We start from the raw sequence: 56,157 nt of genomic DNA, 5'->3' as shown, positions 1-56,157 counted from the left end.
GGAGCATGCGTTCGGACTCGGCCTTCTTGCGGGCGGTGATGTCCTCCAGGACGCCTTCGAGGCGCTTGCGCCCCCCATCCTCCCGGACGAGCCAGGTGTTGGCCGCGACCCATATCCCATGGCCGTCGCGGTGGCGCAGGCGGATCTCGTAACGGTCCACCGAGCCCCGCTCCAGCAGCACGGCTATCAGCCGGGCTCGCGCCCCGGGTTCGGCGTAGAGCTGGCTGCCGATGTCTGTGATGGAGGCCACCAGCTCCTCGGGACTGGCGTAGCCGAGCATGCGGGCCAGGGCCGGGTTGGCCCATACGAAACGCCCCTCCATGGTAGACTGGAAGACTCCCTCGCGGGCGTTTTCGGTGATGCTGCGAAGCCTGGCCTCGGACTCCTTCAGGGCGCGCTGGGCGCGCATGCTCGCGGTGATGTCGCTCATGACGGCGAACAGCACGGTGCGCTCGCCCACCTCGATGCGGCTGATGCGGATGTCCATGTCGCTGATCTCGCCGTTCGCCCGCAGGTGGCGACACACCGCCACCCGGCAGCCGATGTCCCGGCACTGCTCCACCACCGCCAGGTGGCATTGCGGCCCATCCTGGCAGATCTGGCGGAAATTCATGGAACGCAGGGCGTCCGCGTCCCAGCCGTAGTAGCTCACCGCCGCGTCGTTGGCGTCCAGGATCTCCAGGGACACGGGATCCAGCAGCAGCATGATCGCCACGTGCCTGCGAAACATGGCCTCGAAAAGGCCCTGTTCGCGCTGGCGGGCCCTCTTCAGGCGTTTGCGGTCCTCGATGTCGTAGGCACAACCCACTATCTCCAACGGTTCGCCGTCCGGTCCCCGGCGAAGGACCACCGAATCGCGCACCCACCGCCACTGTCCGTCCTTGCGGCGCAGGCGGTATTCCAGGCTCAGCTCGCCCGTGGCGAAGAGCCGCTCGAAGGACGCGAACACCCTGGGCGCGTCGGACGGGTGCAGCAGGGTGCGCCACAGTCCCGGAGGGGCGAGGTATTCCTCCTGGGTGTAGCCCAGTTCGCGCTGCACGTTGGCGCTCACGGTGAGGGTGCGCATGGTCTTGGGGTCCACGGTGTAGATCACCGCGGGCCCGAAGCTCATGACATGCCCGAATTCCGGGGGAAAAAGGCTGGCGGTGTCTTTCATGAATCGTGGGGTCCGGGGCCGGCCCGGCGGGTCAGGCTGGAATGGAACGCGAAACTGGAACGGATGTGGTTCTTCACGAAATACATGGCCTCGTCGGCTTTGTTGATGAGCTCCCAGGGATCCTGGCCGTCGTCGGGATAGATGCTTATGCCCACGCTGCCGCCCGGGCCCTTCTCCCCGTCCAGGCTCGCGTAGGGACGGCCCAGGGTGTGTATGATCTTGCGGGCCACCTCGGCCGCGCCGGACTCGCCCTTCTGGCTGGGCAGCACCACCACGAACTCGTCCCCGCCCACGCGGGCCACCGTGTCCGAGGCGCGCACGGACTCGGACACCCGCCCGGCCGCTTCCTTGAGCACCTTGTCGCCCACTGCGTGGCCCAGGCGGTCGTTCACGGCCTTGAAATTGTCCAGGTCCAGGAAAAGCACCGCCACCTTGACGCCCTCTCGCCGGGCCGACTCCAGCACTCGCGAGAGCCTGTCCATGAGCAGCAGGCGGTTGGCCAGCCCGGTGAGCGGGTCGTGGAGCGAGGCGTGATGGGCCTTCTCCTCCATGTCCTTAGCTCCGGTGATGTCCTGGATGATGCCGTCGTAGAACACCACCCGCCCGAAAGCGTCGCGGCGGATGACCGGCGTGTTGCGCACCCAGCGGACGCCGCCGTCCTTGTGCAGGATGCGGTGCTCCAGGGGCGGGCAGTCCTCACCGCGCAGCAGGCGCTGGGCCTGCTCCACCACGGCCGCGCGGTCCTCCTCGTGGACCATGCGGTACCACAGCATGGGGTCGTCCGCGAATTCGGCGGCGCCGTAGCCCGTGAGCCGGATGCACCCGGCGCCGTGGGTGGTGGCGGCCGCTTTGCCGTTCTCCACCTTTACGGTGTAGACGTAGTCGGTTACCGTCTCCAGGAGCTTGCGGTAGCGTTCCTCGGACTCCCGGACAGCGGACCAGGCATGCTCGAGCCTTTCGGCCCTAAGCCTCAGTTCGCCGATTTCGGCCAGGAGTTCTTCCGAGTTCCTGCACGCTTCGCTCATGTTCTTCACGTTTGCTCCAAGCCGCTGCCGCCGTCAACACGTGGCTCGGGACGACGGAACATTCCGCCAACCCCAACCAGCCCCATCCATACGGGAGACCCCATGAAAACCGAACTCAAGCCCAAGCACTACGAGATCATGCGCGCCAAGCACCCCGCCTACATCGAGGCGGTGGAAACCCTGGGCAAAGCCGTGCGCGACACCGGTCCGCTGGATGAAAAGACCCTTCTTTTCGTGCAGTTGGGCGCGGCCGCCGCTTCGCACTCTGAAGGGTCCGTGCTGTCCCACGCCCGCCGGATCATGGCCGCAGGGGCCAGCCTGGAGGAAGTCTACCACGCCCTCATGGGCCTGACCTGCACCATCGGTTTCCCCACCGTGGCCGCGGCCATGAGCTGGGTGCGCAAGAATCTCGAGAACGACTAGGACCGCGCGGCCGCCGGCCGGGATGAAGGGCCCGGCGGCCGCATCGAGACATCCCGCATGGACGCCGCCCCCAGAAGCCACACCGCATTCCTGCGCGACCCGGACCTGCCGTTCGTGGAGTCGCGCGATACGCGCATCGCCGGAAGCCCCTTCGGCACCCACACCCACGAGACCTACTCCGTGTCCGTGGTGCAGGAAGGGGCCACGCTGCTCGGCTGCCGTGGTGGGCAGTGGCTCATGGGCCCGGGCGCGGCGGTCTTTTTTCCGCCGGGCGAGCCCCACGCCTGCAATCCGCAGCCCGGCCAGACGCTCAAGTACCGCAAGTTCTACCTGGAGCGGGGCTGGTTCGAGGGCCAATTGGCCCGCGCCCGAAGCCGCTTGACGGCTCCGGCAGGGCCGGACGATCCGCCCGGCGGCCCGGCCCGACCCGACGCCCGGGACCATGCCGGACTCCCCGGCTGCGGGGAGGCGCTGGCGTTCGACCCGGCGGTCCCGGCCGTGCTGGACGACGGAGACGCGGCCCAGGCCTTCCTGCGTTTCGGCCGCGCCCAGGACCAGGGCGCTTCGGGGGCTGAGAAGCTGGCCCTGCTGGAAGACGCCTTAGAGAAGCTCTTCACCTGCCGGGAGACGGTCAGGCTTTCGGGCGGACCGCCCAGGGCCGAACGCCGCGCGGCGACGCTTGCCGCGCGCATGATCGCGGCCAGGGCAACGGACAGGATCAGCCTGAGCGAGATGGCGGCGGCCTGCGGGGTCTCGGCCTGCCATCTGCCGCGCGTGTTCCGCGAGGCATACGCCGTGACGCCCCACGCCTACCAGAACCAGCTGCGCGTGGAGCTGGCCAAGCGGATGCTGGCGGGGGGAACGCCCATTGCCCAGGTGTCGGCCGAGGCCGGGTTCGCGGACCAGAGCCACCTGAACCGGGTGTTCCGGCGCTACACCGGGGCCACGCCCAGGCAGTATATGTTGGGGTCGAGGAGGTGAGGGGAATTCGGGGTGTAAAAAGTAAAGTTAATTTCACACGCAAGACCAAGCCACAACCAACAACTTTTGTATTAATTTCGACGTTCAATGTCTTTTATAGGGGCCTGCTTGATGGATGAAACACCTGACTTGCATAAATATGTTGTGGCCGTTGGCAAATACTATTCCTCCGGTACGCGCCCCTATCAAAACCTACCTGGCTACCCAACCTTCGAGAATTTAATTGGATTATCGCAGGATCAAATATTTCAACCATGCACACGCCTTGTTTTGCTTGGTGGCCCCGGCACGGGGAAGACGACAAGTTTAGACATGCTTGCTTATGAAGCAGTCAAAAAGCACGGAATCATCCCGATATTTGTTTCACTAAGAAATTATAGCAGCTCACTGTCTGACCTGCTGGATGCATCTATTGCGCGCTTTGAATCAAACTTGAATTTCGACATCCTATCAACAAAAACAGCTCCAAATTCCTTGCTGTTTTTATTTGACGGCTTTGACGAGTTGACACCACTCTTCTCTGACAAAGCAATGCGCGAAATACTTGGTATCGACTCAAAATACACTGACAGCATAATTATTATCACCTCTCGTCACGGGTACAATACCCACTTGCTCACTACTCGTGGATGGCAATCAGCAGAAATCCCACTCCTAACAAACGAACAGATTGTTCGTTTCTTACAAGAAGTACCCGACCATGAACGGCTGCTTGCATCTATTGAATCGGACAAAAAACTCATGAACTTAGCAAGGCACCCTTTGTTCTTAATAACAATCAGGAACGCTCACAAATATGGAGTTGGCACGAGGCAATACTTGTTTTCTGAGATGCTAAGATACTCCACTTGGCGTGACCACACAAAATCACTCATCCCGGCGAGAATTGATCCAAAAACAGTCGAAAGCGCCCTCAGTGCACTTGCATACAAAATGTTAATGAACGGAGATCGCCTTATCCCTCATGAAGAAGCAACAAAAATATGCCAGGAATTTGTAGCAAATAAAAGTGACGTTGAGCTACTTATCAATATTCTTCTCGACTCCGGCATGCTTATACAGGAGCATGACCGCCTCAGGTTCTTCCACTTAACGGCCCATGAAACACATGCCGCCTTATACTTAAAAGAACAAATACATAATCCTGGCGTTAACACCGAAATTGATGCGAAACCTCTTTTTTCAACAATTCTCAAGAAACCTGTCTTCCGAGAGGTTGTGCGAATTCTCACCGCATTACTTTCAACAACTGAACTATCGATGTTTTTTGACATTCTTGGCTCGAAACTTTCCGATACAATTATGGAGATATGCGGCGACGTACTCTTGGACCGCATGCCTACAGATTTAGTTATCGGAAACCAAGAAACAAAAAATATTGCTCTAGCAGCCAAAGCGGTTGACAGCTTCACATCTAAATATGCATCTGAACGGCCAGACATCCTCGTTTTCGCAGTACACGGGATCAACACTCGCGGCACATGGAAAAACGATCTGGGCTTCGAGTTAACGTTCGCCACAGACGGGCATAGGTTTTTGTATATGCCGTGGGATTATGGCGACGCGAGGCTCGGCATAATAGACCCTTTTTCTAGAAGGAAGTGGGTCGGGCAATTTCATCAGTTTTACAACAACACTATTTCTAGATTTGCGGTCAAACCACAAATTGCTGTTGTGGCCCATAGTTTCGGCACCTATATTGTATCAAAAGCATTGACTAGATTTCCAGGAATAGAATTTGACAGAATCTTGCTACTGAGCGCTGCGATGCGCAGGGACTTCGACTGGTCTCGTGTTTCATCTAGATGCGGCCGTATTTTAAGTATAATTTGTGGTGAAGATTGGCCTCTAAAAATAGCGCGTTTTCTTCCTTTCATTGGTTCTGCCGGACTCGATGGATTCGACAAAAAATTTCACTTTTTGTCCGAAAGAATTGAATGCTTGTCTGAGCATAGCGATGTATTCGGAACACCGTATATGAGAAAAGTTTGGATTCCTTTTTTTCGCGACGGAACATGTGATTAACAAATACTCTTCTAATAAGACGATTCTTTTTAGAATTTAACTTACTAAGTTTGCATGAAAGTGAGCAAGTCGCCAGCCCTCCCTTGCCCACCCTTTGCGCAATTTCGTCCAAGAAATCCCCCCTGCGCCGGGCTATCCCTGCCCCCGCGCCGCCGACCGGCGGCCGCAACCACCACTCATCCAGGGGGATCACGCCATGCTTCGCGGCCGCTCCGCTGCCTACCTGCCAGCCTATCTGGCCCTTTGCGCCAGCGTCCTGTTCTGGGGACTTTCCTTCACCGCCTCCAAGATAGCCCTGCAAAGCCTCTCTCCCTTCGCGGTGCTCTTTTTGCGCTTCGCCCTGGCCTTCGTGCTGCTCCTGCCCCTGGCCGCGCGCCGGGGCCTGCCCCGGCTCTCGCTCACCGGCCACGCCAAGGTGCTGGCCATCTGCATTCTCTTTCCCGGCTGCTACTTCGCCCTGGAGATCCTGGGGTTGCGCCTGACCACGGCCACCAACGCCTCGCTCATCGCGGCGGCCATCCCCATGATGGTGCTGGCCCTGTCCAGCCTGGCCTCGCGCGTCTTTCCCGGAACGCGCAGCGTGGCCGGAGTGGCCGCCTCGCTTGCGGGAGTGGTCCTCCTGGTGGGCGGAGGAGGCGGCCCGGTCAACGCGGGCGACGCCATGATGCTCGGGGCCGTGTCCTCGGCCTCGGTATACATGGTGGCCACGTCCCGGCTGTGCGAGAGCGTCTCGCCCGTGGACCTGACGATGCTGCAGATGTTCTGGGGAGCCGTGTTCTTCCTGCCGTTCTTCCTTTCGGACGTGCCCCGTTGGGACGCGGTGCCCCTGGCGGCCCTTGCGGCCGTGGCCGGGCTCGGCATCTTCGCAACGGTGGGGGCATTTTTGGCCTACAACTTCGCCCTGTCGCGGGTTCCCGCGGCCACGGCGGCGCTTTTCATCAACGCCGTGCCCGTGGTGGCCGTGGCCGGGGCGGCCCTGGTGCTGGGGGAGAGCGTCGGGATCGGCCAGATGGCCGGGGGCGGGCTCATCCTGGCCTCGGTGTACGCGTCGGCCCGCCCCGGAGCTTGACGCGAGGGGGCATTTCACGCACACGGGGGGAAGTTTCGGACGATTCACTACGGCATCGCGAGGACCGCCCCCATGATCATGGACTGCATGAAGACCGCCGATCCCCAGATGATCGAGATGTTCCGCCCCTTCGGACTCAAGATGGAAGAGCAGGGCATCCCCCCCATCGTCATCAATATCTTCAAGTGCTATTTCTCGAGACTGCTCTACGGCGCCCAGGGCAAGCTGCCCGAGGACGACCTCCTGCCGCTCACCGACCACGAAGTCCCGGAGTACGACACCCTGGCCTCCTACGCCGAGGTGGGCCGCCAGGCCATGCCCCACGCCGTGGTCATCAAGCTGAACGGCGGCCTGGGCACCTCCATGGGCCTGGAAAAGGCCAAAAGCCTCATCACGGTCAAGGACCACATGAGCTTCCTGGACCTGATCCTGGCCCAGATGCGCGCGCTGCGCGAGAAGCACGGCAAGCCCATCCCGCTTCTGTTCATGAACAGCTTCAAGACCCACCTGGACACAATGCTCAAGGTGGAGGGCTTCGACAACGGCCCCGGCGGCATGCCCCTGGCCTTTTTGCAGCACCGCTACCCCAAGATCCTGCACAAGGACCTCTCCCCCGCCGTCTGGCCCGGCAACCCGGAGCTGGAATGGAACCCGCCGGGACACGGCGACCTGTACACGGCGCTCGTGACCTCCAAGGTGCTGCGCAAGCTCCTGGAGCGGGGCTACCACTACGCCTTCATCGCCAACTCCGACAACCTGGGCGCGGTGATGGACGAGCGGCTGCTGGGCTACATGGTCAAGGAGGGCGCGCCGTTCCTGATGGAAGTGGCCGGACGCACCGCCTCGGACCGCAAGGGCGGCCACCTGGCCAGGCTTCGCACCAACGGGCGCATGGTGCTGCGCGAGATCGCCCAGTGCCTGGAGCGCGACCTGGACGCCTTCCAGGACATCACCAAGCACCGCTTCTTCAACACCAACTCCCTGTGGATCGACCTGCGGGCCATGGAAAAGGTCTTCGTGGCCAACGGCATGATGCCCCTGGACCTCATCCTGAACCCCAAGACCCTGGACCCGCGCGATCCCAAGTCCCCGGCGGTCATACAGATCGAGACCGCCATGGGCTCGGCCATCTCCGCCTTCGAGAGCGCCCTGGCGGTGAAGGTGCCGCGCACCCGCTTCGCCCCGGTCAAGACCACCGCGGACCTTTTGGTGGTCATGTCCGACTGCTACGAGGTGAGCCCGGAGAAGACCGTGGTGCCCTCGCCCAACCGCGAAGGCTCCATGCCGGTGGTCCACCTGGATTCCAAATTCTACAAGAAGATCGATGATTTCACGGCCCGCTTCCCCCAGGGGGCGCCGTCGCTGATTCACTGCGAGAGCCTGACAGTGAGGGGCGACGTGCTCTTCGAGGCCGGGGTGAAGGCCACGGGCAAGGTCCACGTGATCAACGAAACGGGCAAGCAGGCGGTGGTGCGCGAAGGCACCGAACTCTCGGGAGAAGTGAGGCTCTAGGCCATGCGAATCCTCCTGGTCGAGGACGACCCCCAGGCCGCGTCCTACCTGACGAAGGGCCTCAAGGAACACGGCGTGGGCGTGGACCACGTGGCCGACGGCCGCGAAGGCCTGTTTCGGGCCACGGCGGGCGGCTACGACGTGATCATTCTGGACCGCATGCTCCCGGGCCTGGACGGGCTGTCCATCCTCAAGGCCGTGCGCGCCGCCGGGGACACCACTCCCGTGCTTGTGCTCTCGGCCCTGTCGGACGTGGACGCGCGCGTGGAGGGGCTGCGGGCGGGCGGCGACGACTACCTGACCAAACCCTTCGCCTTCGCCGAGCTCATGGCCCGGGTGGAGGCTCTGGGACGCCGCGGCCGGGCCGAGAAGCCCCTCACCGTGCTCGCCGTGGCCGACCTGGAACTGGACCTCACCGCGCGCACCGTGAAGCGCTCCGGCAAGCCCATCGACTTGAAGCCCAAGGAATTCTCCCTGCTGGAATACTTCATGCGCCACGCCGGGCAGGTGGTCACCCGCACCATGCTCCTGGAGCGCGTCTGGGACTACGCCTTCGACCCCCAGACCAACGTTATCGACGTGCACGTCTCCAGGCTCCGGGGCAAGATCGACAAGGACTTCGACAAGCCCCTGCTCCACACCGTGCGCGGGGCGGGATACATGCTCCGTGACCCGTCCGACGGCTCCTGACATCCGCCCGCGTGAGGCTGGCCCCGCGTGATCCGTCCCAAGGTACTCAAGACCTTCAGCTTCCGCCTGGCCCTGTGGTATGTGGCGCTGTTCGCCGTGTCCGCCACGGTGGTCTTCGGCTTCATCTGGTGGGCGGCCGTGACCTTCATGCTGGGCCAGACCGACGACATCATCGAGTCCGAGGTGTGGAGCCTGGTGGAGCAGTACGACGAACGCGGCCTGGCCGCACTCTCCATGCAGATCTCCAGCCGCCAGCGCAACGAGGCGTCGCGCTCCAACATCTACCTGCTGGTGGACCGCGAGATGCACTATCTGGCTGGCAACATGCGCCAGTGGCCGCCCGGAATCGAACCCAAGGGCTACCCCGAGTGGCACACCATCCCCGTCACCGCCGCCGACGATCCCAAGCCGCTGCAGGCCAGGGTGCGGGTGGTGACGCTCATGGGCAAGATCCACATGCTGGTGGGGCGCGAGCTCTCCGACGTGATGCGCGCCCGGGCCATCATGGCCATCGCCATGGCCACTGGCATATGCATCACCGTCGTCATGGGGCTCATCTGGGGCAACGTCATGAGCGTGAAGCTCCTGCGCCGCCTGGACGAGATCAACGACGCCAGCCGCGAGATCATGGGCGGAGCCATGGGCAAGCGCATCCCGCTGTCAGGCTCGGGCGACGAGTTCGACCGCCTCGCCGCCAACTTAAACGACATGCTCGACCGCATCGTGGAACTTCTGGCCACGGTGCGCCAGGTCTCGGACAACATCGCCCACGACCTGCGAAGCCCGCTCACCCGGCTTCGCTCGCGCCTGGAACTGGCCCTGCTGGAGCCCCAGGACACCGTTTCCCAGCGCCAGGCCATGGAGGAAGCCATCGACCAGGCCGAATCCATCATCGCCACCTTCAACGCCCTGCTCACCATCGCCCGGGCCGAATCCGCCGCCGCGCGCGACAACTTCGAGGAGCTGGACCTGTCCGTCCTGGTGCGCGACGCGGTGGAGCTCTACGAGCCCCTGGCCGAGGACAAGAACATCGCCCTGGCCGTTTCCGCCCTGGACGGCCTCATGGTCTGGGGCAACCGCCACCTGCTCTCGCAGGCCGTGGTCAACCTGCTGGACAACGCCGTGAAGTACACGCCCGAGGCGGGGGCCATCCGGGTGGGAGTCTGCCTCGAGGAAAACGGATGCGCTTCGCGCAAACCCGCCCAGCCCGGAGCCTTGCCCGGGCGCGGCCAGGAAGCAGCCACTGACAAGGGAGCGGGAGGGGAAACGGCGAACCTTGCCGGAAACGGCGCCCAGGGGGGGAACGGGGGATGCATCGTGCTGTCCGTGGCCGACACCGGCCCCGGCATCCCCGAGGCCGAGCGGGCCAACGTGCTCAAGCGCTTCTACCGCCTGGACGAAAGCCGGGGCACGCCGGGCTCGGGCCTGGGGCTGTCGCTGGTGGCCGCCGTGGCCCGGCTGCACGGAGCGAAACTGGAATTTAGGGAGCAAAGCCCGGGCCTTGAAATTCTCGTGGCCTTCCCGCCCGCGAGCCGCGTGCGCTCTTCCGAGACGCGGCCGGGCGACTCCGTTCAATAATTTTTCATCCTGTAGCGCAACGCTCCCGCCGATTCGGCGAGCGCCCTGATCCTCGTGCGCAGGCCTTCCGGCAGGGCGTCCGTCATCCGCACGTTCTTGAAGCGCAGGCAGCGCTGCTCGATCATATTCCAGGAGACGAACGCCAGCAGCAACGTGACCGCGAACGAAGCGAACATGAGCGCCCACGCGCCGATGCCCTGAACCGCCGCCGCCAGGGACTGCTGGACCGGGAACGCATAGATGTACATCCCGTAGGAGTAGTCGCCCGCCCGGTTGTAGTGCTTCAGAAACCCCGACGGCGCATAGGCCAGGCAAAGGACCATGTACGGGACGACCAGGCTGTACACAGGGAAAAAGTACCCCTGGTGGTAGGCCAGAACGATGGACGCCGCGCACACGGCGAAGGCCCTCCAGTCGAGGGCGATCCACTTCCGCAGTACGTAGTAGGCCCCGCCCGAGAAAAACAGGTACCCCAACCGCCAGTCGGACCCCTCCACGAACCGGCCGCCGTCCTTGAGAAGCATGTACGGCAGCCCGCCCACAGCCACGCACACCACGAAGATCGAAACAAACGTCCGCCTGGACTTGCTGATCGAAAAGAGTATCCAGGCCAGGGCGAGCTTGTAATACAGATGCACTTCCCTGGGTAAAGTCCACAACGATCCGTTCACTCCGGCCCCGAAGGGATTGCCTTCGAACACGCCGGGAAGAAACGAGGCGTAGCCCCAGAATATGGTCGAATTGTACTTCAGGTACTCGATGGTCTTGTCGTTCAGGAGGAAATCCTTCGCGCCCAGGGTCGTGAAGAACAACCCGGCCACGGCCACGGTGATCACCACGGACACGAGGAGCGCCGGATAAATCCGCAAGATTCTCGCCTTGATGAAGGCCAGGATGCTGCCCCGTTCCACAAGGCTCCTGGTGACCAGAAATCCGCTGAGGACGAAAAAGACATCCACCGCCATGCTTCCGGGAGTCATCCCGATCAGGCCGCGCAACGGCTCGGCCGCAGCGGAACCGGTGGCGAGGGCGAAACTGTGGCTGACCAGTACCGCCGAGGCCGCGCAGAACCTGATCAGATTCATGTTGTTGTTCTTGTCGCCGCAGATTGCCCCGAGATTTCTTGCCATGCCTTCCCCATGCTCCGCCGGGCGGAGACTGTCCCTCATAAAAAGTTGTTATATGTAACTCTGCTCTGTCACCACAAGGTCGGGCCTCCGGAAGATGCTCCTTCCAGATACCCCCCAGGCAGAGCCTTTCCCTGCCCGGCGACGGGCAGAATGAACTTCTGTTCATTTCCGGGAAACATTCCTGTCATTTACGAGTTCTAATTGCTCCCATCACGGAAGCGGCCTCCGCTTCACTTTTCAGGAGAGTATCCATGCACCGGACGAAACCTGTCAGAATCGCACTCCTCTGCTCGCTCATGCTCCTCTTCGCCGCGGGACAGGCCCTGGCCGAGATGCCCAAGCTTGCCGACCTGGCCGAAAAGGCCGGACCGGCCGTGGTGAACATCTTCACCGAGACCGCGCCCAAACAGACCCAGCGTCAGCCCCGCATGCAGATTCCGCGCGGCACGCCCTTCGACGACTTCTTCGACCAGTTCGACCAGTTCTTCAACCAGCAGCCCCAGCGCCGCCAGCGTTCCCTGGGCTCGGGCTTCCTCATCTCGGCCGACGGCTACATCCTCACCAACAACCATGTGGTGGAGAAGGCCGACAAGGTCAACGTGAAGCTCCAGAAGGGCGAAAAGACCATCCAGGCCAAGGTGATCGGCGCGGACCCCGACACCGACCTGGCGCTCATCAAGATAGACAACGGGAACGACCTGCCCTTCCTCAAGCTCGGCGACTCCGGCAAGATGCGCGTGGGCGACTGGGTCATGGCCATCGGCAACCCCTTCGGCCTGTCGCACACGGTCACGGCGGGCATCGTCTCGGCCAAGGGCCGGGTCATCGGGGCCGGACCTTACGACGACTTCATCCAGACCGACGCCTCCATCAACCCCGGCAACTCAGGCGGGCCGCTGCTCAACCTGGACGGCGAGGTCATCGGCATCAACGCGGCCATCATCGCCTCAGGCCAGGGCATCGGCTTCGCCATCCCCTCCAACATCGCCAAGGAAGTGGTGGCCCAGCTCAAGAGCAAGGGCAAGGTGCAGCGCGGCATGATCGGCGTCACCATACAGCCCATGGATGAAAACACCGCCAAGGCCCTTGGCCTGTCCTCGGACAAGGGCGCCCTGGTGAGCCAGGTCAACCCCGGCAGCCCCGCCGAGAAGGCCGGCCTGGCCTCCGGAGACGTCATCACCGAGGTCAACGGCCAGCCCGTCACCGACGCCCACGACCTGACCACCCGCATCGGGGCCATGGCACCGGGCTCGTCGGTGAACCTCACCTACCTGCGCAAGGGACAGTCCAAGTCGGTGAAAGTGACCCTGGTGGAACGCGACACGAAGCAACTCGGCCAGTCCGGCGACGAAAACGCGAGCCCGGCCGGCGACACCCTGGGCATGTCTCTGTCGCCCACCGACCCCCGCAACGGAAAGCCAGTGGGCGGACTGCTGGTGCTGGGAGTCGAAGCGGGCTCCCCGGCCGCCGAGGCGGGCATGCGCAAAGGGGACGTGATCCTGGAGATCAACCAGCGTCCCGTGACCAGCCCCCAGGAAGCCGCCGCCATCATCGCCAAGGAAGGAAAGGCCAACGGCGCGGTGCTGGTGCTGATCAAGCGCCAGGGACAGCACGTGTTCCGCCCCATTCCCGTGCAGTAAACAACTGTCTCCCATGCCGGGCGGGGACTTCAGCCACCCCCGCCTGGTCCTCCTCCACCCTCGCATCAGCCCCCCCGTCCTGGGGGGGCTGGTGTTTGCAGGACCCGCCAGGTTGCAAGCCTCGTCACCATCTGCTACCGATCCAAAATTCCGGCGCATGCCGAAAGTGAACGATTTCACAACATTATCATCGGAGACACGCATGGATCGCAGGTCCCTGCTGGAGATGTTCTCCTTCGGCAAGAAGTCCGGGGAGCCGCAACCAAGGCCGGTGCGCTACGCCATGGTGATCGACATGCGGCGCTGCGTGGGCTGCCAGGCCTGCACCGTGGCCTGCGCCATGGAGAACCGCACGCCGCTCGGAGCGCAGCGCACCAGCGTCGGCGATTTCGAGGTCGTGCAGGACGCCAGGCCCCGCAAGGTGCTGGCCCCGAGGTTGTGCAACCATTGCCAGCGCCCGCCCTGCGTGCCCTCCTGCCCGGTGGGGGCCACGTTCCAGCGCGAGGACGGCCTGGTGCTGGTGGACCCCGCCAAGTGCGTGGGCTGCGGCTACTGCGTGCTCAACTGCCCCTACGCCGCCCGCTTCCTCAACCACCAGGCCAAGACCGCCGACAAGTGCTCCCTGTGTGCCCACCGCCTGGGCGCGGGGCTTCTGCCCGCCTGCGTGGAGACCTGCATCGGCAAGGCCCGCGTCGTGGGCGACATGAATGATCCCGACAGCGCCGTGGCCAGGCTTCTGGCATCGGCCGGGGACGGCGTCCGGGTGCTCAAGCCCGAGGCCAAGACCGAGCCCCGGGTCTTCTACGTGGGGCTGGCCGCCTCCGAGGCCCTGCCCCTGGAGGCCCCCGGCGTCCCCGGTCACATCCGCGTCACCGAGGAGAACTTCCGATGAACCCGGCCATCGAACTCACCGCGTTCCGCGCCCTGCCCGTCTGGGAGCTGTCCGCCGCGCACTACCTGCTCATGATCCAGGCCGGGGCATGGGCCCTGCTGGCCGGATGCATCCCCAAGGCCTTGAAGCTCCGGCACTCCCGGAACCTGCGAGCCTGGGCCGTGTTCGCGGCCACGGGCCTGGCCCTGGCCGCGCCGCTCAACCTCGTGGCCGAGATGCTCTCGCCGGAGCGCTTCCCCACCATGCTCTACCGCGTGCACCCCACCTCGCCGCTCTCCTGGGGCGTGGCGGCCATACTGGCGCACTGCGCCGTGGGCCTGGCGCAGTGCTGGATCATTTTCAAGGGCGACGCCCCTGAGCGCGTCCTGTCCGCCCGCCTGGCCTGCCTGGCGGCCCTGGGAGCCGTGGCCTACACCTGGATCGAGGTGGACCACGCCGTGGGGATCGCCCTGTGGTCCGGCCCCTGGCCGTCCGCCACCCTGGCTGCGTCCGGGCTGGCCGCCGGAATGGCCGTGAGCCTGGGGCTGGCCCGCCTGTCCGGAACCGTGGCGGGAATCGTGCCACGGCTCGCGGCGGCGCTGGCCTGCGCCGTGGCCGGGATCGCCCTTTTCGCCTGGGGCACGGTCGAAGCCTGGCCAGGCCTGCCGGGCTGGCCCCTGGGCACGGCCCTGTTGGCCGGGGGCAGCGGCGCGCTGCTTCTTGCCGCCGCCCTTTTCCCGCGCAAGCCGGACTCGAGGCTCGTCTGGGCCTGCCTGTTCGCCCTGGCCGGGGCCTGGGCCGCGCGGGTGGGCATACTCGCCGCCGGGCAGGCCGCGTCGCTTGGGCGCAACTTGGGCGAGCCGCACCTGGCCGGGCATGCCGGTGTGCTCACCGCCCTGGCCCCCATGGCCCTGTGGGTGTTTTTCATGTTCGCGGCGTCCCTGATGACCAGCCGCATGCCGGGCCTTAGCGCCCGCGCGGGAGGCCAGTCATGAGCATCACCCGCCGCGACGTTCTCAAGGGCCTGGGCGCGGCAGGCGCGCTCAGCGTCTTCGCAGCCGGATACGAGCCCGTGCTCGAAAGCATCGTCCAGGCAACCCTGAAGCCGGGCAAGGCGCCCGCCTCCCCGTCGCTTGCCCCGGAGGCCACGGTGGACAAGGCCACCGGCCAGGTGACCCTCAACCCGGACCAGTACCTGGCCGGGAGCATCTGCGTGGGCTGCACCTCCGTCTGCGGCGTGCGCGTGCGCGTTGACCGCAAGACCGGGCGCGTGCTGCGCGTCTCGGGCAATCCCTACCACCCTCTGGCCGCGCAACCGCCCGTGGCCTACGAGGCGGGGCTTGCCGAAAGCGTGCGCCAGCTCTCCGGCCACCAGGAAGGGGGCCTTGCCCGCCGGGCCACGGCCTGCGGCCGGGGCAATGCAGTGCTGGACAAGCTGACCGATCCGTACAGGGTGCTCACCCCGCTTAGGCGCGTGGGGCCTCGCGGATCGGGCAAATGGGAGCCCATCAGCCTTGAGCGCCTCGTGGAGGAGATCTCCCAGGGGGGCGACCTCTTCGGAGAAGGCCCGGTGGACGGCCTGGCCTCGCTCTTGACCGGCGAACCGCTCAACACATGGGCCCCAGAGTTCGGCTCGAAAGCCAACCAACTGGCCTTCATCTTCGGCTACGCCAACGGCCGCATGCATTTCGCCCAGCGCTTCGCGGCGGGAGCCTTCGGCACCGTTAACGTGGCCAACCACCAGGGCAACTGCGGGCTCAGCATGCGCGCTGGATACGCGGCCATGCTGGGGGACTTCCAGGAATACCCGCACCTGAAGCCCGACTACGACCACTGCGAATTCTACCTGTCCATCGGCTCTGCTCCGGCCAATGCGGGAAACCCCTTCATGTACCAGGCCGCCAAGGTGGCCCAGGCCCGCGCCGAGGGACGCATGAAGCTGGTAGTGGTGGACCCGGTGCTCACCAACTCCGACAACCGCTCCTGCAGCGACCGCACCCGCTGGGTGCCCATCCGCCCCGGCACGGACGGGGCGCTGGTCATGGGCATGATCCGGCGGATGCTCGAAACCGGCAAGATCAACACGGCCTACCTGGCCTGCCCCGGACCCGAGGCCGCCAAGGCCATGGGCGAGGCGTCCTGGTCCAACGCGGCGCACCTGGTGTCGGCCGATCCGGCGGCCCCCGATTTCGGGCGGTTCCTGCGCGCCAGGGACCGCTTCCCCGACGCGTCCGAAAACGCCCTGCTGGTCCTGGACGAGGCCACGGGGCAGCTCGCGCCCCACGACACGGCCACGGGCCCAGCGCGCATCTACTTCAAGGGCCGGGTGGAGACGGGGGGCAAGGCCGTCCCGGCCAAGACCGCCCTGCAGCTGCTTCTGGACGAGGCCCTCTCGCACACCCTGGCCGAGTACTCGCAGGCCTGCGGGGTGCCCGAGGCGGACATCATCGCCCTGGCCGACGAGTTCGCCTCCCACGGCAGACGCGCCGCCGCCGACTGCCACGGCGGCACCATGCACTCCGGGGGCTTTTACACGGCCTACGCCGTGGCCCTGCTGAACGCCCTGGCCGGAAACCTCAACCGCAAGGGCGGCACGGGGATCGGCGGGGGCAAGTTCAAGGACTTCGGCCCCGGACCCCGCTACGACCTGGCCAACTTCCAGGGCAAGGCCAAGCCCGGAGGCGTGCGCCTGTCGCGCCAGGGCTTCCCGTATGAGAAGACCACCGAATACCGCCGCAAGAAGGAAACCGGGCAGAACCCCTACCCCACCCGCGCGCCCTGGTATCCCTTCTCCAACTCGGTGCAGTCGGAATACCTGCCCTCCGCCCTGGACGGCTACCCGTACAGGCTCAAGGCCTGCCTGTTCTGGGCCACAAACCCGGTCTACGGCCAGGCCGGGCTCATGAACTCCTTCGCCAAGGACATGGCCGACCCCAGGCGCATCCCCCTCATGGTCTGCGTGGACGCCTTCATGACCGAGACCGCCGCCCTGTGCGACTACGTGGTGCCCGACGTGGCCCTGTACGAGGGGTACGGCTGCGCCACGCCCTGGGCCGGTCCCCTGGCCAAGGTCTCGAGCGTCGCCTGGCCCTGCGTGGCCCCCCCCGTGGCCCAAACGCCCCAAGGCGACCCCGTGTGCATGGAGACTTTCCTCATCGCCCTGGCCAAACGCCTGAATCTCCCCGGCTTCGGCCCCGGGGCCATCAAGGACAAGAACGGCGGCCTGCACCCCCTGGAGCGCCCCGAGGACTGGTACCACCGGGCCGTGGCCAACATGGCCTTCGACGCGACGCCCGTGCCGGAGGTCACCCCAGAGGACCTGGCCGCCACCGGCCTGGACCGGCTGGAGGAAAGCCTGCGCCGGGTGCTCCCGCCCGAGGAATGGGCGCGCGCCGCCCAGGTCTACAGCCGGGGAGGCCGCTTCGAGCCCGTGGACAAGGGCTGGCAGGGAGACCTGCTGGCCGCGCGCTGGGAAAAGCCCGTGCAGATATGGAACGAGACCGTGGCCCGCGCCGTGAACTCCATGACCGGCAAGCGCTTCAAGGGCACCGGCACATGGATGGAGCCGGGATTCTGCCAGGGCACGCCGCTGCGCGAGCTCTACCCGCTGGAGAAGTGGCCCTTCAGCCTGATCTCCACCAAGTCGCAGCTCATGGCCGCCGGGGCCGTGGGATCGAAGCGCCTGCACGCCATCCGCCCCGAGGGCGAAGTGGCCGTGAGCGCAACCGACGCCGAACGCCTGGGCCTGTCCACCGGGGACATGGTCCTGGTGGAGACTCCGGGCGGCTCCGCCCGGGCCCGGGTCACGGTGCGCCGGGGCGTCATGGAGGGCGTGGTTGCCGTGGAGCACGGCTACGGCCACTGGGCTCTTGGAGCCCGGGCCGTGGAGATCGGCGGCGAGGCGAAGCCCGCCAGCCCGCTTCGCGGGGCCGGGCTGGCCTCGAATATGCTCGGGATGGAAGACCCCTTCAGGAAGGGGCGCTCCACCCTGGGCGACGTGGCCGTGGGGTCCAACGCGCGCAACGCCCTGCCCGCGCGGATCGTGAAGATATGATGAGGGGACTTTCGAACGAAGCCCTTTTCGACGCGGGAGCGGCCCTCCTGCTCAAGCTCCCCCAGGAAGAACTGATCGGGCAGGCCGCGGCCGCATTGGAGTTCGCAGCGGGGCCGGGAGAGCTGGCGCTTGCCCGGGAGGACTGGAACGAGCTGTTCTTCGTGCCGTCGTCGGGGCGCTACCTGCCCCCGCTGGAATCGGCCTTCCGGGAGAAACGCCTGGGTGGTCCCCACGCGGCGGACGCCCTCGCGGCCTACCGCGCGGCCGGGTTCGATCCCGCCAGGCTTGACGTGGACCAGCTGTGGCGTCCCGCCCCTCCCCCGGACCACCTAGGGGTGGAGCTGGCTTTCGTGAGCGCGCTCATCGGCTCGGCCTCCCGCCGCCCCGAAACGGCGGAGGGACTGCTCGCCTCGGCCGCGCTCTTCCACGCCGCCCACGTGGCCCCCTGGGCAGGGGACTACGGCATGGAACTCGAGCGGAAAGCGCGCAGCGAAACCTTCCGCGCCCTGGGACGGCTGTTCGGAAACCTGGCCGCCTGGACGCCCGATCCCTCCGCGAGCTGACGCGCTACGCCGTCCGCGCCAGCCATTCCCGTCACGCCCCTGAAAAGAAACGGGCGCGATCTCGAGCCCTGATCGCGAAAGTCGCGCCCGCGTCCCTTTCCTGCACAGGTCCGCCATGTGGCGGCCCGAGAGAACCCTCCGCGGCGCCTAAGGCTTCATGCCGCACCCGGAATACCAGCTGTTGCAGCTGGAAACGCAGGCGTCCATGTCGTACGAGGACCTGTTCATGGGATCGCCCTTGCACTTGGCCACGCACGCCTGGTATTCGCGCTGGCAGTATTCCCGGGTTTCAGGCGCGGCGGAAGGCGCTCGGCGCTCGGCCGGAACCGCAGGAGGCAGCACGGGCACCGTTCCGCCCTCGGTCAGGTGCGCCCGGGCCGCGCAAACCATGTTGCAGTCAACGCATTCGTGGTTGCAGGTGACGCTCGGGTTTCCGGTCGTGTCGGTGACGGTGCAGACCACGGTGCCGTCCGGGCGCACGCACTGGTAGACCTGCCCGGCCTGCTGGGCCTGGGCGGCGGTGGCTACGGCGCAGAGAACGGCCAGGATGAACAATGTTCGTTTCATCTCATTCTCCTTGGGATGGCGGATTGTCCGGAATGTACCTCGCCCGAACGGCTGTCGCAAGTGGCGATGTTTTTTTTCGCGTCCCCGCGCGACATCCGGGACGGAAGGCTCAGAGAGGAGGGGTGACCAGCCCCAGTTCGGCCAGGGCCTTGATCAGCTCGTCCCCGTCCAGGGGTTTGATCAGGTAGTGGTCCGCGCCGCAGGCGTAGAGGGCGTCGATCTGGGTGTCGCGCTCGTCCACAGAAGAGAGCATGACGATCTTGGGGCGCTTCTCCAGGGGGATGCGGTGGTCGTTGAAGAGCTTTACTATCTCGCGCACCGTGGTCAGTCCGTCCAGTCCCGGCATCACAACGTCCATGAGGATCAGGTCGTAGGGCTCCCCCGCCGCGATGGATTCCTCCACCCGGGCGATGGCGTCCATGCCGGTGTAGGCCATCCGGGCGCGCCCGATTGACAGCAGCAGCTGGCTGGCATGGAATTGGGTGATCTCGTCGTCGTCGACGATGAGCACATTCAGCAAGGGATGCTCCACTGGGTTCATAATATTTCTTTTTTGACATGTTTCCATGGCCGCTGCAACGCAAAAAGGCCCCGGAAGGGGCCTTTTTGCGTTTTTTTTCGGAGTTACGGGGTCAAAACGGGAGAGAGGCCAGCCGCTGCATGGTCTCGTGGTCGGTGAAGTCGAAGCGCAGGGGGGTGAGGGTCATGTAGCCTTCGGTGAGCAGGGCCCGGTCCTTGCCTGGTGAAACGCGCTCGGGGGGGATGACGCCGGTGAGCCAATAGTATTTGCGTCCGCGCGGATCGATGCGCTCGTCGTACCAGTCGTCGTAGGCGGCGCGGGTCTGGGGGCAGACCTTGAGTCCCCGCACCTCGCCCATGGGCAGGGCCGGGAAGTTGAGGTTGAGCACGCAATGCCTGGGGAGGGCCCCCCAGTCCACCTTGTTCACGAAGCAGGCCGTGTAGTCCCCCTGGGCCGCCAGGTCCGAGGGGGCGAAGCTGTCGTAGGAAACGGCCAGGGCCGGCAGGCCCATGAGGGCGCCCTCGGTGGCGGCGGACACCGTGCCCGAATAGAGGATGTCCACGCCCACGTTGGCCCCGGCGTTGATGCCCGAGACCACAAGGTCGGGCCTGAAGCCGAGCAGCGTGGCCAGGCCCAGCTTTACGCAGTCCGCCGGGGTGCCGGAGACGCCCTGGCCCCGGAAGTCCTTTTCGTCGAATTCCTTCACGCGAAGCGGCGCGGCCAGGGTGACGGCGTGCCCCACGGCGCTCATCTCAGTGACCGGAGCCACCACGTGCACCTCGTGTCCGGCGCGCTTGAGACCGTGATACAGGGAACGCAGGCCCACGGCCTGGATGCCGTCGTCGTTGGTCAGGAGTATTTTCATGGGTTCTTCGAATCGGATTGGGCTAAAAGTTCTGCAGGTCGGTGCGCGCTGTTCGGACCACTTGCCCCGGCCTGGGGAAATCTGTAGTTCTTCACACCGGTTGACCGTATACTATTACCCCCGAGAGGCTGGCAAGAAGGTGACGGAAAAACGAATCTTCGTGCGCGACCTGGCCGTGGGAGACCAGGTGAGCGAATGTTTCCTGCTGGCGCAGGCATCCAAGGGCCAGGCCCGCAACGGCCCCTTCTGGTCGCTCAAGCTCCAGGACGCCACCGGCGTCATCGAGGCCAAGCTCTGGTCCCCGGGCTCCCTGGCCTTCGACGACCTGCCCGCCGGACAGTTCGCCATCGCCTCAGGCACCGTCACCACCTACCGCGACCAGCCCCAGCTCAACCTGGACGGCCTGGAGCCCCTGGGCCCCGCGCCCGAGGGCATCGATTACGGCCATTTCCTGCCTGAGAGTGAAGAGAAGCCCGAATCCCTCTACGCCAAGCTGGAAGATTTTTTAAATTCCAACATCGGCCACGCCCCCTGGCGGCGCTTCTGCCGCAAGGTGCTCGGCGACCCCGAGATACGCGAGAAGCTCCTGGCCGCGCCCGGGGCCAAGGCCATGCACCACGCCTACCGGGGAGGCCTGGTGGAGCACACCCTGGCCGTGTGCCGGGTGGCGCTGTCCCTGTGCCAGCTCTACCCCCAGCTTGACCGCGACACCCTGCTGGCCGCGGCGGCCTTCCACGACATGGGCAAGGCCTGGGAGCTCTCCTCGGGGCTCACCCGCGAATACACCGACGAAGGCCAGATGCTCGGGCACATCGTGATATCGCTCGGCCTTCTGGAGCCCTTCCTGCGCAAGGCCAAGGACCTGGAGCCCGGCCTGGCGCTGCATTTCAAGCACATGCTGGTGAGCCACCACGGAGAGCTGGCCTTCGGCTCCCCCAAGACGCCCATGACCCCCGAGGCCATGATCCTGCACTTCGCCGACAACATCGACGCCAAGGTGCACCAGTTCCTGGGCGCGGTGGAGGACCCGGAAAAGATCGGCGTCACCGGTTTCGTGCGCGCCCTGGACCGCTACGTCTACAACCCCGTGCGGGTGAAGCCTGAGAACGGCCCGCCCCGCAAGCCGCAGGAAAAAGGCCCGCCCCAATGTTCGTTACCTTTGAAGGTGTAGAAGGCGCGGGCAAGTCCACCCAGATCGCCCTGGCCGAGGACTGGCTGCGCTCGCAGGGCAGGGACACGCTCGTCACCCGCCAGCCCGGCGGCTGCGCCCTGGGCGTGGAGCTGCGCCGCATCCTGCTGGACGCGCGCAACACCCACCTGGACCCCATGGCGGAACTCTTCATGTACCTGGCCGACCGGGCCCAGCACGTGGCCCAGGTGATCCGCCCGGCCCTGGCCGCGGGCAAGGCCGTTCTGTGCGACCGCTACCACGACTCCACCGTGGCCTATCAGGGCTACGGCCGGGGCCTGGACGTGGCGCGCCTTACGGATCTCGGCCGCATGGCCACGGGGGGGCTCGCCCCGGACGTGACCGTGGTGCTGGACCTGCCGGTTGCGTTGGGTCTTGGCCGGGCGCGCGGCCGCAACGCCGCCGCCGGGGCCTGCCAGTCCGAGGGGCGCTTCGAGGCCCTGGAGACCGACTTCCACGAGCGCGTGCGCCAGGGATTCCTGGCCATGGCCGAAAGCGAACCCGGACGCTTCGCCGTGGTCGACGCCTCGGGCAGCCCGGACGAGGTGTTCGCCCTGGTGCGCTCCGCCATCGCGGCGCGGCTGGCATAGCCCGCGCCCCAAGCCTTTTCTTCCAAAAAAGGCTTTCCTGCCACCCTCGTTTTGAGCTAATGAATGGCAATACCAGAACATCAGGAGGCCCACGCATGCTACGTCGATCCGTACTCATCCTCGCCGTCCTGGCTTTCGCCGCCCTGCCAGCCATGGCTCAGACATCCTTCGACATAAACAAGCAGAGCCTGCTCACCGACATCGTCAACCGCAAGAAGCTGGTGGTGGGCATGGAACTCAAATACCCGCCCTTCGAGTCCACCGACGCCAAGGGACAGCCCGTGGGCCTGGACGTGGAACTGGCCCGGCTCGCCGCCAAGGACCTGGGCGTGGAGCTCGAAATCAAGGACATGGAATGGACCGGCCTCATCCCGGCCCTGCAGACCGGCAAGATCGACCTGATCATCTCCGGCATCACCGGCACCCTGGAGCGCTCCAAGACCATCACCTTCACCAGCCCCTACTTCACCACCGGCCTGTGCGCCCTGCTCTCGGCCAAACGCGCCCCGGACGTGACCAAGGTCGACGAGCTCAACGACCCCAAGCGCATCATTGCCGTCAAGACCGGCACCACCTCGGACCTGCTGGCCGCCAAACGCTTCCCCAAGGCCACCATCAACCGCTACAAGGATGAATCCGCCTGTGTGCAGGAAGTGGTCAACGGCCGCGCCGACGCCTTCATCTACGACCAGCTCTCCATCGCCAAGCACGCCAAGGAATACCCCGGGGCCACCAAGGCCATCCTGACGCCCTTCACCTACGAGCCCTTCTGCATCGCCATGCACAAGGGCGACTTCGACCTGTGGAACTGGTTCGAGATGTTCGTGACCCTGCGCAAGGCCGACGGCACCCTGGACGATCTGCGCAAGCAGTTCGTGGAGCCGCTGCTGCATTAATCCCCGCGGCCCCGGCGCAACCCGCCGGGGCCGTTCTTCCCATGCCCAAGCCAATCGCCGTCCGCCTCATCCTGCTCTCCTGCGCCGCAGCTCTGCTCGTGGCCATGATGTCCACCCTCCACTACAACTGGAACTGGTGGGTGGTCTGGCAATACCGCGACCTGTTCATCCAGGGATTCGCCAACACCATCATGGTCTCCTGCGGGGCCATCGTGCTCGGCCTGGTGATCGGGGTGCTGGGCGGGCTGGCCCGGGTCTCCGAGAACGTCTGGTTCAAGGAGCTGGCCACGCTCTACGTGTGGGGCTTCCGGGGCACGCCGCTCCTCACCCAAATCTACATCTTCTATTTCTGCTTCGCGGTGATGGTGCACGTGGACAGCCCGTTCCTCACGGGCATGGTCACGCTGGCCTTTTTCGCCGGGGCCTACATCACGGAGATGGTCCGGGCGGGCATCGAGTCCATCTCGCCCGGGCAATGGGAGGCGGCCCGCTCCTCGGGGCTCACCCACGGACAGGCCCTGCGCCACGTGGTCTTCCCCCAGGCCCTGCGGCGCATCATCCCCCCGGTGACGGGACAGTTCGTTTCGCTCATCAAGGATTCGTCGCTGCTCTCGGTGATCGCCGTGCGCGAGCTCACCAAGGGGGCCGAAATCGTCAACTCCATCACGTACAAGACCTTCGAAGCCTACCTCCCCTTGGCCGTATTCTACCTCCTGCTGACCTATCCCCTGAGCATCTTGACCTACCATCTGGAAAAGCGGATAACCTACCAATCCGCTCCGAGGAGCAGGACCCCCGCCAAGCCCAAAGGAGCCGTTCCATGAAGAAGTCCGTCAAGGTCTACGCCCTTTCCACCTGTATCCACTGCAAGCACTGCAAGGAATTCCTCGACGAACGCGACCAGGCGTACGACTGCGTCTACGTGGACAAGCTCACCGGCGACGAACGCAAAAGCGCCATCGACGAAATAAAGAAGGTCAACCCGGGCCTGTCCTTCCCCACGGTCATCGTGGAGGGCAAGGTCATCGTCGGCTTCGACAAGATCGAGATCGAAAGGGCCCTGGAGGACTAACCCCCATGGACGCCAAGGAACTCTACGGAAAACTCAAGGCATTCCAGGAAAAGAAGGGCTACTTTTTCAACAGCGACACGACCATGGTCATGGATCTCCTCGAAATGCTCCTGGTCAACAAGGAGCGCTACGGGCACATGGCCTGCCCCTGTCGCCTGGCCTCGGGGAACTACGAGATGGACAGGGACATCATCTGCCCCTGCACCTACCGGGAGCCCGACGTGGCCGAATACGGAGCCTGCTTCTGCGGTCTCTACACCTCCAAGGAGTGGAACGAGGGCAAATGCCCCCACCGGGTCGTGCCGGAGAGGCGCCCGGCCGAAAAGGTGCTCGCCGGGCTGGGCCTGGATTGATCGCGTCGAATCCGGGAGCATGTTGAAACACCAACCAGACGCGCAGCATATATTCATCGGGAGAAATCAATACTGTTCAGCGCATGTTTAACGGTACAGCGACATTTCTTCGGGGACGCACACGGCGGGGGGGCGACACCAAGGCGCTTTTTTTCATGAGCCGGCCCACCCGCACACGTAAATCCCTGTCATCACTATTGACTCTTTAGGCATCTTTGCTACCGTTGCGCTGGATGTAGAAATGCTCAATCCGTACACATTATGAAGAAAATAAGACTCCTCCTCGCCGAAGACATGGAGATCGTCCGCAAGGGCCTCAAAGCGCTCTTGCAGTCGAACTCGAGCTTTGAAATTGCCGGGGAGGCGTCGGACGGGCACATGGCCGTGAACCAGACCGTGCGGCTCAATCCGGACGTGGTCCTCATGGACCTCTCCCTGCCCCGCATGGACGGCGTGGAGGCCATCGCCGAGATCAAGCGCCGCTGCCCCAGGGTGCGCATCCTGGCCCTGACCGCCCACGGCAAGGAGAACTACCTCACCTCGGCCGTGCAGGCCGGGGTCGACGGCTACCTGCTCAAGAACAGTCCCAGCGAGGAGCTCACCGCGGCCATCATCGCCGTGGCTTCCGGCCAGACCTTCTTCTCGCGCGAAGTCTCGGCCATGCTGGCCCAGGTCTGCCGCCTGGGCAACAAGTCTTCCGATCCGCTGGACCGCCTTTCCAAGCGAGAACGCCAGGTGCTCAAGCTGGCCGCCAAGGGCGAGACCAACAAGGGCATCGCCGACGCCATCTTCGTCTCCGTCAAGACCGTGGAGAAACACAAGACCAACCTGAAGAAGAAGCTCGGCCTGCGGAGCTCGTTGGAACTTGCCGCCTTCTGCCTGGAAAACGGGCTCATCGAGGAAGAAGACTAGCCCCACCGGCCCCGCTTCGCCGTCCAGCCGCCGAGCACCCTCCGGTCATGGGGCGGTCATCGGGCGGTGTTTCTTTTTTCCGCCACTGCTGCTCGCCGGGCATTTGCCCAACCGGCTCCCCGGCCGCGATCCGTGCGGCAGTGCCCGCCCCTCTCCCGTCGTGAACCGGAGTTCACGGCCCCGTGCGTTCAAGCAGCGAAAGAAGGGCCGTGAATTCCCGCAGGGCCGCTCCAGTCCAGGACAGATCGCCCGACCCGGCGCATTCCTCGGCCTGGGATGCCTTCTGAGCCAGCGCCTCGAGGCTGAAACGCATGGCCGCGCCTTTGAGCTGGTGCGCCGCCGCGCGCGCCCCGGCCGCGTCGCCCGCTTCAACCGCCCCGCACGCCTGGGAAAGGATCTCCCGCAGCGCCTCGTACACCTCGGGCAGCAGCGGGCGCAGCACATCCGGGACTCCCTCGAGCATCTTCGAAACCTCCGGAGTCATCGCTTGGCCAACCCCAGCTTCTTGAGCTTGTATTGCAGGGTCCGGCGGCTGACCCCCAGGGCCTCGGCCGTGCGCTCCCGGTGCCCCTCGTTGGCCTCCAGGGCCGAAACGATGGCCAGGCGCTCGGCGTCCTCGAAGCTCACCGGGGCGTCCTGGGGCTCGGCCGCTCCCCGGACGGGCGCGGACGCCTCGCGCGTCAGGTGGGGCGGCAGGGTCTCCGGGGTCAGGGTGTCCGAGCGCGACAGGATAACCGAGCGTTCCAGCACGTTCTCGAGTTCTCGCACGTTGCCCGGCCAGGGATACCGGGACAGGATGTCCAGATAGGCCGGGCTCACGGCGCGCACGGTCTTCTTGTTGCGCGCCCCCAGCTTGGCCAGCAAGTGCGCCGCCAGTTCCGGCAGGTCTTCGATGCGCTCGCGCAGCGCCGGAATCTTGATCTCGAGCACCCCCAGGCGGAAATAGAGGTCCTCGCGGAAGGCTCCCTTGGCCGCCTCTGTGCGCAGGTCCCGGTTGGTGGCCGCCAGGATGCGCACGTCCGTGGCCACGGGCTTGACCGATCCCAAGGGCTCCACCACGCGCTCCTGCAGGGCGCGCAGGAGCTTGGCCTGAAGGCCCAACGGAAGCTCGCCCACCTCGTCCAGGAAAAGCGTGCCGCCGTGGGCCAGCTGGAATCGGCCGGGCTTGTCCTTGATGGCCCCGGTGAACGCACCCTTCACGTAGCCGAAGAGTTCGCTCTCCAGGAGATCGCCCGGCAGCGCCGCGCAGTTGACCTTCACCAGGGGCTTGTCGCGCCTGGGGCTCATGGCGTGCACCAGCTCGGCCACCAGTTCCTTGCCGGTGCCCGATTCGCCCAGGATCAGCACCGTGGCCTCTGCCGGGCCCACCTGGCTCGCCAGCTCGCGCACCTGGCGCATGGCCGGGCTTGTCCCGATGAGCTTGGAGGCCGCGTCGGCCTCGCCCACCCTGCGCTTGAGCTCGCGGTTCTCGGAAACCAGGCGGCCGTATTCGTGGGCCCTGTTCAGGACGGCCTTGAGCTCCTCGTTGTCGGCGGGCTTGGTCAGGTAATCGAAGGCTCCGCGCTTCATGGCCTCCACGGCCGAGCCCACGGTGCCGTAAGCGGTGAGCATGACCACCGGCAGTTGCGGCAGGATTTCCCTGATGCCCGCCAGGGTCTTCACGCCGTCCATGCCGGACATCTTCATGTCCAGAAGCACCACGGAGGGGCAGTCCGAACTTCGGCAGCCCCGCAAGCGCTTGAGGCCCTCCTCGCCCGAGGCGGCCTCGGACACGGACCAGCCGGCGTCCTCCATCACGGCCCGCACCATCAGGCGGTGGCCGGGTTCGTCGTCGATCACGAGAAGAGATTTCATGAGCCTCCGGCGGCCAGGACGAAAACTTTTTAAAAAAAGTTTTTCCTCCTGGACCTCCTTTCAAAAACTATTAGCGGGCTTCGCGTTCACGCCTTGAATTTCATGGTCACGACCGTGCCGCGCCCGGGCTCGCTCTCGATTTCGAGCGCGGCCCCGTGGTCGCGCACGATCTTGTGCACGATGGCCAGCCCCAGCCCCGACCCTTCCTTGCGGGTGGTGAAGAACGGCTCCAGGGCCCGGGCGCGCTCCGCTTCCTCCATTCCCCGGCCGTTGTCGGCCACGCTCACGTGGACTTCGCCGTCCAGCGCCCGGCTGGACAGCGTCACCGTGCCCCCGTCCTCCGGCATGGCCGCCATGGAGTTGAGCATCAGATTGATGAGCGCCTGCTTGAGCCCATCCGCGTCCGCCAGCACCGACGGCATCTGGATGTCGAACGACAGCCCCGCCTTGGTCCGCTCCAGGTCGAAGCGCAGGAGCCTGCCCAGTTCCTCGGACAGGGCCGCGAGGTCCACGGGCTGCGGCTCCATGGGCCTGGGGCGCGCCAGATAGAGCAGGTCCGTCACCACCCGGCCCAGCCGGTCCGCCTCGCGCACCATGGTCTCGGCGTAGGACTGTTCGGGCTGCTTGCCCGCGAGCTTGGCGGCGAAAAGCTGGGCAAACCCCCGCAGGGCGCTCAGGGGATTTCGTATCTCGTGGGCCACCCCGGCGGCGAGCCGCCCCACAGCCGCCAAGTGGCGCGACTGTTCCAGGTCGCGCTCCAGGGAGCGCAGCTGGGTGCGGTCGCGCACCAGGACCATGGTCTCCCGCTCCAGGGGGGCGGCCAGTATCTCCAGCGACCGCCCCTGAAGCTCGATCTGACGCCAGGAGCAGTCCAGCGGGCAGTTGCCCGGGTCGATGTCCAGGGGCAGCCCGGAGAACTCGCGTCCGACCAGATCAGGGCCGAGGATGGTCTTGGCGGCCGGGTTCACGGCGGAGACCATCCCCGAGGCGTCCACGGTGAGAAGCCCTTCGGGCAGCGAATCCAGGAGCTTGGAGTGGAATATCTCCAGCCGGTCCAGCCTGCGCCCCTGCTCGCGGCGGCGCAAGTAGGCCAGCAGCAGTATCCACAGGAGCGCCGCCGTGCCCAGCACGAAGCCGGTCTGCATGAGCGCGGCGTTGCGGAAGTTTCTGAGCTGGGCGTAGTGCTCGTCCAGGCTCATGCCCACCAGGAAGTACACCGGGGGCTGCTTGCCGGGCGGCCCGCCGCTTGATCCGGGGCAGAACTTGGCCATGCCCGGGCGCATGCGGGCGGCGTAGCCCAGGATGGTGGTGCCACCCATGGGCAGGGATCCGAACCACTCGCCTGTGAGGGCCAGGTCCGCCAGGGCCAAGGAGTCCAGCGGCGCCTCGAGCATGCCCTGGGCCTCCTTGGGCTCGGAGGAGATCAGCTGGCGTCCCTCGGCGTCGTAGATTCCGAGGAACAGCACGTCGCCCGAGTCGGCAGTCTCGCGGAAGACTTCCGCAAGGCGTTCCCGGGCCACCTCGGGCTGCATGCGCCCAAGCATGGGCATCACCCGTATGAGGTTGGACTCCACCCCGCGCAGGATGGTTCGCGCCGCCACCTGCACGTGCTGGTCGATGAGCTGGCGCTGCTCCACGAGGTTGCGCCAGGTCACGGCCGAGAGGGCCGCTCCCATGAGCACCAGGGCCAGGGCGGCCAGGGCCAGGAGGCTCCTGGGGGTGCGCGGGGCGGAGACGTCCATCTACTTGACCATGAGTTCCATCACCTGCTCGGGGGTGAGGTTGTTTTCGATGGCCAGTTCCCGGAAGGTCATGTCCGAGAAGGCCACGATGCCCTTGGCCTTGAGCCGGGCCAGGGCCTGCGGGGCCTCGATGTTGTGGTCGCGGCAGAAGGCGGCCAGGGTCATGGCGCCCAGGTTCTCGGGCACGAGGACGACCTGCGGGGCGGGGGCCTGTTCCGGGGCCTGGCCCGGAGCCGGAGCGGCCGGTTGGGGCTGCGCCGTCACGGCCGGAGGAGCCTGCGGCGCGGGCGCGGCTGTGGCGGGCTGCGCCTCGGGCTGGGCCGTCGCCGGAGCTGCCGGGGCGGGGGCCGCCGGAGCAGGAGCCGGAACAGGGGCTGGCTGGGGCTGCTGGGGCGTGCCGCGCAGGGCGTCGTAGACTTCGATGGGCAGCATGAGGTTGTTCTGGGAAATCTGGCGCAGGGTCATGTCGCCAGAGGCCCGGATTCCTGCCTTGGCCAGCTTGTCCACAGCCGTGTTCAGATTCAGGCCGTACTGCTCGCAGACGTCGGAGAGCTTCAGCCTGCCCAGTCCCGGCGGGGGGTCGGCGGGCAGTTGGGGCGGCAGGGGGGGAGCCTGCTGGGCTTGAGCCTGGACCGCCTGGGCCGGGGCGGGGAGCCTGGGCTCCTTGCCGCCGCGCAGGGTCTCGTACACCGCGGCCGGGGCCAGTCCGTTGGTGCGGGCGATCTCGTCGATGGTGGCGTCGGACGAGGAAATCTTCACGTTGTGCACGGCCAGGTTGGTCAGGGCCTTGCCGGGGTCCAGGCTCAGGCGCTTGGCCAGCTCCGTGGGGGAAAGGTGCGCCGCGCCCGCCAGGGGCGGTTCGCCGAAACTCTTGGCGTGCCACGACTTGAGCGAACCGGACATGGCCACCAGCGTGCCGCCCGGGGGCAGCATGAGCACGCTGGACAGCACGAAGGCCGCGAACACGATGATGGCGGTGATCCAGGCCGGAGCCGCGTCCGCCTCGCCGTCACCGGTGGCCATCATCCGGCTCCCGCCGGTGAAGAGGCTCACCAGGCCGGACACGGCCAGCAGAAGCCCCAGCCCGTAGTGCAGGGCCTCCCAGCGCGGGCGGGACAGCCCGAGAAAGCTCCACCCCGACCAGTCGGCCACCTCGGCCGACGGCCCGGCGAACAGGGCAAGCGACGAAGCCGCGAGCCCGGCCAGGGAAAAAGCGAACAGCAACCAGAAAAGTCGACGCAGCATCGTGTGCTCCAGCGGGAAGTGTGTCGGGGAAGCCCCCCGCGATCCCGGACCGGGGCCACGCCCCTCCGGGTGCGGGACAGCGCCCCGCTCTCCCCTTCATCTATCACCCGGAATGCGCACAAGGCAATCGGCCCCCGAAAGAGGGAACCCCGCCGGTGGGGGGCGGGGTTCCAAGGTGAGGGGATGGAGGTTGAAGGCGTATGGGAACTATTGGGCCTGGCCGGTAGTCTGGCCGGGAGTCTGGCAGCACAGGGGCAGCGCGGACTGGTTGCCGCCCTGGGGGCCGTAGCCGCCGCGACCCATGGGGCAGCCGCCGGGGCCGTAGCCCGAACCGCCGGGGCATCCCGCAGCGCCGTAGCCGTTGCCGCCGCAGCCTCCGCCCATGCCCGGGCCGCCGGCCAGGGGGATGTTGACGCCGGTTTCCTTGGCGATGCGCTGCTGCAGGGCCACGCGCTCCTGGTAGACCATGGAGCTCAAGTTGCCGATCTCCTTGGCCAGGGCCTCGATCTTGGAGGAATCGGGCTTGGGGGAGGCCAGAAGGGCATTGAGCTCGGCCTGCTTGGCCCACTTGCGGCTTTCCAGCTCGTAGAGCTTCTGGCGGCCTTCACCGTAGAGCTTGGCCACCTGCTCCTGCTTCTCCTGGGGCACACCGGCCAGCCAGGCGTTGGGGCCGCGCCCGTAGGGCTGAGCCAGGGCAAGGGACGAGACGGCAAGCAGGGCCACCACAGCCAGGGACAGAATCGAAAGACGTGATTTCATGGACGTATCTCCTTAGGAAACTTTGTGATCGGCCGACGCCGCGTTACAACTCGGCCGGTGCGGCCTGGCCGCCTTGCCCGGGGAACCGGCCCTGCATCTGGGGACCGCCCTGGTTCTGGCCGTAACCGCCGCGCATCCATCCGTACCCCCGGCCCGCGCCGGGGCCGTAGCCCGATCCCGCACCGTAGGCGGGGCATGCGCCCGGCCCGGAGTACGAGGCACCCGCGTATCCGCCCATTCCGTAGCCGCGACCCATTCCGGGGCCGCCGCAGGCCAGGGCGCTGAGGACCGTGGTGGACAGGATCGCCGCAGCAGCCAGCGTCACCAGCAGACTCTTTCTCATGACCGCCTCCAAGGCGCGTATCGCTTGCGCCGTTTGCTGCCATGAAGCAGCATCCATGCCAAAGCATATCATAAATTATTACAGCATGTTATTGCGCGGCGTGCACGGTGAAACACTTCACATGTGCAAAACCATGCACATGCACATGCGCAATCCTCCGGCTCGGCATTGACACTATCCCGCGTTTGTACCAAGAAAGGTCGCTTTGAGAAATTATCCGGACAACGCATGAAATCCGCCCTCATCATCGGCATAACCGGCCAAGACGGCGCCTACCTGGCCAAGCTCCTCGCGGACAAGGGCTACACGGTGGCCGGGACCTCGCGCGACGCCCCCATGGCCAATACGGCGGGCCTCGCGGCCCTGGGCGTGGCGGACAGGGTGGCCATCCATTCGGCCTCGCTCACCGATTTCCGGGGGCTGTGGCAGGTCATCGAAAAGGTGGATCCGGACGAGGTCTACAACCTGGCCGGGCAGAGCTCCGTGGGGCTTTCCTTCGAGCAGCCCCTGGAGACCTTCGAGTCCGTGGCCGTGGCCACCATCAACATTCTGGAGCTCTTGCGCCTGCTCGGCAAGCCCATCAGGCTGTACAACGCATGCTCCTCGGAGTGCTTCGGCAACTCCCCCGAGCCGGCCAGCGAGGACACCCCCTTCAAGCCCCGCAGCCCTTACGCCGTGGCCAAGGCCGCGTCCTACTGGTCCGTGGCCAACTACCGCGAGGCTTACGGGCTCTACGCCTGCTCGGGCATCCTGACCAACCACGAGTCGCCGCTTCGCCCGGCCCGCTTCGTCACCCGCAAGATCGTGTCCACGGCCTGCCGCATCGCGGCCGGATCCGGCGAGCGCCTGAGCCTGGGCAACACCGGCGTGGTGCGCGACTGGGGCTGGGCCGGCGAATACGTTGACGCCATGTGGCGCATGCTCCAGCAAGACGCTCCCGAAGACTTTCTCATCGCCACCGGCAAGAGCTATTCCCTGCAGGATTTCACGGCCCAGGTCTTCGCGGAGCTGGGCCTCGACCATACCGAACACGTGGACGTCAACTCCGGCCTCTACCGGCCTACCGACATACTTGTCAGCCGCGCCGACCCCTCCAAGGCCCGGGAACGCCTCGGCTGGCAGGCCACCATGGCCATGCCCGAGGTGGCCAGGGCCATGGTCAAGGCCGAACGGGAGCAGACGTCCCCGAAGGAGAACCTCGCATGAAGAAGAAGGTCGCCCTCATCACCGGCATCACCGGACAGGACGGGGCCTACCTCGCGGAAATGCTCCTGGAGAAGGGCTACGAGGTACACGGCATCAAGCGCCGCGCCTCGCTCTTCAACACCAACCGCATCGACCACCTCTACCAGGATCCGCACGTCACGGGGCGGCGCTTCATCCTGCACTACGGCGATCTGACCGACTCCACCAACCTGATCCGGGTCATCCAGCAGGTGCAGCCGGACGAGTTGTACAACCTGGCCGCCCAGTCCCACGTGGCGGTGTCCTTCGAGACTCCGGAGTATACGGCCAACTGCGACGCGCTGGGCACCCTGCGCATCCTGGAGGCCATCCGTATCCTCGGGCTCACCGGGAAAACAAAGGTCTATCAGGCCTCCACGTCGGAGCTCTTCGGCAAGGTCCGGGAAGTGCCCCAGACCGAGAAGACCCCCTTCTACCCGCGCAGCCCCTACGCTGTGGCAAAGCTCTACGGGTACTGGATCACGGTGAACTACCGCGAGGCCTACAACATGTTCGCCTGCAACGGCATCCTCTTCAACCACGAGTCGCCCATGCGCGGCGAGACCTTCGTCACCCGCAAGATCACCCGGGCCATGGCCCGAATCAAGCTGGGCCTGCAGGACTGCCTCTACCTGGGCAACCTGAACGCCAAGCGCGACTGGGGACACGCCCGCGACTACGTGGAGATGATGTGGCTCATGCTGCAGCAGGACACCCCTGACGATTACGTCATCGCCACGGGCGAGCAGTACAGCGTGCGCCAGTTCGTGCAGGCCACCGCCGAAGAGCTGGGCATCCCCCTGCGCTTCGAGGGCGAAGGCGTCAACGAGAAGGGCTACCACGCCGAGACCGGCAAGTGCGTCGTGGCCGTGGCCCCGCGCTACTTCCGTCCCACCGAGGTTGAGACGCTTCTGGGCGACCCCACCAAGGCCCGCCAGCAGCTGGGTTGGACCCCCCGCATCACCTTCAGGCAGATGGTCTCGGAAATGGCCCAGGCGGACCTGCGCGACGCCGAACGCGATACTCTGTGCAAAAACAAGGGGTTCGCGACGTTCGATTTTCACGAATAACCTCGCCTTGCCGGCGCTCGCGCCACTGAAAGGCCGGGGAAACCCGGCCTTTTCTTTTTGCAATTCCCTATCCGGACACTCCGTATCCGGCACGCTCATTGCTTGAAAAGTTACCAAGCGTGTATTTTCGGTTTTTTCACCCGCTTTGTGTTAAGTTTCCCGATGATTTTCGGTTAATTTTACACTTCGCGGGCCTTGCAAGCATCACCAGCTCCCAGCATCAGTGGGGATGACTTCCGGGCCAACGAACCACCGAGAATCGCGGATACCCTGGGAGGCATAAGATGGGCCGTCTCTTCATAGCACTCTTCGCACTCGGCATCATCGGCTGCGTCTGTATCGTCAGCGCGGGCAACAGATTTGCGTCCCTGTCCGAAACCGACGAAACGGTCCTGGCGGACGACTCGATTCCCGGCGAGCCCCTATCCAGGACACCTCTGAGCAATCTCGCGGGCCGGGCCGCCCCCACCGGGATCATCCGGAATGTGGCCGCGGCATCCGCCTACATGCAGACTTTCGGACCGGAATTCTCCTCCGAGGCGTTCTTCTTCAACGCCCTGGACGCACCGATGGACCTGATGGCTTCCCAGGTGTGGCAGCAAGCGTACACTCCCGGCTCCCGCGGCGGAATCTTTTCGCAAATCTCGGACAGCCTGGGCACCTCCTCCCACTCCCAACAGTGGCACGGGGGACGCCCCTTCCAGGGCTCCGATCCGGGAACTGGAGGCTACCTGCCCGTGTCCGGCAATTTTTCCGGCTCCTCGGACAGTGGGTCGAGCAGTGGCGGTAGCGGGGGAAGCGGAAGCGACAACGGGAACAGCACGTCCTACGCCAGCCAGCTCGAGCGCTACCTGCGTTCAGCGGCTCTCACGACGCCCACGACGGACACGACTCCCCCCCTGACGGACACCCCGGCGCGCTCCGGGGGCGCCTCCTCCGACGTGCCGCAGACTTACGCGAGTTCGCCCTCGTCCAACGCCAAAGCGCCCCTGGCCTTTCTGACCGAGGCTGACCCGCCCAATAACCCGGACCATCCGGTCACCGACATTCCCGTGGCCACTCCGGAGCCGGGAACCATGATCCTCGCGGGACTCGGCCTTTTCGGACTGGGTGCGGCCAGACGCCGCAAGGGCGCGCGGAGCTGAACCCTTCCTGAACAATCCAAAGGCCGTCCGGCGTAACCGGGCGGCCTTTTTTGTTTTCATCGAGGCCCGTGCCGCGACTGAGCCACTGCCGCTCATCAACCGTTCCTGCGACAATGCATACACATGATCAATACATGTCAACCTTCTCTTCGATTATCTTACCGTAAATAGCTCTTCACATCATTGACTTATAAATTTCGTGAAACCCTACTGGCGCGCGCCCGGCATTTTCTCTACGAACAGGAAGCGAAAAATATATGCCATTCCCATTCCTCTCGAACCTGTACAAGAGGAGCTGCCTCGCATGAGAAACTGCAACCTTGCCGTAAAACTCGCTGCGTCCTTCGGGACGATCATCCTGTTGTTCATCCTGCTCGGATCGTCTGCGCTGTGGTGCAATAGTTCCATCGGTGGCCGCCTGACGGAACTCGGAGCCTTACGCATTCCCAGCATGCAGGGTATTCTCCTCATGCAGGACAACATACGCAAAGTGGTTGAGATACAGCGATCCCTCATGCTGCCCGGTCTTCCTCCCCAGAAGCGCGAGGCGCTGCTCGCCGAAGTGGAGTCGGCACGGGCCAAATACAAACAGGGCCTGGATCTCTACGAGAAACTCGAGAAGACGCCCAAGGAAGCGCAGCTCTGGAAGGAATTCCAATCCGAGTTGGTCCGGGCCAGGGATCTCAACAACCAGTTCTTCAGCCTCGAAAAGGACTTCCACCAGACCAACGGCCAGGAAACCTATGACCGCATGCTCGCCCTCACCCTGGGCGACATCCTGGCGAGCAACGAAAAACTGTTCGCCAGCCTCGACGCCATGACCGCCCAGATCAACCAGAGCGCCGCACAGTCGCTGGCCGAGAGCGAACGGGACGCGCGCATCAACAAGCTTGCCGCGCTCCTGGGCATGATCGGCGGCACGCTGCTCGCCGCCCTGCTGGCCGTGGTCACGTCGCGCTATCTGGCCCGCAACACCACTGCCTTGGCCAGATACGCCACCGCCGTCGGCGAGGGGAACCTGGACGCGCCCCTGGAAATCACAGCCCGCGACGAATTTGGAATCCTGGCCGACGGATTGCGCGACATGGTGGGCAAGCTCAAATCCATGATCCAGCAATGCCTCCTCAAGGAAGCCGACGCCGAGCGCGAAGCCCAGAACGCCACCGAGGCCGCCGAACAGGCCCGCCAGGCCATGAACCGCGCCGAGGCCAGGCAGAGCGAGATGCTCGAAGCCGCCCACCGCCTCGAACGCGTGGTGGAAGGCATGTCCGCCGCCACCAGCCAGCTCTCCGGCCAGGTGCAGGTGGTGGGACGCGGCGTCTCCACCCAGGAAGCGCGCACCTCCGAGACCGCCGCCGCCATGCAGCAGATGAACACCTCCGTGCTCGAGGTGGCCCAGAGCGCCTCCAGCGCCGCCAGCCAGGCCGCCAACGCCAAAACCAAGGCAGAGGAAGGACGCGACGTGGTGGGACGGGCCAAAAGCGCCATCACCCAGGTGAACGTCGTTGCCGAAATGCTGGAATCCGGCATGGGACGGCTCGGCGATCAGGCCGGGTCCATCGGCCGGATCATGAACGTCATCTCCGACATTGCCGACCAGACCAACCTGCTGGCCCTCAACGCCGCCATCGAGGCCGCCCGCGCGGGCGAAGCCGGGCGTGGCTTCGCCGTGGTTGCCGACGAGGTGCGCAAGCTCGCCGAAAAAACCATGGCCGCCACAAAGGAAGTGGGCGATTCCATCTCCAGCATCCAGGACGGCATACACTCCAACATCGATCTGGTGAACCAGGCCGCCCAGGCGGTCTCTACCGCCACCACCGAAGCGGCCGAATCCGAAAACGCCCTGCACGACATCGTCGGACTGGTCACCGGCACCGGAGACCAGATCACCGCCATCGCCACCGCCTCGCAGGAACAATCCGCCGCCAGCGAGCAGATCAGCCGGGCAGTTGAAGAAGTGAGCCGAATCGCCTCCGAGATCGCCCAGGGCATGAGCGAAGCCACGGACGCGATGCATGGTCTGGCTGGCGAGTCGCGCGAACTGACCTCGCTTATCGCCTCTTTCCGCAAGAACGACGAAGGGATACCGGCGCTGAATTAGAAGAGCGAAGAGAAAGATGCCTCCGGCGGGCAGAGAGGGCGCCGCCCTCTCTGCACTCTCCCGCCAAAGGGACTGAGTCCCTTTGGAATCCCCTCAAATAGCTTCGCGGGCCTGAGACCGGCATGCCGGTCTCAGGCCCGCGAAGCTATTTGAGGGTCCAGGGGGATCATCCCCCTGGCGGGTCAAGGGCGGAGCCCTTGCGGGGTCTGGGGCAGCGCCCCAGCTCTTCTCTTACACTCTTCCCAGGCGCGCGAGCACCCGGTCGCGCCCCATGGCCTGCATCATCTCGAACAATCCCGGGCTGGCGGTCCTGCCGGTGAGGGCCACGCGCAGGGGCTGGGCCACGGTTTTGAACTTGAGTCCGTTCTCGTCGAGGTAGGCCTTGGCGGCCGCCTCCAGGGGCTCCTGCTCGAACACGGGCGCGGCCGCGAAGATGGCGGCCAGGGCGGCCAGATGCGGCTTGACCTCATCGGTGAGGAACTTGGCCACGGCCTGGGCGTCCATTTCGGGCGCGTCGGCCACGAACATGGCGGCCTGGTCGGCCATTTCCAACAGCGTGCGCGAGCGCGGCTGGAGCAGGGGCATGAAGGCTTTCAGGTACTCGCGGTCAAGGCCGGTGAAGCCGCGCTGCGCCAGATGGGGCGTAAGGAGCGCGGCCAGGCGGTCCAGCGGGCATTCCTTAATATAGTGCTGGTTGAGCCAAAGGAGCTTCTCGCGGTCGAACACCGAGGCTGATTTGCCCAGGGCCTTGATGGAGAAGTGCTCGATGAGCTCCTCGCGGGAGAAGATCTCCTTGTCGCCGTAGGACCAGCCCAGGCGAACGAGGCAGTTGAGCATGGCCTCGGGCAGGATGCCTTCGGCCTCGTATTCGTAGACGGCGGTTGCGCCGTGGCGCTTGGAGAGCTTCTTCTTGTCCGGCCCCAGGATCATGGGCACGTGCCCGAAGACGGGCAGCGGGAAACCCAGGGCGTTGTATATGAGGATCTGCTTGGGGGTGTTGTTGATGTGGTCGTCGCCGCGGATGACGTGGGTGACGCCCATGGTGGCGTCGTCCACCACGACGGCCAGGTTGTAGGTGGGGGTGTTGTCGGAGCGGCGCAGGATCATGTCGTCGAGTTCGGTGTTCTCGAAGGCGACCGGGCCGTGGACGAGGTCGTCCATCAGGGTGGTGCCGCCAAGGGGAGCCTTGAGGCGCACCACGCGGCCGGGTCCGGGGCCGAGGCCGCGTTCGCGGCAGCGTCCGTCGTACTTGGGCTTGGTGCCGCTCGCCCGCGCGGTCTCGCGCATGGCTTCCACCTCTTCGGGCGTGCAGGAGCACCAGTAAGCCGAACCGGCCTCGACCATGCGATCGATGTACTGGTTGTAGAGGTCGAAGCGTTGCGTTTGGTAGATGGGCTCGTCGTCCCAGTCCAGGCCGAGCCATTTCATGGAGGCCAGGATGCCCTCGGTGTAGGCGGCCTGGGAGCGGACGGTATCGGTGTCCTCGATGCGCAGCAGGAATCTGCCTCCGGCCTGGCGGGCCAGCAGCCAGCTGAAGATGGCGGTGCGCGCGCCGCCGATGTGCAGCTGACCGGTGGGGCTGGGGGCGAAACGGGTGACGATGCTCATGGAGCCTCCGAAATTTCGTGGTGGCCCGCTGGTACGCGCCGGACCGGGGGGCTGTCAACGCGCCGGGCACGTGATTGCACAAGGAGAAACCGATGTGCAATTTTGTGCACACGGCAGGTTGGGGTCATATAAAATTCCATGACATTTCGAATGAATGGCCAGTGGCATACATCCTGCTTCCCCAGAAAGGCTTTGACCGGCCGCCATCCGTGCTTACATGGACCAAGGCCGCCGGTCCCGGCGGCATCAAACGCCCCGACAAGAAATCCACATGAGAGAGGTCACTTTCGTGAAACGCATCCTTCTTCCCCTGCTTCTGCTTCTGGCCCTGCCCCTGGCCGCCCATGCGGCCGACGACACCGTCAAGATCCCCCTCAAGGACGTGAGCGACACCGCCAAGTTCTACAAGCTGGACGTGAACGGCACCACCGTGAAGTACTTCGTGGTGAAGGCCCCGGACGGCACCGTGCGTTCGGCCCTGGACGCCTGCGACGTGTGCTTCCCCGAAAAGAAGGGCTACAAGCAGCAGGGCGAATTCATGGTCTGCGTCAACTGCGGCCAGAAGTTCCACGTCTCGCGCGTGGGCATGGTCAAGGGCGGCTGCAACCCGCATCCCCTGCCCAACAAGATCGACGGCGCCGACGTGGTGATCTCCAAGGACGACCTGGCCCAGGGCCTCAAGTACTTCCAATAGGCGGCTGCCCATGAACCTGCTCTCGCTTCCCATGCGCACCCTCAGGCGCAAGCTGATGCGCACGGTGCTGCTCACGGTAGTGTTCGCCGCTGGCATCTGCTCGGTGGTGGCCCTCAACTACGTGTCCAAGGCCGTGGGCGACTCCATGGAGAAGAAGCTCACCGCCTACGGGGCCAACATCATGCTCAAGCCCAAGGAGGACACCCTGGCCGTGGGCTACGGGGGATTCAGCCTGGGCAGCGTGTCCTTCGACGTGAGGCACCTCACCCGCGAGCAGGTGGACACGGTGCGCACCATCGAACTCAAGGAGCGCATCGCGGCCGTGGCCCCCAAGTTCCTGGCCCTGACCAAGGTCAAGGACGTCCCCGTGGCCATGATCGGCGTGGACTGGGCCGAAGAGCTCATGATCAAGAACTACTGGGGTTTCGACGGCCGCCCGGCCGACAAGCCCGGCGAGGTCCTGGTCGGGACCAAGGCCGCCGAGGCCCTGTCGCTCAAGCCCGGCGCCACCTTCCAGGCCGAAGGCCGCGACTTCACCGTGGCCGGGGTGATCCTGCCGACCGGAAGCGAGGACGACAACGTGGTCTTCGCGGACATCACGGATCTCCAGGAAGCCATGCACCAGCCGGGGCAGATCCATTTCGCCGAGGTGGCCGCGCTGTGTTCGGGCTGCCCTATCGACGAAATCGTGGCCCAGATCCAGCAGAAGCTCCCGGACGTGGACATCGTGGCCATGCAGAAAGTGGTCAAGAGCCGCATGTACACCGTCCATTTCGTGCAGCACCTGGCGCTCATCGTGAGCGTGATCCTCCTGCTCACGGCCTGTTTCATGATCGCCCTGTCGCTTCTGGCGTCGGTGAACGAGCGCAAGCACGAGATCGGGGTGCTCAGGTCCCTGGGCTATTCGAAGTCCTCGGTGTTCTCCATCTTCTGCCTGGAGGCGCTGATCATCGGCGTGGTGGCCGGGCTGGTGGGCTACTTCGGCGGCTTCGGCGTGAGCTTCAAGGTGATGGACATGCTGGACATGGCCAAGGAGGCCAGCCTGGCCATGGAGCCCTGGCACCTGGGCCTGACCCTCTCCGGCGTGGCGGTGATCTCCTGCCTGTCGTCGGTGATCCCCGCCTGGAAGGCCGCAAACACCGATCCCAGCCAGGCGCTGGTCATGCTGTAGGAGCGCGCCATGCTGCAAGCTATCGAGGTATCCAAGACTTTCGGCGACACCCAGGTGCTGCGCGGGGTGTCCGTGGACATAGAGGACGGCGAGTTTGCCTGCGTGGTGGGCCGTTCGGGCTCGGGCAAGTCCACCCTGCTGAATGTGCTCTCCACGCTGCTCCGTCCCGACCAGGGCCGGGTGGTCTACCGGGGGCGCGAGGTCTCGACCCTGAGCGAGGGCCAGATCAACGGACTCCGCCACCAGGACTTCTCCATCATCTTCCAGCTGCACCACCTGCTGCCCTACCTGACGGCGGTGGAGAATGTGATGCTGCCCTACATGAACAGCTTAAGGCCCGTGAGCGAGGAGATAAGGCAAAAGGCCCGCACCTGCCTGGAGCGCGTGGGGCTCAAGGGCAAGGAGGATCGCCTGCCGGGCAAGCTCTCGGGCGGCGAGCAGCAGCGCGTGGCCATCGCGCGGGCCCTGGTGAAGAGCCCGGGCGTCATGTTCGCGGACGAGCCCACGGGCAGCCTGGACAAGAAAAACGGCGACGGCATCATCGAGCTCCTGCGCGATCTGAACAAGGAAGGGGTGACCCTGGTGATGGTCACCCACGACCTGGGCTACGCCAAGCTGGCTGGCCGGGTGGTGGCCATGGAGGACGGCAGGATAGTGGACGGGATGGCGAACTGCTGATCCCCGCGCACGTTGGAGAGTCCTCCAAGCAGGCCGCATCTGCGAGCTTGCCGCTGCAACGAATGTACATAGCCGGGCGGATGTGAACCATCCGCCCGGCCTTTCGTTTCGGGACAGGAAGCGCCCGTCCTTCAGGAACGTGCGGAAACAACAAAAGCCGGACCGGGTTTCCCCGGTCCGGCGTCATCGACTGAAATAAAAAACGAAAAAGCCTACTCGGCCTTTTCACGCACGACGGGCTTCACCACCGTGCCGGAGCGCAGGCAACGGGTGCACACGGTCATGGTGCACACTTCGCCGGAGGCCTTCTGGGCACGCACCTGGCGCAGGTTGGGCACGAAGCGGCGCTTGGACTTGTTGTTGGCGTGGGAAACATTGTTGCCGCTCTGGGGCTTTTTGCCGCACTTTTCACAAACCTTGGCCATATCAAACCTCCAACGGGGAAAACCCCAGGAATATGAAATACTCGTCGAAAGGGAAGCGATGCTTACACGCACTTTTTCGCCCTGGCAAGCTTTTTGTTGACAGAACCCCAAGGCGCGATTACTCACCCTTGTTTCCCGGAGGGAGAACCATGGCCGAGCGTTGGCTGGACATAACCGACATACCGGCTGAAGGCCGCGAGTTCGACTTCGACGACCAGGAGCTCTGGGTCGAGGGCCTGCGCGAGTTCAACATGGACTTCGCGCCCGCGTCGCCGCTTACGGCCACGCTCAAGGTGACCCCCGAACCGCGCGGGGCTCTTGTGCGCGGCAGGCTCACCGGAGCGGTTTCCGCCCCGTGCGACCGCTGCACCCGCGAGGTGCGGGTGGACGTGGACCAGAGCTTCGACCTCTTCGAGGAAGAGCCGATTCCCGGCGAAGAGTCCCTGGAGCCCACCCTGCTCAGAAGGCGGGGGCGCGTCCTGGAGCTTGACGTCGGCGGCTTGCTCTGGGAAGAGTTCGTGTTGGCCCTGCCGGTGAAGCCGTTGTGCTCGGAGGACTGCAAAGGTCTGTGCCCGTCCTGCGGGCAGGACCTCAACGCGGGGCCGTGCAAGTGCGGCGGCGCCGAGCTGGACCCGCGCATGGCCGCCCTGCGCGGCCTGACCATTGTCAAGAAAGACTAATTATATAGAGGTATACGGAAATGGCCGTCCCCAAGAAGAAAGTCTCCAAGTCCCGCAAGGGCATGCGCCGCTCCCACGACGCCCTGACCGCCGTCAACGTCATCCTGTGCTCCTGCGGCGAGCCCGCCCTGCCTCACAGGGTCTGCCCCAGCTGCGGCACCTACAAGGGCCGTCAGGTGCTCAAGCGGGATGAACCCCAGTCCTAACCGGCCCCGTATCGCCGTGGACGCCATGGGTGGGGACTTCGGCCCCCACGTTGTCGTCCCCGGCGCCGTGCAAGCCGCCAAGCGCAAGCAGTTCGACCTGCTTCTGGTCGGTGACGAGCCCAGGATCGCTGCCGAGCTTTCCAAGCTCGACACGCGAGGCATCGTCGTGCGCGTCGTGCACGCCACCCAGGTGGCGGAGATGCACGACAAGCCGTCCGAGGCCTTGCGCAGGAAGAAGGACTCGTCCATCCAGGTGGCCTGCAACCTGGTCCGGGAGGGCCAGGCCGACGGACTCATCAGCGCCGGGAACACCGGCGTGGTGCTGGCGTGCAGCCTCTTCACCCTGGGGCGCATCGAGGGCGTGGATCGGCCTGCCCTGGCCACCATCCTGCCCACGGAGCGCGCCCCCCTTGTGCTGGTGGACGCCGGAGCCAACGTGGACTGCAAGGCCCTGAACCTCCTGCAGTTCGGCATCATGGCCGATGTCATGGCCAGGCTCCTGCTGCACCGCCCGCACCCCGAGGTGGCCATCCTCTCCAACGGTGAGGAGGAGGGCAAGGGCAACCAGTTGGTCAAGGAAGCCTTCGAGCTGTTCAAGAACTCCTCGCTGGACTTCGTCGGAAACATCGAGGGACGCGACCTCTTCACCGGCGAGGTGGACGTGGTGGTGTGCGACGGGTTCGTGGGCAACGTGGTCATCAAGCAGGCCGAAGGACTGGCGTCTTCGTTGGGCAGGCTCCTCAAGGGAGAGCTCAGGCGCGGTTTCTTCGCCAAGATCGGCACCACCCTTGCCCTGTCGGCCCTCAAGCGCTTCTCCAGGCTCATGGACTACGCCGAATACGGCGGCGCGCCGCTTCTGGGGCTCAACGGCACGGTCATCGTCAGCCACGGAGCCTCCAACCAGAAGGCCATCGCCAACGCCGTGGACATGGCCGGCACGCTCATCAGCATGGACGCTGCCGCCCAGCTCAAGTCCGGCCTCGCCGCCAACAAGGACTTCGCCCACTTCGTCAAACGCCCGGCCCACGCCGAATAAAAGACTCACACAATGCACGGACTCTTCACTATCGAAGGTTTTGGCCGTCATGTCCCCGATCGTGTGCTCACCAACGCCGAGTTGGAAACCATGGTCGACACCAGCGACGACTGGATAACCTCCCGCACCGGAATCAAGGAGCGGCGCATCGTCGCTCCCGGAGAGACCTCCAGCGACCTGGCCGCCAAGGCCGCCTCCAACGCCCTGTTAAGCGCCGGGCGCGAAGCGGCGGACCTGAGCCACATCTTCTACGCCACCTTCACCCCGGACGCGTTCTGCCCGCCCGCCTCCTGCATCCTTCAGGAGAAGCTCGGCATCCGGGGACGCGCCTGCGTGGACATGAACGCGGCCTGCTCCGGTTTCCTCTACGCCATCGAGGCAGCCCGGGGGACTCTGGCGCTGCGCCCCGGCTCCACCGTGCTGGTCACGGCCGCCGAAGTCACCACCAGCCGCACCAACTGGGCCGACCGGGCCACCTGCGTGCTTTTCGGCGACGGCGCGGGCGCCATCGTGGTCTCCGACCGCGAGCCCAAGCCCGGACAGGCGGTCATCGAGGACGTGGTGCTCAAGGCCGACGGTTCCCTGTGGCCCCTGCTCACGGTGAAGGGCGGCGGCTCGGGCTGGCCGATGAAGCTCGGCGACACCATCAAGGACGAATTCTTCATCGAGATGAACGGCCCCGAGGTCTACAAGAACGCCGTGCGCTCCATGGGCTCCGTGTGCGAGGAGATCGTGGAGAAGAACGGGCTGGTCATGGACGACATCGACCTGTTCATCCCCCACCAGGCCAACCTGCGCATCATCGAGGCTGTGGGCAAGCGGCTCAAGTTCTCGGGCAACCGGGTCATGGTCACGGTGGACCGCTACGGCAACACCTCGGCCGCGTCCGTGGCCATCGCCCTGGCCGACGCCGTGGCCGAAGGCCGGGTCAAGCCCGGCGCGCGGGTGCTGCTGACCGTGTTCGGCGGCGGATTCACCTGGGGCGCCGCGCTTCTCAAATTCGTCTAGAAAATGACGTTTGAGTTTGCTAAACAATTGAGTTAGGCACCCTCAATTCATACCGGAACCAGCATGAAAAACCCTCCCCGCCTCACCGCTCTCGTCACCGGAGGCTCGCGCGGCATCGGCGCGGCCGTGGCCAAACGTCTGGCCAAGAACGGCTATTCCGTCATCTTCACCTACGTCTCCAAGCCCGACGAGGCCAAGGCTGTGGCCGCCCACATCATGGCCGAGGGCGGCGAAGCCCAGGCCATGGCCCTGGACGTCTCCGACCGGGGCGCGGTGGCCTCCTTCTTCAAGGAGCACATCGAGGGCAAGGTGGAACTTGAGGTGCTGGTGAACAACGCCGGCATCACCAAGGACGGCCTGTTGGTGCGCATGAAGGACGAGGACTGGGACCGGGTCATCGGCGTGAACCTCACCGGAGCCTTCACCTGCCTGCGCGAAGCCGCCAAGATCATGATGAAGCGCCGCGCCGGGCGCATCGTGAACATCGTTTCCGTGGTGGGCCAGTCGGGCAACGCCGGGCAGGCCAACTACGTGGCCGCCAAGGCCGGGCTCATCGGGCTCACCAAGACCGCCGCCCTGGAGCTGGCTCCGCGCGGCATCACGGTCAACGCCGTGGCTCCCGGCTTCATCGAGAGCGACATGACCGCAGTGCTTCCCGACGCGGTCAAGGCCGCCTTCCTGGAGCAGATTCCGCTGAAAAAAATGGGCACTCCCGAGGATGTCGCCTCGGCTGTTGCCTATCTCGCCTCGCCGGAGGCCGCCTACGTCACCGGCCAGGTGCTGGCCGTCAACGGCGGCCTTTACCGCTAACGAAAACAACCACCCGCTTATTCCAAGGAGAGCAACATGTCCGTCGCCGAAAAAGTCAAAGAGATCATCGTGGACCAGTTGGGAGTTTCCGCCGACGAGGTCAAGCCCGAAGCCAAGTTCGTGGACGACCTGGGCGCCGATTCCCTGGACCTCACCGAGCTGATCATGGCCATGGAAGAGGAATTCGGCGTCGAGATCGCCGACGAGGACGCCCAGAAGATCGTCAAGGTCCAGGACGCCATCGACTACGTCTCGTCCAAGCAGGCCTAACATAGCATTGGCGGCCGGACCCGTTTTCCGGCCGCCCTATTTTCCCTCAAGGTGCCAATGCCCATGAAGCTCAATCGTGTCGTCGTCACCGGCATGGGTGCGATCACGCCTATCGGCAACGATCTCGCCACCAGCTGGCAGAACCTCCTGGACGGCGTGTCCGGCGCGGGTCCCATCACCCGTTTCGACGCCTCCGGGTTCGATACGACCTTCGCTTGCGAGGTCAAGGGGTTCGATCCGTCCAAGTACATTCCGGTCAAACAGGCCCGGCGCATGGACCTGTTCACCCAGTACGCCGTTGTGGCGTCCATGATGGCCGTGGAAGACTCGGGGCTCGAAATCACCCCCGAACTGGCCCCCTTCGTGGGCACGCTCATCGGCTGCGGCCTGGGCGGCCTGCACACCATCGAGGAGCAGCACAAGAAGCTCCTGGCCGGTGGACCGGGCAGGGTGTCGCCCTTCTTCATCCCGGTGCTCATCGCCAACATGGCCGCGGGGCAGTCCGCCATCTTCACCGGCGCGAAAGGGCCCAACGTCTGCACCACCACGGCCTGCGCCTCGGGCGCGCACGGGGTGGGCTACGCCTATACCGACATCATGCTCGGCCGGGCCAAGGCCATGATCTGCGGCGGCGTGGAATCCACCATCGCCGCCCTGGGCCTCTCCGGTTTCAACGCCCTCAAGGCCCTCTCCACCCGCAACGACGAGCCCACCAAGGCCTCGCGGCCCTTCGAAAAGGACCGCACCGGCTTCGTCATGGGCGAGGGCGCGGGCATCCTCATGCTCGAGGAACTCGAATTCGCCAAGGCCCGCGGAGCCAGGATACTGGCCGAAGTGGCGGGCATGGGCGCATCCGGCGACGCCTACCACATGACCGCCCCCCCGGAATCCGGCGAAGGCGCGGCCCTGGCCATGGCGGCCGCCCTGCGCGAGGCGGGCATGAAGCCCGAGGACATCGACTGTGTCAATGCGCACGGCACGTCCACGCAGCTGAACGACCAGTGCGAGACCCAGGCCCTCAAGACCGTGTTCGGCGACCACGCCTACAAGCTGTCGGTCACGTCCAACAAGTCCATGATCGGCCACTGCCTCGGCGCGGCCGGAGCCATTGAAAGCGTCTTCTCCGTGAAATCCATCATGGAGGACGTGGTGCCCCCCACCATCAACTACGAGACCCCCGATCCCCTGTGCGATCTGGACTACACGCCCAATGCGCCCAAGAAGCGCACCGTGCGCACGGTCCTGAACGACTCCTTCGGGTTCGGCGGCACCAATGCGTGCTTGATTTTCAAGAAATACGAGTAGGCGCGCTCGTGTTGACCAATTCTCGGCAGGAATGCGTGACTGACGATGCCGAGAAGGTAGCCAACCGCTTCCTGATCTTTGTCATGCTCATGGGCGGGGTTTTGAGGTTCTTGAACCTCGAAGCCCCGCCTTTGCGTTGGGACGAACTAGTCGTGCCCCTCACGGCACGCTATCCGGTGGAATACATTCTCGACTGGTGCAGGCGCTGCGAGGTTCACCCACCAGGATTCCATCTGCTCGTTAAGGCGTTCATGGCGGGCGGCGACTCGGATCTCATCCTGCGCCTTCCAGCCTTCGGCGCGGGAGTGCTGCTCATCTGGCTCAGCTTTAAGCTGCTCAAGGAGACCCTTTCTTCCCGTGCGGCCATCGTGGGTTCGGTCCTGGTAGCCACCGACCCTTTCCTCATCCTCTTTTCCCGGCAGGTGCGGCCATACACCATATGGTTGTGCCTTGTCGCGCTCTCGTGCCTGTTGTTCTGCCGGCTGGCGCGAGAGTCCACGCGAAACGACTGGCTCAAGCTGGTCGCAGTCAATTTTCTTGCCTACTCTACCCACTTCATAAGCGTCATCGTTTTCCCGGCGCAGGTGGTGGCCTATTACCTGCTCGACGGCAAACGTCTCAGCTCACGCAAGACCTGGTTCTTCCTCCTGTCCGTGACGCTTCCCTTTCTGGCGGTCACCCCGTTCCTGCTGGGAATGATGCGCCGCGAGCCGGTTTCCGGATCGATCTCCTATCTGGAGGTCGCCGCCAATACCTGGTCCGCCCTCAACCGGGCCTTTTTTCCGTTCCATGATTCCACGTTCATCCGCCTTGGAATCGCGGCCCTGGCCCTGCTCGGCCTTTTCAGGATTCTGCGGACGAACAGGCCACTCTTCTACTACATCGCCTCCTCTTCGCTGTTCCCCGTGGCCGTCATCATCGCCTTGCGCTACGGGTCCTACTACAATCCCTGGCATCTGATATTCATCCCATACTTCTGCATACTCTGTCTGTCCTCACTGCTGAACGACGTAAGGATGTGGATTACCTGCTTTGTGGCCCTCCTGATTGGCTCGGCCAACGTGTTCACCCTGACCCAGCCCCTTGCCTCAAAGATATTCAGTAACGACTACATCTACGAGGGCAACTTCTGCAAAGTCGACTCGAACATGAAGAGCCTGGTGTCATATTTTCCGAAATTCCTCACACCGGGAACATTCGTCCGATCCCAATTCGACACGGAATACTACTCTACCAGCTGGTATATCGACCAGATCTGTCCCTACCAGAATTTCACGAGCAATTCCCTCGCTCCCGACAGGACGGGCACGACCATCACCACGATAGCTTCCCGTCCCGATATTGAGGATGGTACCGTCGTGGCGGAACTGCCCCCCTTCCGGCTGGTGCAGAAGACCATCCCGCGTCTCACCCCGCAAACGTTACGCCTGCGGGAGACCGCGACCGTCACCAACCAGCCCGACTCGTTTTTCGCCAACGTCCACGAGTTGCGCGACATCACCGTCTTCTCCGACCGGGGATACTCCGTCTACCCTTCCCGCAACGGCGACACCGGCTTTTTTTCCTTCGTGTTCAAAAATGATTCGCTCCCGGCCACCTGCGCTCTCGAGATCCACCCCCGGTTCCGCAACAGCCTGCGCGGCGGGACATTCTCCATCGAGGCGCAGTTCGACGATGATCAACCCGTGCCCGTCCTGGCCAACAAGGGCTTGGAGCTGCCCCCAAAGGCGGATTTCGTCCTGCTCGAACCCAAATTGTACCTGAGGCGCTACACCCCGTTTTCCACACTGACCGTGCGGTTCAGGTTCCATGTGCCGCTCACCACCCCCGGCTATCCCGGGGGGAACCTCTCCCTGATGTCCTTCTTCCAGCTGTCGGTGACGCCGCTTGGCCTGGGGTTGGATTTCTTCGCCCCGGACAACCTCGACCGGGAACTCTCCGTGACGGGGCTCAGGGATCTCGAATCCGACGGCCCCAAGCGCTGGCGGTGGGCCACCGGACCGGAAACCTCCGTCACATTCTCCGCGCCTGCCGAGCGCGAAGCCCGCCTGCGCTTCGGCCTGCTGAACATCATGCCCGGCCAGCAGGTACGCATCGAGGTCAACGGGCAGGCCCTCAAGACCATCGGTCCAATAGCCCCAGGGAAATGGCTCACCCCGAACGCCGCAGACGAATTGCCTTTCACGGCCAAGGCGGGTAGGAACACCATCAAATTCATTTACAGGACCTGGAACTCGCCGGGCACGCCGGTCCTTGCGGACCCATCGCCGTACAGCGCAGCCTTCACCGAGCTGTCGGTCGAATAATACTCAAAGCATAGAGGAAGCCATGGACGAAATCTTCATCCGCGACCCGGAAATCGCCGCCGCCATTGCCAGCGAGATCGACCGCCAGATGAGCGGCCTGGAACTCATCGCCTCGGAGAACTTCGTGTCCTCCGCCGTGCGCCAGGCGCAGGGGTCGGTCATGACCCACAAGTACGCCGAGGGATACCCCCACAAGCGCTACTACGGCGGCTGCGAATTCGTGGACGTGGCCGAAGACCTCGCCCGCGACCGCGTGAAGAAAATCTTCGGGTGCGACTACGCCAACGTGCAGCCCCACTCCGGCTCGCAGGCCAACATGGGCGTGTACTTCTCCGTGCTCAAGCCCGGCGACACCATCCTGGGAATGGACCTCTCCCACGGCGGCCATCTCACCCACGGCAGCCCCGTGAACTTCTCCGGCCGCTTCTTCAACGTCGTCTTCTACGGCGTGAAGAAGGAGACCGGCACCATCGACTACGACGCCCTGGAAAAGCTCGCCCGCGAGCACAAGCCCAAGATGATCGTGGCCGGGGCCAGCGCCTATCCGCGCATCATCGATTTCGACCGCTTCCGGGCCGTGGCCGACGAGGTCGGAGCCATGCTTATGGTGGACATGGCCCACATCGCTGGCTTGGTGGCCACCGGCCAGCACCCCTCGCCCATCGGCAAGGCCCACTTCACCACCTCCACCACCCACAAGACCCTGCGTGGACCACGCGGAGGGCTCATCCTAGCGGGCGAGGAAGAAGCCAAGAAAATCGACTCCCAGATCTTCCCCGGCATCCAGGGCGGACCGCTCATGCACGTCATCGCGGCCAAGGCCGTGGCCTTCCTGGAGGCCCTGCGCCCCGAGTTCGCCCTCTACCAAGCCCAGGTGGTCAAGAACGCCAAGGTCATGGCCTCGGGCCTCACCTCCCTGGGCTACGACCTGGTGTCCGGCGGCACGGACAACCACCTGATGCTCGTGGACCTGAACAACAAGAACGTGACCGGCAAGGAGGCCCAGATCGCCCTGGACGCCGCCGGCATCACCGCCAACAAGAACACCGTGCCCTTCGAGACCCGCTCCCCCTTCGTCACCTCGGGCATCCGCCTGGGCACGCCCGCGCTCACCACGCGTGGCATGAAGGAGGCCGAGATGGAGAAGGTGGTGGCCTGGATCGACGCCGCTATCACCGCCAAGGACAACGAAAGCGCGCTTTCGGCCATCAAGGCCGAGGTGAAGGAATTCGCCCGCCAGTTCCCGCTGTTCGCCTGGTAGAAACGCACTAGAAACGTTTCTAGGGCCGCCGGGCGAAAGTCCGGCGGCCTTTCTTGTTTCTTGACAAAGAGCGCTACGCCCAGCAATTTCCGTGAAAATATGGAGAGCATACCGATCATGGACCAACGTCTCCCCTGGCCCGAATACTTCATGCGTATCGCCTTCCTGGTGGCCGAGCGCTCCACCTGCCTGCGCCGCAAGGTCGGGGCCATCGCGGTGAAGGAAAAGCGCATCCTGGCCACCGGCTACAATGGCGCCCCCGCGGGTACCGCGCACTGCCTGGACATCGGCTGCCTGCGCGAGAAGCTCGGCATCCCCTCCGGACAGCGCCACGAGCTCTGCCGGGGCCTCCACGCCGAGCAGAACGTCATCATCCAGGCCGCCACCCACGGCGTCTCCATCGCCGGAGCCGACCTCTACTGCACCACCCAGCCCTGCATCATCTGCACGAAGATGCTCATCAACTGCGGCATCAAGAATATCCACTACGCCGAAGGATACCCGGACGACCTCTCCCGGGACATGCTCACCGAAGCAGGAGTGAACTTTGATACTCTGTCACGCCCCGACAACTCCTGACGAAGCCCACATGGCCCGCGCCCTGGACCTTGCCCGCCGGGGCAAGGGAGCAACCGCGCCCAACCCCTGCGTGGGGGCCGTCCTGGTGCGGGATGGACAGGTGGTGGCCGAGGGCTGGCACCAGCGCTGCGGCGAGGCCCACGCCGAGGTCAACTGCCTGGCCGACGCCGCGTCCAAAAGCGTGGACACATCCTCCTGCACCCTTTACGTCACCCTGGAGCCCTGCAACCACCACGGCAAGACCCCTCCCTGCACCCTGGCGGTTCTCGCGGCTGGCATCAAGAAGGTCGTGGTGGGCTGCGCCGACCCCAACCCGCGCGTTGAAGGCGGCGGCGCAACGTTCCTGCGCTCCAAGGGCGTGGACGTGACCGTGGGCGTGCTCGAGCGGGAATGTCTGGACATGATCGCCGATTTCCGTGTCTGGCAATTCACGCCGCGCACCTACAACATCCTCAAGATGGCGGCCACTCTGGACGGGCGCATCGCCTCGCGCACAGGCCACGCCGCATGGGTGAGCGGCCCTGAGTCTCGCGCCGCCGTGCACGAACTGCGCGCCCGCGTGGACGCGGTCATCGTCGGCGGAGCCACCCTGCGCCAGGACAACCCCCAGCTCACAGTCAGGCTCGAAGGCGGTTACGGTGGCAAGCAGCCCCTGGCCGTGGTGGTCACATCGCTTCTGCCCGAACCGTCGGCCCCCCTGGCGCTTCTGGCCCGTCGGCCCGACCAGACGATTTTCTGGACCGACGCCCTCAACTCCGCGTCGGTACGGGCCGAAGCGCTACGGGATCTTGGCGTGCGGGTGTGGGAGCTACCCGCCAGCGGCGAAAGCCTGGACCTTGCGGCCGGATTCGCCAAGCTGCGTAGCGAGGCCGGATGTTTCACCACCCTGTGCGAGGGCGGCGGCAGGCTGGCCCTTTCCCTGGTCAAACAGGGCGTCATGGACGAGTTTCTGTACTTCCTGGCCCCGAAAGTCATCGGCGACGCCATGGCCGTGCCGGTCTTTTCCGGCGACTGCGTGGAGTCCATGGAGCAAGCCGTCCGCCTGCGCCTGGCAGGAGTCAGGCCCAGCGGGCAGGACCTGCTGCTGACCTACATGCCCAAGGATGATCCTCACGGACCCGCGTGACTTCCGACATGAGGCCGCGCCTCGCGGACGGCCGGGCCTGATTTGCGCGCAACATCTACGCCGAGGAGTTTTCGTGAAAAAGCTCGCCCTGGTTCTGGCCGTTCTCGCTGTCGCGTACTGCGCCGCCTCATATTTCGTCGGCCGCCAAGCCGAAGCGGTCTTGAACACTCGCCTGGAACAGATGAAAGCCGACGCCCCTGGCGTAAATTGTAAGCTGAAAGATAAACGGCAGGGAATCTTCACCAGCAGATACACCTACACCGTCGCCTTCGATGTGCCGGGCGAACCGGGCAGGACCGCTTCCGGAAAGCCTATCACCCTGGACGCGATTCTGGACGTGTCCCACGGCCCGGTGGCCTTCGCCGGCGGACCTGCGGCATGCTTGGCCATCACCGACACCACCTTCGCCGCAAACCAGGACACACCCCAAATCCCCCGGGACTTCCTGGCGAAGCTCCCCGAGCTGGCCCAGACGACACTCCGCACCCGCATCGCTTTCGACGGAAGCGGCGTCACCTCCATAGCCGTCCCCCCGGCGAGCCGGACCGTTCAGCTGGACAACGGGACATCCCTGCAGGTTGAGTGGCAGCCCCTTGAAGCCTCCGTCACCTTCAACGCCGACGTCTCCGAGAGCGAGATGACGGGGCGCTGCCCCCTGATCCGGCTGGGCGACGGCAAGGCCTCCGCGACTTTCGCCGGATTCTCCTTCACCTCCAAGGCCAGAAGAATCACGGGAAAAATCTGGGGCGGTTCCTACCGCGTCGCTCTCGAATCCTTCGATATCCAGCCCGCCGCACCCGATACCCCTGTCCACCTGGACAAATTGTATGCGAACCTCGATCTCAAACCCAGAGGCGGCCTACTCGACTACGCAGCGGAATTCGGCGGGATCGGACTCGACCAGGCGGGGACGGTTATCCCGGCAACGGTGTCCCTGGCCGTCGCCAATCTGGACGTCCCCGCCCTGGATGAACTCCAGAGCATCCTCCAGAAGCAAGCAACACCCGGAGCCCTCCCGCAGGGCTCGCCGCAGGAGGACCTGCTGCGCGTGGGCAACTCCCTCCTGGCCCGGTCGCCCCGGCTCGACTTCTCCCTCAAGGCGTTGGAAGGGGATCTGGGGCCGGTCACTCTTCAGGCCACCGTCAACACCGAGAATATGAAGCAGGTGCCCGCCAACGCCGCGCTGATCCCGTCCATGCTGCGCGCCACGGCCAAGCTCGACGGCCCAGCAAAAGGAGTGCTGGAGCTGGCCTGCCTGCTGGCCCAAAACAAGACCAAGCGCCCGTCGTCCGATCCGGCACTCAGGCAGGAGATGGCCGTCCAGCTCGACCAGTTGGTTCTGCAAGGCATCCTCGTGCCTTCCGGAGACCGGCTGGCTTCGGTCGCCGTCTGGGACGGCGTGGGCCTCGCGGTCAACGGCAAGCGTCTGCAGTGACGCCCCGGGCCTTCTGCCCCAGCGAATGAAGCCGCCCCGGCCCGGGAACCGCGGGCCGGGGCGTTATTTCTTTTCGGCCGCACGCCCCTGCCGGGAGCTTTTGCCCGCCGCCCGGATTCCCCACACCACTCCGGCGAAGATCAGGGACATCCCCAGGATTTCCCGGCCCCCCGGAAACGCCCGCTGCAGCACGTAGGCGTAGATGATCCCGGACAAGGGCCAGAACACGATGCACTGCCCGGCCAAGGTTGGCGGCAGAAGCGCGTTGGCCTTGTTCCACAGCACCCCGCCCAGCCAGGACACGGCCAGCCCAAGAATCAGGCAGCATAGCCCGTATTGCACCGCGCCGGTGGGCGTGCCTTCCCAGGGGAAGCCGTTGCCCACGGCCAAGCGCGCACCCAGGGCCGCCAGGGCGAACACCAGGAGCGCGCACCCCGTGGCATTGGCCCAGGTGAGCGGCGTCAATTCCGGGTTGCGGATGAGGAATTCGATGTTGGCCACAAGATAGTAGGTCAGCATCGCCAACGCCGCAACGCTTGCGGCCATGCATACGACCAGGTTGCCCCCGCCCAGCCCCTGCGAGTGCCGCGCCAGGTTCACCAGGACCAGACCGGCGCCAATGCACGCCAGCGGCCCCGCCAGGCTTAAAAAAGACGTCTCGCGGGTGCGTAGGTTGCTCGCCACGGCCACGCTCACCGGGGTGAGCCCCATGACCAGTGTGGGCAACGCCGCGCCGCCGGCCTCGATGGCCATCACCATGGCCGTGTAGCAGCCGTAATATCCTGTGGCGGCAAACACGAAGGCCTTGGCCCACTGTCTGCCGGTGAGGCCCCTGCCGGACGCCCTTGCGCGCAGGATGAACGCCGCGCCTATGGTCCCGAAGACGAGGTAGCGTCCCAGGGAAACGTCCCAGGCCGAAATCCCGGTCATGAAAAGGGGCACCACGAACGAAAGCCCCCAGAGGGAGGCCCCCCCGAACGCGCACGCAAGCCCCGCCGCGCCCACCGCCCCATGGCGCGCCGCTGTCTGTCCCATGTGTTTTACATCTGCCCTTTTACGTCGGAATACGCCCAGCCGCCTGGCCGGTAATCAGATGAATCCGCCATTGGCCGCAAGCACATGCCCATTGATCCAACCGCCATCGGGCCCCAACAGGAAGGACACGGCCCCTGCGATGTCCTCGGGTGTGCCCAGGCGCTCTAATGGCGACCGCTTGGCCAGGCGGTCGATCAGCTCTCCGGTCTTGCCCTCGAAGAAAAGCTCGGTGGCCGTAGGGCCGGGAGCCACCGCATTCACCGTTATTTGCCGCCCTCGCAGCTCCTGGGCCATCGTGCGGCTCAGCACCTCCACGGCGGCCTTGGACGCGGCATAAGGGCCATAGGCGGGCATGTTCATACCCACCACGCTGCTGGAGAAGGTCACGATGCGCCCTCCTTGCGCCAGATGCTTCGCGGCGTGGCGCAGGACGTTGAACGTCCCACGTATGTTCACGGCCGTGATGCGGTCGAAGTCGGCAGGGTCGCAGGCGGCCAGCGGCAGCATCTTCAGGATGCCCGCCGCGTTCACCACGGCGAATACGGCGCCGAACCGCGCCATAGCGGCCGTGAAAAGATGCTCTACGTCCGATTCCACGGCCACGTCGCCGCGCAGACACACTGCATGCCTGCCCAAGGTCTGGATTTCGGCCGCGGCCTCCTGGGCCAGGACCTCGTTGGCCGCGTAGTTCAGCACGATGTCGAAGCCGTCCCGGGCAAGGCGCAAAGCCACGGCACGGCCTATGCCCCGCGAGGCTCCGGTGACGATGACTGCTCTTGGTGACTGATCGCTCATGGCGCGCCTCCTTATGCTGCGGCTGAAGAATGCCGCCGGCTGTCAGGCTCTATCATGCGCCGAGTGCGCCGGTATGTCCAATATCCTGGCGGATTAAAGAGCGAGGCGAAGAGTTTGAAGACGCTTCCGGCGGCCAGAGAGGGCGCTGCCCTCTCTGGACTCTCCTGCCAAAGGAACTTCGTTCCTTTGGCATCCTTTTCCGCTTCGCGTTGAACGATGGGGGTGAGTGGAGCGGATGATCAGGCGTGGTTTCGAGCGAGGCCGCCCGAAAAGCGAAAGGCCCGCATTTTGGTGCGGGCCTTTCTTGAAGGAACCTGGCGGCGACCTACTTTCCCACTAGCGGTCCTAGCAGTATCATCGGCGATGGAGGGCTTAACTTCCGAGTTCGGAATGGGATCGGGTGTACCCCCTCCTCAAAGGCCACCAGGAAATTCCTGATGATATTAAGTAAATAAGGGAGGAACGCGTAAAGTACTTAATGCGAGTCAAGCCGAACGGGCTATTAGTACCGCTTAGCTGAGCGTATCACTACACTTGCACTTGCGGCCTATCAACCAGGTAGTCT

54 protein-coding genes and 2 rRNA genes (1 of these 56 only partly in view) are annotated in these 56,157 nt (G+C 65.0%); 38 read left to right on the top strand and 18 right to left on the bottom strand.

Annotated features, from left to right (window positions below; translation table 11 throughout):
• Both ML540_RS07445 and ML540_RS07440 read right to left on the bottom strand, forming a co-directional pair.
• A protein-coding gene (locus tag ML540_RS07445; protein ID WP_243359731.1) for a hybrid sensor histidine kinase/response regulator crosses the window boundary here: on the bottom strand, positions 1–1,156 show its 5' portion. It extends 1,502 nt beyond the left edge of the window; only the first 1,156 of its 2,658 coding nucleotides appear in the window; its start codon is at positions 1,154–1,156; its stop codon lies off the left edge, out of view.
• Entirely contained in the window at positions 1,153–2,181 is a 1,029-nt protein-coding gene (locus ML540_RS07440; RefSeq protein ID WP_243360843.1) for a sensor domain-containing diguanylate cyclase, read from the bottom strand. The genes ML540_RS07445 and ML540_RS07440 overlap by 4 nt, the downstream gene beginning before the upstream one ends.
• A 102-nt stretch (positions 2,182–2,283) precedes the next feature.
• On the opposite strand from ML540_RS07440, the gene ML540_RS07435 reads away from it, so the two are divergent.
• From ML540_RS07435 to ML540_RS17780, 7 genes are all read left to right on the top strand, one after another.
• Positions 2,284–2,604, top strand: a complete 321-nt coding sequence (locus ML540_RS07435) for a carboxymuconolactone decarboxylase family protein (RefSeq protein ID WP_243359729.1) — start codon at positions 2,284–2,286, stop codon at positions 2,602–2,604.
• A 57-nt stretch (positions 2,605–2,661) separates the two neighbouring features.
• On the top strand, positions 2,662–3,585 hold the full coding sequence (locus ML540_RS07430) for an AraC family transcriptional regulator (RefSeq protein ID WP_243359727.1): 924 nt from the start codon (positions 2,662–2,664) through the stop codon (positions 3,583–3,585).
• Between the two features lie 111 nt (positions 3,586–3,696).
• Positions 3,697–5,610, top strand: a complete 1,914-nt coding sequence (locus tag ML540_RS07425; RefSeq protein ID WP_243359726.1) for an NACHT domain-containing protein — start codon at positions 3,697–3,699, stop codon at positions 5,608–5,610.
• A gap of 196 nt (positions 5,611–5,806) precedes the next feature.
• On the top strand, positions 5,807–6,679 hold the full coding sequence (locus ML540_RS07420; protein ID WP_243359724.1) for a DMT family transporter: 873 nt from the start codon (positions 5,807–5,809) through the stop codon (positions 6,677–6,679).
• Positions 6,680–6,751: 72 nt separating this feature from the next.
• Positions 6,752–8,191 carry a UTP--glucose-1-phosphate uridylyltransferase gene (locus tag ML540_RS07415; protein ID WP_243359723.1) on the top strand — a complete coding sequence of 480 codons (1,440 nt, stop codon included), beginning with the start codon at positions 6,752–6,754 and terminating at the stop codon, positions 8,189–8,191.
• 3 nt (positions 8,192–8,194) lie between these two features.
• Positions 8,195–8,881 carry a winged helix-turn-helix domain-containing protein gene (locus ML540_RS07410; RefSeq protein WP_243359722.1) on the top strand — a complete coding sequence of 229 codons (687 nt, stop codon included), beginning with the start codon at positions 8,195–8,197 and terminating at the stop codon, positions 8,879–8,881.
• 27 nt (positions 8,882–8,908) lie between these two features.
• Positions 8,909–10,459 carry an ATP-binding protein gene (locus ML540_RS17780; protein WP_341482633.1) on the top strand — a complete coding sequence of 517 codons (1,551 nt, stop codon included), beginning with the start codon at positions 8,909–8,911 and terminating at the stop codon, positions 10,457–10,459.
• Here ML540_RS17780 and ML540_RS07400 read toward each other — a convergent pair.
• The gene (locus ML540_RS07400; protein ID WP_243359721.1) at positions 10,453–11,589 is read right to left on the bottom strand and encodes an acyltransferase family protein; all 1,137 of its coding nucleotides are present in this window, start codon (positions 11,587–11,589) and stop codon (positions 10,453–10,455) included. The two genes, ML540_RS17780 and ML540_RS07400, sit on opposite strands and share 7 nt — an antisense overlap.
• Positions 11,590–11,840: 251 nt before the next feature.
• Here ML540_RS07400 and ML540_RS07395 point away from each other — a divergent pair, with 251 nt between their 5' ends.
• The 5 genes from ML540_RS07395 to ML540_RS07375 all read left to right on the top strand — a co-directional run bounded on the left by ML540_RS07395 (position 11,841) and on the right by ML540_RS07375 (position 18,717).
• Complete coding sequence (locus tag ML540_RS07395) at positions 11,841–13,229, top strand: DegQ family serine endoprotease (RefSeq protein WP_243359720.1); 1,389 nt, start codon at positions 11,841–11,843, stop codon at positions 13,227–13,229.
• Positions 13,230–13,431: 202 nt separating this feature from the next.
• Positions 13,432–14,121: a 4Fe-4S dicluster domain-containing protein gene (locus tag ML540_RS07390; RefSeq protein ID WP_243359719.1), complete on the top strand. Its 690-nt coding sequence runs from the start codon at positions 13,432–13,434 to the stop codon at positions 14,119–14,121.
• Positions 14,118–15,095, top strand: coding sequence for an NrfD/PsrC family molybdoenzyme membrane anchor subunit (gene nrfD, locus ML540_RS07385; RefSeq protein WP_243359718.1), 978 nt, complete (start codon positions 14,118–14,120; stop codon positions 15,093–15,095). The genes ML540_RS07390 and nrfD overlap by 4 nt, the downstream gene beginning before the upstream one ends.
• Positions 15,092–18,154, top strand: coding sequence for a molybdopterin dinucleotide binding domain-containing protein (locus ML540_RS07380; protein WP_243359717.1), 3,063 nt, complete (start codon positions 15,092–15,094; stop codon positions 18,152–18,154). The genes nrfD and ML540_RS07380 overlap by 4 nt, the downstream gene beginning before the upstream one ends.
• Positions 18,154–18,717 carry a molecular chaperone TorD family protein gene (locus ML540_RS07375; protein ID WP_243359715.1) on the top strand — a complete coding sequence of 188 codons (564 nt, stop codon included), beginning with the start codon at positions 18,154–18,156 and terminating at the stop codon, positions 18,715–18,717. The genes ML540_RS07380 and ML540_RS07375 overlap by 1 nt, the downstream gene beginning before the upstream one ends.
• A 147-nt stretch (positions 18,718–18,864) precedes the next feature.
• On the opposite strand, the gene ML540_RS07370 is transcribed toward ML540_RS07375, so the two are convergent.
• The 3 genes from ML540_RS07370 to surE all read right to left on the bottom strand — a co-directional run bounded on the left by ML540_RS07370 (position 18,865) and on the right by surE (position 20,669).
• On the bottom strand, positions 18,865–19,284 hold the full coding sequence (locus ML540_RS07370; RefSeq protein WP_243359713.1) for a hypothetical protein: 420 nt from the start codon (positions 19,282–19,284) through the stop codon (positions 18,865–18,867).
• A gap of 109 nt (positions 19,285–19,393) precedes the next feature.
• The gene (locus ML540_RS07365; protein ID WP_243360839.1) at positions 19,394–19,795 is read right to left on the bottom strand and encodes a response regulator; all 402 of its coding nucleotides are present in this window, start codon (positions 19,793–19,795) and stop codon (positions 19,394–19,396) included.
• A 121-nt stretch (positions 19,796–19,916) separates the two neighbouring features.
• On the bottom strand, positions 19,917–20,669 hold the full coding sequence (gene surE / locus ML540_RS07360) for a 5'/3'-nucleotidase SurE (protein WP_243359711.1): 753 nt from the start codon (positions 20,667–20,669) through the stop codon (positions 19,917–19,919).
• Positions 20,670–20,808: 139 nt separating this feature from the next.
• Between surE and ML540_RS07355 the strand changes: the two genes are divergently transcribed.
• The 7 genes from ML540_RS07355 (at position 20,809) to ML540_RS07325 (ending at position 25,681) form a co-directional block, all read left to right on the top strand.
• The gene (locus ML540_RS07355; protein ID WP_243359710.1) at positions 20,809–21,840 is read left to right on the top strand and encodes a 3'-5' exoribonuclease YhaM family protein; all 1,032 of its coding nucleotides are present in this window, start codon (positions 20,809–20,811) and stop codon (positions 21,838–21,840) included.
• Positions 21,816–22,448: a dTMP kinase gene (tmk, locus tag ML540_RS07350; RefSeq protein WP_243359708.1), complete on the top strand. Its 633-nt coding sequence runs from the start codon at positions 21,816–21,818 to the stop codon at positions 22,446–22,448. Before ML540_RS07355 ends, tmk begins: the two co-directional genes overlap by 25 nt.
• A gap of 95 nt (positions 22,449–22,543) precedes the next feature.
• On the top strand, positions 22,544–23,344 hold the full coding sequence (locus tag ML540_RS07345) for a transporter substrate-binding domain-containing protein (protein ID WP_243359707.1): 801 nt from the start codon (positions 22,544–22,546) through the stop codon (positions 23,342–23,344).
• A 41-nt stretch (positions 23,345–23,385) separates the two neighbouring features.
• Positions 23,386–24,168: an amino acid ABC transporter permease gene (locus ML540_RS07340; RefSeq protein WP_243359706.1), complete on the top strand. Its 783-nt coding sequence runs from the start codon at positions 23,386–23,388 to the stop codon at positions 24,166–24,168.
• A complete protein-coding gene (locus tag ML540_RS07335) occupies positions 24,165–24,416 on the top strand; it encodes a glutaredoxin family protein (protein ID WP_243359705.1) in 252 nt (83 codons plus the stop codon). The genes ML540_RS07340 and ML540_RS07335 overlap by 4 nt, the downstream gene beginning before the upstream one ends.
• A 5-nt stretch (positions 24,417–24,421) precedes the next feature.
• Entirely contained in the window at positions 24,422–24,769 is a 348-nt protein-coding gene (locus tag ML540_RS07330; protein WP_243359704.1) for a ferredoxin-thioredoxin reductase catalytic domain-containing protein, read from the top strand.
• Positions 24,770–25,030: 261 nt separating this feature from the next.
• Positions 25,031–25,681 (top strand): response regulator, encoded by a 651-nt coding sequence (locus ML540_RS07325; RefSeq protein WP_243359703.1) that lies wholly within the window; start codon positions 25,031–25,033, stop codon positions 25,679–25,681.
• A gap of 172 nt (positions 25,682–25,853) precedes the next feature.
• On the opposite strand, the gene ML540_RS07320 is transcribed toward ML540_RS07325, so the two are convergent.
• The 6 genes from ML540_RS07320 to ML540_RS07295 all read right to left on the bottom strand — a co-directional run bounded on the left by ML540_RS07320 (position 25,854) and on the right by ML540_RS07295 (position 31,624).
• A complete protein-coding gene (locus ML540_RS07320) occupies positions 25,854–26,144 on the bottom strand; it encodes an Hpt domain-containing protein (protein ID WP_243359702.1) in 291 nt (96 codons plus the stop codon).
• 17 nt (positions 26,145–26,161) lie between these two features.
• Positions 26,162–27,535, bottom strand: coding sequence for a sigma-54-dependent transcriptional regulator (locus ML540_RS07315; protein WP_243359701.1), 1,374 nt, complete (start codon positions 27,533–27,535; stop codon positions 26,162–26,164).
• Positions 27,536–27,621: 86 nt separating this feature from the next.
• Complete coding sequence (locus tag ML540_RS07310; RefSeq protein WP_243359699.1) at positions 27,622–29,277, bottom strand: two-component system sensor histidine kinase NtrB; 1,656 nt, start codon at positions 29,275–29,277, stop codon at positions 27,622–27,624.
• Entirely contained in the window at positions 29,278–30,522 is a 1,245-nt protein-coding gene (locus ML540_RS17775; RefSeq protein ID WP_279343325.1) for a hypothetical protein, read from the bottom strand.
• A 207-nt stretch (positions 30,523–30,729) separates the two neighbouring features.
• Positions 30,730–31,281 (bottom strand): periplasmic heavy metal sensor, encoded by a 552-nt coding sequence (locus tag ML540_RS07300; protein WP_243359698.1) that lies wholly within the window; start codon positions 31,279–31,281, stop codon positions 30,730–30,732.
• 43 nt (positions 31,282–31,324) lie between these two features.
• Complete coding sequence (locus tag ML540_RS07295; RefSeq protein ID WP_243359695.1) at positions 31,325–31,624, bottom strand: hypothetical protein; 300 nt, start codon at positions 31,622–31,624, stop codon at positions 31,325–31,327.
• Positions 31,625–31,852: 228 nt separating this feature from the next.
• Here ML540_RS07295 and ML540_RS07290 point away from each other — a divergent pair, with 228 nt between their 5' ends.
• The 4 genes from ML540_RS07290 (at position 31,853) to ML540_RS07275 (ending at position 37,164) form a co-directional block, all read left to right on the top strand.
• Entirely contained in the window at positions 31,853–32,830 is a 978-nt protein-coding gene (locus ML540_RS07290; protein ID WP_243359693.1) for a GDP-mannose 4,6-dehydratase, read from the top strand.
• Positions 32,827–33,918 (top strand): GDP-mannose 4,6-dehydratase, encoded by a 1,092-nt coding sequence (gene gmd / locus ML540_RS07285; RefSeq protein WP_243359692.1) that lies wholly within the window; start codon positions 32,827–32,829, stop codon positions 33,916–33,918. Before ML540_RS07290 ends, gmd begins: the two co-directional genes overlap by 4 nt.
• A 284-nt stretch (positions 33,919–34,202) precedes the next feature.
• A complete protein-coding gene (locus ML540_RS07280; protein ID WP_243359690.1) occupies positions 34,203–35,063 on the top strand; it encodes a PEP-CTERM sorting domain-containing protein in 861 nt (286 codons plus the stop codon).
• Between the two features lie 304 nt (positions 35,064–35,367).
• Positions 35,368–37,164: a methyl-accepting chemotaxis protein gene (locus ML540_RS07275; RefSeq protein WP_243359688.1), complete on the top strand. Its 1,797-nt coding sequence runs from the start codon at positions 35,368–35,370 to the stop codon at positions 37,162–37,164.
• Positions 37,165–37,395: 231 nt separating this feature from the next.
• Here ML540_RS07275 and gltX read toward each other — a convergent pair whose 3' ends face one another.
• Positions 37,396–38,772, bottom strand: coding sequence for a glutamate--tRNA ligase (gene gltX / locus ML540_RS07270; RefSeq protein WP_243359686.1), 1,377 nt, complete (start codon positions 38,770–38,772; stop codon positions 37,396–37,398).
• Positions 38,773–39,043: 271 nt separating this feature from the next.
• Between gltX and ML540_RS07265 the strand changes: the two genes are divergently transcribed.
• From ML540_RS07265 to ML540_RS07255, 3 genes are read left to right on the top strand one after another with little or no spacing between them, the layout of a single operon-like run.
• Positions 39,044–39,466: a DUF2318 domain-containing protein gene (locus ML540_RS07265; RefSeq protein ID WP_243359685.1), complete on the top strand. Its 423-nt coding sequence runs from the start codon at positions 39,044–39,046 to the stop codon at positions 39,464–39,466.
• A 10-nt stretch (positions 39,467–39,476) separates the two neighbouring features.
• A complete protein-coding gene (locus ML540_RS07260) occupies positions 39,477–40,637 on the top strand; it encodes an ABC transporter permease (protein WP_243359684.1) in 1,161 nt (386 codons plus the stop codon).
• A gap of 9 nt (positions 40,638–40,646) precedes the next feature.
• Positions 40,647–41,315, top strand: coding sequence for an ABC transporter ATP-binding protein (locus tag ML540_RS07255; protein WP_243359683.1), 669 nt, complete (start codon positions 40,647–40,649; stop codon positions 41,313–41,315).
• Between the two features lie 212 nt (positions 41,316–41,527).
• Here ML540_RS07255 and rpmB read toward each other — a convergent pair whose 3' ends face one another.
• Positions 41,528–41,740 (bottom strand): 50S ribosomal protein L28, encoded by a 213-nt coding sequence (gene rpmB, locus ML540_RS07250; RefSeq protein ID WP_243359682.1) that lies wholly within the window; start codon positions 41,738–41,740, stop codon positions 41,528–41,530.
• Positions 41,741–41,889: 149 nt separating this feature from the next.
• Between rpmB and ML540_RS07245 the strand changes: the two genes are divergently transcribed.
• The 12 genes from ML540_RS07245 to ML540_RS07190 all read left to right on the top strand — a co-directional run bounded on the left by ML540_RS07245 (position 41,890) and on the right by ML540_RS07190 (position 53,762).
• The gene (locus ML540_RS07245) at positions 41,890–42,420 is read left to right on the top strand and encodes a YceD family protein (protein ID WP_243359681.1); all 531 of its coding nucleotides are present in this window, start codon (positions 41,890–41,892) and stop codon (positions 42,418–42,420) included.
• A gap of 20 nt (positions 42,421–42,440) precedes the next feature.
• A complete protein-coding gene (gene rpmF, locus ML540_RS07240) occupies positions 42,441–42,626 on the top strand; it encodes a 50S ribosomal protein L32 (RefSeq protein WP_243359680.1) in 186 nt (61 codons plus the stop codon).
• Positions 42,610–43,662 carry a phosphate acyltransferase PlsX gene (gene plsX / locus ML540_RS07235; RefSeq protein ID WP_243359679.1) on the top strand — a complete coding sequence of 351 codons (1,053 nt, stop codon included), beginning with the start codon at positions 42,610–42,612 and terminating at the stop codon, positions 43,660–43,662. Before rpmF ends, plsX begins: the two co-directional genes overlap by 17 nt.
• Before the next feature lie 12 nt (positions 43,663–43,674).
• A complete protein-coding gene (locus ML540_RS07230) occupies positions 43,675–44,670 on the top strand; it encodes a beta-ketoacyl-ACP synthase III (RefSeq protein WP_243359677.1) in 996 nt (331 codons plus the stop codon).
• A 63-nt stretch (positions 44,671–44,733) separates the two neighbouring features.
• Positions 44,734–45,480, top strand: a complete 747-nt coding sequence (gene fabG / locus ML540_RS07225; RefSeq protein WP_243359676.1) for a 3-oxoacyl-[acyl-carrier-protein] reductase — start codon at positions 44,734–44,736, stop codon at positions 45,478–45,480.
• Between the two features lie 36 nt (positions 45,481–45,516).
• A complete protein-coding gene (gene acpP / locus ML540_RS07220) occupies positions 45,517–45,750 on the top strand; it encodes an acyl carrier protein (protein WP_243359674.1) in 234 nt (77 codons plus the stop codon).
• Between the two features lie 63 nt (positions 45,751–45,813).
• Positions 45,814–47,055: a beta-ketoacyl-ACP synthase II gene (fabF, locus tag ML540_RS07215; protein ID WP_243359673.1), complete on the top strand. Its 1,242-nt coding sequence runs from the start codon at positions 45,814–45,816 to the stop codon at positions 47,053–47,055.
• A gap of 35 nt (positions 47,056–47,090) precedes the next feature.
• On the top strand, positions 47,091–49,361 hold the full coding sequence (locus tag ML540_RS07210) for a glycosyltransferase family 39 protein (RefSeq protein ID WP_243359672.1): 2,271 nt from the start codon (positions 47,091–47,093) through the stop codon (positions 49,359–49,361).
• A 22-nt stretch (positions 49,362–49,383) separates the two neighbouring features.
• Positions 49,384–50,622, top strand: a complete 1,239-nt coding sequence (glyA, locus tag ML540_RS07205; RefSeq protein WP_243359671.1) for a serine hydroxymethyltransferase — start codon at positions 49,384–49,386, stop codon at positions 50,620–50,622.
• 117 nt (positions 50,623–50,739) lie between these two features.
• Positions 50,740–51,201, top strand: a complete 462-nt coding sequence (locus ML540_RS07200) for a deoxycytidylate deaminase (RefSeq protein WP_243359670.1) — start codon at positions 50,740–50,742, stop codon at positions 51,199–51,201.
• Between the two features lie 10 nt (positions 51,202–51,211).
• On the top strand, positions 51,212–52,327 hold the full coding sequence (ribD, locus tag ML540_RS07195; RefSeq protein WP_243359669.1) for a bifunctional diaminohydroxyphosphoribosylaminopyrimidine deaminase/5-amino-6-(5-phosphoribosylamino)uracil reductase RibD: 1,116 nt from the start codon (positions 51,212–51,214) through the stop codon (positions 52,325–52,327).
• A 73-nt stretch (positions 52,328–52,400) separates the two neighbouring features.
• Complete coding sequence (locus tag ML540_RS07190) at positions 52,401–53,762, top strand: DUF945 family protein (RefSeq protein ID WP_243359668.1); 1,362 nt, start codon at positions 52,401–52,403, stop codon at positions 53,760–53,762.
• Between the two features lie 63 nt (positions 53,763–53,825).
• On the opposite strand, the gene ML540_RS07185 is transcribed toward ML540_RS07190, so the two are convergent.
• The 4 genes from ML540_RS07185 to ML540_RS07170 form a co-directional block, all read right to left on the bottom strand.
• The gene (locus tag ML540_RS07185) at positions 53,826–54,797 is read right to left on the bottom strand and encodes a DMT family transporter (RefSeq protein ID WP_243359667.1); all 972 of its coding nucleotides are present in this window, start codon (positions 54,795–54,797) and stop codon (positions 53,826–53,828) included.
• Positions 54,798–54,851: 54 nt separating this feature from the next.
• A complete protein-coding gene (locus tag ML540_RS07180; protein WP_243359665.1) occupies positions 54,852–55,592 on the bottom strand; it encodes an SDR family oxidoreductase in 741 nt (246 codons plus the stop codon).
• Positions 55,593–55,904: 312 nt separating this feature from the next.
• A 5S ribosomal RNA gene (gene rrf / locus ML540_RS07175) occupies positions 55,905–56,020 on the bottom strand.
• Positions 56,021–56,073: 53 nt separating this feature from the next.
• Positions 56,074–56,157, bottom strand: a 23S ribosomal RNA gene (locus ML540_RS07170); the annotation flags it as partial.

The organism is Fundidesulfovibrio terrae (genome assembly GCF_022808915.1).
Classification (GTDB): Bacteria; Desulfobacterota; Desulfovibrionia; order Desulfovibrionales; family Desulfovibrionaceae; genus Fundidesulfovibrio; species Fundidesulfovibrio terrae.
This window is presented reverse-complemented; position numbering and strand designations above follow the sequence as displayed.

Excerpts from the sequence above, each read along its gene's own strand:
- ML540_RS07230 (WP_243359677.1), top strand. The coding sequence starts at position 43,675 with ATGCACGGACTCTTCACTATCGAAGGTTTTGGCCGTCATGTCCCCGAT.
- ML540_RS07275 (WP_243359688.1), top strand. The coding sequence starts at position 35,368 with ATGAGAAACTGCAACCTTGCCGTAAAACTCGCTGCGTCCTTCGGGACG.
- ML540_RS07400 (WP_243359721.1), bottom strand. The coding sequence starts at position 11,589 with ATGGCAAGAAATCTCGGGGCAATCTGCGGCGACAAGAACAACAACATG.
- ribD (WP_243359669.1), top strand. The coding sequence starts at position 51,212 with ATGGCCCGCGCCCTGGACCTTGCCCGCCGGGGCAAGGGAGCAACCGCG.
- ML540_RS07435 (WP_243359729.1), top strand. The coding sequence starts at position 2,284 with ATGAAAACCGAACTCAAGCCCAAGCACTACGAGATCATGCGCGCCAAG.
- ML540_RS07325 (WP_243359703.1), top strand. The coding sequence starts at position 25,031 with ATGAAGAAAATAAGACTCCTCCTCGCCGAAGACATGGAGATCGTCCGC.
- gmd (WP_243359692.1), top strand. The coding sequence starts at position 32,827 with ATGAAGAAGAAGGTCGCCCTCATCACCGGCATCACCGGACAGGACGGG.
- ML540_RS07290 (WP_243359693.1), top strand. The coding sequence starts at position 31,853 with ATGAAATCCGCCCTCATCATCGGCATAACCGGCCAAGACGGCGCCTAC.
- ML540_RS07265 (WP_243359685.1), top strand. The coding sequence starts at position 39,044 with ATGAGAGAGGTCACTTTCGTGAAACGCATCCTTCTTCCCCTGCTTCTG.
- plsX (WP_243359679.1), top strand. The coding sequence starts at position 42,610 with ATGAACCCCAGTCCTAACCGGCCCCGTATCGCCGTGGACGCCATGGGT.
- ML540_RS07375 (WP_243359715.1), top strand. The coding sequence starts at position 18,154 with ATGAGGGGACTTTCGAACGAAGCCCTTTTCGACGCGGGAGCGGCCCTC.
- acpP (WP_243359674.1), top strand. The coding sequence starts at position 45,517 with ATGTCCGTCGCCGAAAAAGTCAAAGAGATCATCGTGGACCAGTTGGGA.
- ML540_RS07180 (WP_243359665.1), bottom strand. The coding sequence starts at position 55,592 with ATGAGCGATCAGTCACCAAGAGCAGTCATCGTCACCGGAGCCTCGCGG.
- ML540_RS07390 (WP_243359719.1), top strand. The coding sequence starts at position 13,432 with ATGGATCGCAGGTCCCTGCTGGAGATGTTCTCCTTCGGCAAGAAGTCC.
- ML540_RS07245 (WP_243359681.1), top strand. The coding sequence starts at position 41,890 with ATGGCCGAGCGTTGGCTGGACATAACCGACATACCGGCTGAAGGCCGC.
- rpmB (WP_243359682.1), bottom strand. The coding sequence starts at position 41,740 with ATGGCCAAGGTTTGTGAAAAGTGCGGCAAAAAGCCCCAGAGCGGCAAC.
- ML540_RS07380 (WP_243359717.1), top strand. The coding sequence starts at position 15,092 with ATGAGCATCACCCGCCGCGACGTTCTCAAGGGCCTGGGCGCGGCAGGC.
- ML540_RS07425 (WP_243359726.1), top strand. The coding sequence starts at position 3,697 with ATGGATGAAACACCTGACTTGCATAAATATGTTGTGGCCGTTGGCAAA.
- glyA (WP_243359671.1), top strand. The coding sequence starts at position 49,384 with ATGGACGAAATCTTCATCCGCGACCCGGAAATCGCCGCCGCCATTGCC.
- ML540_RS07300 (WP_243359698.1), bottom strand. The coding sequence starts at position 31,281 with ATGAAATCACGTCTTTCGATTCTGTCCCTGGCTGTGGTGGCCCTGCTT.
- ML540_RS07345 (WP_243359707.1), top strand. The coding sequence starts at position 22,544 with ATGCTACGTCGATCCGTACTCATCCTCGCCGTCCTGGCTTTCGCCGCC.
- fabF (WP_243359673.1), top strand. The coding sequence starts at position 45,814 with ATGAAGCTCAATCGTGTCGTCGTCACCGGCATGGGTGCGATCACGCCT.
- ML540_RS07340 (WP_243359706.1), top strand. The coding sequence starts at position 23,386 with ATGCCCAAGCCAATCGCCGTCCGCCTCATCCTGCTCTCCTGCGCCGCA.
- ML540_RS07310 (WP_243359699.1), bottom strand. The coding sequence starts at position 29,277 with ATGGACGTCTCCGCCCCGCGCACCCCCAGGAGCCTCCTGGCCCTGGCC.
- ML540_RS07415 (WP_243359723.1), top strand. The coding sequence starts at position 6,752 with ATGATCATGGACTGCATGAAGACCGCCGATCCCCAGATGATCGAGATG.
- tmk (WP_243359708.1), top strand. The coding sequence starts at position 21,816 with ATGTTCGTTACCTTTGAAGGTGTAGAAGGCGCGGGCAAGTCCACCCAG.
- ML540_RS07315 (WP_243359701.1), bottom strand. The coding sequence starts at position 27,535 with ATGAAATCTCTTCTCGTGATCGACGACGAACCCGGCCACCGCCTGATG.
- ML540_RS07395 (WP_243359720.1), top strand. The coding sequence starts at position 11,841 with ATGCACCGGACGAAACCTGTCAGAATCGCACTCCTCTGCTCGCTCATG.
- gltX (WP_243359686.1), bottom strand. The coding sequence starts at position 38,772 with ATGAGCATCGTCACCCGTTTCGCCCCCAGCCCCACCGGTCAGCTGCAC.
- ML540_RS17775 (WP_279343325.1), bottom strand. The coding sequence starts at position 30,522 with ATGCTGCGTCGACTTTTCTGGTTGCTGTTCGCTTTTTCCCTGGCCGGG.
- ML540_RS07370 (WP_243359713.1), bottom strand. The coding sequence starts at position 19,284 with ATGAAACGAACATTGTTCATCCTGGCCGTTCTCTGCGCCGTAGCCACC.
- ML540_RS07430 (WP_243359727.1), top strand. The coding sequence starts at position 2,662 with ATGGACGCCGCCCCCAGAAGCCACACCGCATTCCTGCGCGACCCGGAC.
- ML540_RS07335 (WP_243359705.1), top strand. The coding sequence starts at position 24,165 with ATGAAGAAGTCCGTCAAGGTCTACGCCCTTTCCACCTGTATCCACTGC.
- ML540_RS07330 (WP_243359704.1), top strand. The coding sequence starts at position 24,422 with ATGGACGCCAAGGAACTCTACGGAAAACTCAAGGCATTCCAGGAAAAG.
- ML540_RS07280 (WP_243359690.1), top strand. The coding sequence starts at position 34,203 with ATGGGCCGTCTCTTCATAGCACTCTTCGCACTCGGCATCATCGGCTGC.
- nrfD (WP_243359718.1), top strand. The coding sequence starts at position 14,118 with ATGAACCCGGCCATCGAACTCACCGCGTTCCGCGCCCTGCCCGTCTGG.
- ML540_RS07410 (WP_243359722.1), top strand. The coding sequence starts at position 8,195 with ATGCGAATCCTCCTGGTCGAGGACGACCCCCAGGCCGCGTCCTACCTG.
- surE (WP_243359711.1), bottom strand. The coding sequence starts at position 20,669 with ATGAAAATACTCCTGACCAACGACGACGGCATCCAGGCCGTGGGCCTG.
- ML540_RS07255 (WP_243359683.1), top strand. The coding sequence starts at position 40,647 with ATGCTGCAAGCTATCGAGGTATCCAAGACTTTCGGCGACACCCAGGTG.
- ML540_RS07320 (WP_243359702.1), bottom strand. The coding sequence starts at position 26,144 with ATGCTCGAGGGAGTCCCGGATGTGCTGCGCCCGCTGCTGCCCGAGGTG.
- ML540_RS07295 (WP_243359695.1), bottom strand. The coding sequence starts at position 31,624 with ATGAGAAAGAGTCTGCTGGTGACGCTGGCTGCTGCGGCGATCCTGTCC.
- rpmF (WP_243359680.1), top strand. The coding sequence starts at position 42,441 with ATGGCCGTCCCCAAGAAGAAAGTCTCCAAGTCCCGCAAGGGCATGCGC.
- fabG (WP_243359676.1), top strand. The coding sequence starts at position 44,734 with ATGAAAAACCCTCCCCGCCTCACCGCTCTCGTCACCGGAGGCTCGCGC.
- ML540_RS07200 (WP_243359670.1), top strand. The coding sequence starts at position 50,740 with ATGGACCAACGTCTCCCCTGGCCCGAATACTTCATGCGTATCGCCTTC.
- ML540_RS07420 (WP_243359724.1), top strand. The coding sequence starts at position 5,807 with ATGCTTCGCGGCCGCTCCGCTGCCTACCTGCCAGCCTATCTGGCCCTT.
- ML540_RS07185 (WP_243359667.1), bottom strand. The coding sequence starts at position 54,797 with ATGGGACAGACAGCGGCGCGCCATGGGGCGGTGGGCGCGGCGGGGCTT.
- ML540_RS07260 (WP_243359684.1), top strand. The coding sequence starts at position 39,477 with ATGAACCTGCTCTCGCTTCCCATGCGCACCCTCAGGCGCAAGCTGATG.
- ML540_RS07440 (WP_243360843.1), bottom strand. The coding sequence starts at position 2,181 with ATGAGCGAAGCGTGCAGGAACTCGGAAGAACTCCTGGCCGAAATCGGC.